General features: G+C 66.2%; 52 protein-coding genes and 1 pseudogene (2 of these 53 only partly in view). 34 read left to right on the forward strand and 19 right to left on the reverse strand.

Features of this window, described 5'->3' with window-relative positions:
- Window positions 1-343, forward strand: the 3' end of a protein-coding gene (locus tag EPD80_RS08450) for a multifunctional CCA addition/repair protein (RefSeq protein WP_142811050.1). 956 nt of this gene lie to the left of the window's left edge; only the last 343 of its 1,299 coding nucleotides appear in the window; its start codon lies beyond the left edge, outside the window; the stop codon is at window positions 341-343.
- Window positions 344-427: 84 nt separating this feature from the next.
- Complete coding sequence (locus EPD80_RS08455) at window positions 428-1,225, forward strand: alpha/beta hydrolase (protein WP_142803833.1); 798 nt, start codon at window positions 428-430, stop codon at window positions 1,223-1,225.
- A 7-nt stretch (window positions 1,226-1,232) separates the two neighbouring features.
- On the opposite strand, the gene EPD80_RS08460 is transcribed toward EPD80_RS08455, so the two are convergent.
- On the reverse strand, window positions 1,233-2,384 hold the full coding sequence (locus tag EPD80_RS08460) for a class I SAM-dependent methyltransferase (protein WP_221928920.1): 1,152 nt from the start codon (window positions 2,382-2,384) through the stop codon (window positions 1,233-1,235).
- Window positions 2,385-2,426: 42 nt separating this feature from the next.
- Here EPD80_RS08460 and EPD80_RS08465 point away from each other — a divergent pair, with 42 nt between their 5' ends.
- The 4 genes from EPD80_RS08465 to EPD80_RS08480 all read left to right on the forward strand — a co-directional run bounded on the left by EPD80_RS08465 (window position 2,427) and on the right by EPD80_RS08480 (window position 4,973).
- Window positions 2,427-3,194 carry a pteridine reductase gene (locus tag EPD80_RS08465; RefSeq protein WP_221928921.1) on the forward strand — a complete coding sequence of 256 codons (768 nt, stop codon included), beginning with the start codon at window positions 2,427-2,429 and terminating at the stop codon, window positions 3,192-3,194.
- A gap of 290 nt (window positions 3,195-3,484) precedes the next feature.
- Window positions 3,485-4,006: an acyloxyacyl hydrolase gene (locus EPD80_RS08470; RefSeq protein ID WP_142811054.1), complete on the forward strand. Its 522-nt coding sequence runs from the start codon at window positions 3,485-3,487 to the stop codon at window positions 4,004-4,006.
- A gap of 2 nt (window positions 4,007-4,008) precedes the next feature.
- Entirely contained in the window at window positions 4,009-4,323 is a 315-nt protein-coding gene (locus EPD80_RS08475; RefSeq protein WP_142811056.1) for a (2Fe-2S) ferredoxin domain-containing protein, read from the forward strand.
- 2 nt (window positions 4,324-4,325) lie between these two features.
- Window positions 4,326-4,973: an alpha/beta hydrolase gene (locus tag EPD80_RS08480; protein ID WP_142811058.1), complete on the forward strand. Its 648-nt coding sequence runs from the start codon at window positions 4,326-4,328 to the stop codon at window positions 4,971-4,973.
- Window positions 4,974-5,025: 52 nt separating this feature from the next.
- On the opposite strand, the gene icmF is transcribed toward EPD80_RS08480, so the two are convergent.
- From icmF to EPD80_RS08505, 5 genes are all read right to left on the reverse strand, one after another.
- Window positions 5,026-8,298, reverse strand: coding sequence for a fused isobutyryl-CoA mutase/GTPase IcmF (gene icmF, locus EPD80_RS08485; RefSeq protein ID WP_142811060.1), 3,273 nt, complete (start codon window positions 8,296-8,298; stop codon window positions 5,026-5,028).
- A gap of 154 nt (window positions 8,299-8,452) precedes the next feature.
- Window positions 8,453-8,947 (reverse strand): DUF4124 domain-containing protein, encoded by a 495-nt coding sequence (locus EPD80_RS08490; protein WP_185957748.1) that lies wholly within the window; start codon window positions 8,945-8,947, stop codon window positions 8,453-8,455.
- Window positions 8,948-9,104: 157 nt separating this feature from the next.
- Window positions 9,105-10,247 (reverse strand): porin, encoded by a 1,143-nt coding sequence (locus EPD80_RS08495; protein ID WP_142811064.1) that lies wholly within the window; start codon window positions 10,245-10,247, stop codon window positions 9,105-9,107.
- A 271-nt stretch (window positions 10,248-10,518) separates the two neighbouring features.
- Complete coding sequence (locus tag EPD80_RS08500; RefSeq protein ID WP_142811066.1) at window positions 10,519-11,637, reverse strand: porin; 1,119 nt, start codon at window positions 11,635-11,637, stop codon at window positions 10,519-10,521.
- Between the two features lie 308 nt (window positions 11,638-11,945).
- The gene (locus EPD80_RS08505) at window positions 11,946-13,067 is read right to left on the reverse strand and encodes a porin (protein ID WP_185957749.1); all 1,122 of its coding nucleotides are present in this window, start codon (window positions 13,065-13,067) and stop codon (window positions 11,946-11,948) included.
- A gap of 276 nt (window positions 13,068-13,343) precedes the next feature.
- Between EPD80_RS08505 and rpoH the strand changes: the two genes are divergently transcribed.
- From rpoH to EPD80_RS08540, 7 genes are all read left to right on the forward strand, one after another.
- Complete coding sequence (gene rpoH / locus EPD80_RS08510; protein WP_142811070.1) at window positions 13,344-14,243, forward strand: RNA polymerase sigma factor RpoH; 900 nt, start codon at window positions 13,344-13,346, stop codon at window positions 14,241-14,243.
- Window positions 14,236-15,087, forward strand: a complete 852-nt coding sequence (thiD, locus tag EPD80_RS08515) for a bifunctional hydroxymethylpyrimidine kinase/phosphomethylpyrimidine kinase (RefSeq protein WP_142811072.1) — start codon at window positions 14,236-14,238, stop codon at window positions 15,085-15,087. Before rpoH ends, thiD begins: the two co-directional genes overlap by 8 nt.
- A 46-nt stretch (window positions 15,088-15,133) precedes the next feature.
- Entirely contained in the window at window positions 15,134-17,050 is a 1,917-nt protein-coding gene (gene thiC, locus EPD80_RS08520) for a phosphomethylpyrimidine synthase ThiC (RefSeq protein WP_142811074.1), read from the forward strand.
- Window positions 17,051-17,060: 10 nt separating this feature from the next.
- On the forward strand, window positions 17,061-18,986 hold the full coding sequence (gene recQ, locus EPD80_RS08525; protein WP_142811076.1) for a DNA helicase RecQ: 1,926 nt from the start codon (window positions 17,061-17,063) through the stop codon (window positions 18,984-18,986).
- 191 nt (window positions 18,987-19,177) lie between these two features.
- Window positions 19,178-19,651, forward strand: coding sequence for a helix-turn-helix domain-containing protein (locus EPD80_RS08530; RefSeq protein WP_142811078.1), 474 nt, complete (start codon window positions 19,178-19,180; stop codon window positions 19,649-19,651).
- On the forward strand, window positions 19,651-20,232 hold the full coding sequence (locus EPD80_RS08535; RefSeq protein WP_142811080.1) for a PIN domain-containing protein: 582 nt from the start codon (window positions 19,651-19,653) through the stop codon (window positions 20,230-20,232). Before EPD80_RS08530 ends, EPD80_RS08535 begins: the two co-directional genes overlap by 1 nt.
- 13 nt (window positions 20,233-20,245) lie before the next feature.
- Window positions 20,246-20,494, forward strand: coding sequence for a hypothetical protein (locus tag EPD80_RS08540; RefSeq protein ID WP_142811082.1), 249 nt, complete (start codon window positions 20,246-20,248; stop codon window positions 20,492-20,494).
- An 80-nt stretch (window positions 20,495-20,574) separates the two neighbouring features.
- Here the strand turns inward: EPD80_RS08540 and EPD80_RS08545 are convergent, their stop codons facing one another.
- The 3 genes from EPD80_RS08545 to EPD80_RS08555 form a co-directional block, all read right to left on the reverse strand.
- Entirely contained in the window at window positions 20,575-20,802 is a 228-nt protein-coding gene (locus tag EPD80_RS08545; RefSeq protein WP_142811084.1) for a type II toxin-antitoxin system HicA family toxin, read from the reverse strand.
- 3 nt (window positions 20,803-20,805) lie between these two features.
- Window positions 20,806-21,015 (reverse strand): type II toxin-antitoxin system HicB family antitoxin, encoded by a 210-nt coding sequence (locus EPD80_RS08550; RefSeq protein ID WP_028873926.1) that lies wholly within the window; start codon window positions 21,013-21,015, stop codon window positions 20,806-20,808.
- Between the two features lie 67 nt (window positions 21,016-21,082).
- Entirely contained in the window at window positions 21,083-22,546 is a 1,464-nt protein-coding gene (locus tag EPD80_RS08555; RefSeq protein WP_142811086.1) for a surface-adhesin E family protein, read from the reverse strand.
- Window positions 22,547-22,688: 142 nt separating this feature from the next.
- Between EPD80_RS08555 and EPD80_RS08560 the strand changes: the two genes are divergently transcribed.
- Genes EPD80_RS08560 through aroE form a run of 3 tightly spaced genes read left to right on the forward strand, consistent with a single transcriptional unit; the run spans window position 22,689 to window position 26,335 of the window.
- Complete coding sequence (locus tag EPD80_RS08560) at window positions 22,689-24,608, forward strand: ribonuclease catalytic domain-containing protein (protein ID WP_142811088.1); 1,920 nt, start codon at window positions 22,689-22,691, stop codon at window positions 24,606-24,608.
- The gene (locus EPD80_RS08565; protein WP_142811090.1) at window positions 24,605-25,498 is read left to right on the forward strand and encodes an energy transducer TonB; all 894 of its coding nucleotides are present in this window, start codon (window positions 24,605-24,607) and stop codon (window positions 25,496-25,498) included. Before EPD80_RS08560 ends, EPD80_RS08565 begins: the two co-directional genes overlap by 4 nt.
- Before the next feature lie 3 nt (window positions 25,499-25,501).
- On the forward strand, window positions 25,502-26,335 hold the full coding sequence (gene aroE, locus EPD80_RS08570) for a shikimate dehydrogenase (RefSeq protein ID WP_142811092.1): 834 nt from the start codon (window positions 25,502-25,504) through the stop codon (window positions 26,333-26,335).
- Window positions 26,336-26,473: 138 nt separating this feature from the next.
- Here aroE and hemL read toward each other — a convergent pair whose 3' ends face one another.
- Both hemL and thiE read right to left on the reverse strand, forming a co-directional pair.
- Window positions 26,474-27,766 carry a glutamate-1-semialdehyde 2,1-aminomutase gene (hemL, locus tag EPD80_RS08575; RefSeq protein WP_142811094.1) on the reverse strand — a complete coding sequence of 431 codons (1,293 nt, stop codon included), beginning with the start codon at window positions 27,764-27,766 and terminating at the stop codon, window positions 26,474-26,476.
- Window positions 27,763-28,425 (reverse strand): thiamine phosphate synthase, encoded by a 663-nt coding sequence (gene thiE, locus EPD80_RS08580; protein ID WP_142811160.1) that lies wholly within the window; start codon window positions 28,423-28,425, stop codon window positions 27,763-27,765. The genes hemL and thiE overlap by 4 nt, the downstream gene beginning before the upstream one ends.
- Window positions 28,426-28,487: 62 nt before the next feature.
- Between thiE and EPD80_RS08585 the strand changes: the two genes are divergently transcribed.
- From EPD80_RS08585 to EPD80_RS08625, 9 genes and pseudogenes are all read left to right on the forward strand, one after another.
- The gene (locus EPD80_RS08585; protein WP_142811096.1) at window positions 28,488-28,901 is read left to right on the forward strand and encodes a response regulator; all 414 of its coding nucleotides are present in this window, start codon (window positions 28,488-28,490) and stop codon (window positions 28,899-28,901) included.
- 4 nt (window positions 28,902-28,905) lie between these two features.
- Window positions 28,906-29,271: a response regulator gene (locus EPD80_RS08590; RefSeq protein WP_142811098.1), complete on the forward strand. Its 366-nt coding sequence runs from the start codon at window positions 28,906-28,908 to the stop codon at window positions 29,269-29,271.
- 6 nt (window positions 29,272-29,277) lie between these two features.
- Window positions 29,278-29,796 (forward strand): chemotaxis protein CheW, encoded by a 519-nt coding sequence (locus EPD80_RS08595; protein WP_142811100.1) that lies wholly within the window; start codon window positions 29,278-29,280, stop codon window positions 29,794-29,796.
- Between the two features lie 1,108 nt (window positions 29,797-30,904).
- A pseudogene (locus EPD80_RS11620) lies at window positions 30,905-31,555 on the forward strand (methyl-accepting chemotaxis protein); the annotation flags it as partial.
- Between the two features lie 18 nt (window positions 31,556-31,573).
- Window positions 31,574-36,526, forward strand: a complete 4,953-nt coding sequence (locus EPD80_RS08605) for an Hpt domain-containing protein (protein ID WP_142811104.1) — start codon at window positions 31,574-31,576, stop codon at window positions 36,524-36,526.
- 3 nt (window positions 36,527-36,529) lie between these two features.
- A complete protein-coding gene (locus EPD80_RS08610) occupies window positions 36,530-38,353 on the forward strand; it encodes an ABCB family ABC transporter ATP-binding protein/permease (RefSeq protein ID WP_142811106.1) in 1,824 nt (607 codons plus the stop codon).
- 90 nt (window positions 38,354-38,443) lie between these two features.
- Entirely contained in the window at window positions 38,444-39,421 is a 978-nt protein-coding gene (locus EPD80_RS08615; protein ID WP_185957750.1) for an asparaginase domain-containing protein, read from the forward strand.
- Window positions 39,418-40,419, forward strand: coding sequence for a glucokinase (locus tag EPD80_RS08620; protein WP_185957751.1), 1,002 nt, complete (start codon window positions 39,418-39,420; stop codon window positions 40,417-40,419). Before EPD80_RS08615 ends, EPD80_RS08620 begins: the two co-directional genes overlap by 4 nt.
- A complete protein-coding gene (locus EPD80_RS08625; protein WP_142811113.1) occupies window positions 40,416-42,086 on the forward strand; it encodes an ABC transporter ATP-binding protein/permease in 1,671 nt (556 codons plus the stop codon). Before EPD80_RS08620 ends, EPD80_RS08625 begins: the two co-directional genes overlap by 4 nt.
- Here EPD80_RS08625 and EPD80_RS08630 read toward each other — a convergent pair.
- The gene (locus EPD80_RS08630; RefSeq protein ID WP_142811115.1) at window positions 42,079-43,170 is read right to left on the reverse strand and encodes a glycoside hydrolase family 5 protein; all 1,092 of its coding nucleotides are present in this window, start codon (window positions 43,168-43,170) and stop codon (window positions 42,079-42,081) included. The genes EPD80_RS08625 and EPD80_RS08630 overlap by 8 nt on opposite strands.
- A gap of 89 nt (window positions 43,171-43,259) precedes the next feature.
- On the opposite strand from EPD80_RS08630, the gene EPD80_RS08635 reads away from it, so the two are divergent.
- On the forward strand, window positions 43,260-44,738 hold the full coding sequence (locus EPD80_RS08635) for an alpha-amylase family glycosyl hydrolase (RefSeq protein WP_142811117.1): 1,479 nt from the start codon (window positions 43,260-43,262) through the stop codon (window positions 44,736-44,738).
- On the opposite strand, the gene EPD80_RS08640 is transcribed toward EPD80_RS08635, so the two are convergent.
- The 5 genes from EPD80_RS08640 to EPD80_RS11590 form a co-directional block, all read right to left on the reverse strand.
- A complete protein-coding gene (locus EPD80_RS08640; RefSeq protein WP_142811163.1) occupies window positions 44,695-45,291 on the reverse strand; it encodes a nitroreductase family protein in 597 nt (198 codons plus the stop codon). The genes EPD80_RS08635 and EPD80_RS08640 overlap by 44 nt on opposite strands.
- Window positions 45,291-45,908, reverse strand: coding sequence for a nucleotidyltransferase family protein (locus EPD80_RS08645; protein ID WP_142811119.1), 618 nt, complete (start codon window positions 45,906-45,908; stop codon window positions 45,291-45,293). The genes EPD80_RS08640 and EPD80_RS08645 overlap by 1 nt, the downstream gene beginning before the upstream one ends.
- Window positions 45,892-48,078 carry a xanthine dehydrogenase family protein molybdopterin-binding subunit gene (locus EPD80_RS08650; RefSeq protein WP_221928924.1) on the reverse strand — a complete coding sequence of 729 codons (2,187 nt, stop codon included), beginning with the start codon at window positions 48,076-48,078 and terminating at the stop codon, window positions 45,892-45,894. The genes EPD80_RS08645 and EPD80_RS08650 overlap by 17 nt, the downstream gene beginning before the upstream one ends.
- Complete coding sequence (locus tag EPD80_RS08655) at window positions 48,075-48,533, reverse strand: (2Fe-2S)-binding protein (protein ID WP_142811121.1); 459 nt, start codon at window positions 48,531-48,533, stop codon at window positions 48,075-48,077. Before EPD80_RS08655 ends, EPD80_RS08650 begins: the two co-directional genes overlap by 4 nt.
- A gap of 174 nt (window positions 48,534-48,707) precedes the next feature.
- Entirely contained in the window at window positions 48,708-48,794 is an 87-nt protein-coding gene (locus EPD80_RS11590; RefSeq protein ID WP_390613090.1) for a hypothetical protein, read from the reverse strand.
- Window positions 48,795-48,941: 147 nt separating this feature from the next.
- Here EPD80_RS11590 and EPD80_RS08665 point away from each other — a divergent pair, with 147 nt between their 5' ends.
- From EPD80_RS08665 to EPD80_RS08695, 7 genes are all read left to right on the forward strand, one after another.
- Window positions 48,942-49,394 (forward strand): DUF1931 family protein, encoded by a 453-nt coding sequence (locus tag EPD80_RS08665; protein ID WP_028873909.1) that lies wholly within the window; start codon window positions 48,942-48,944, stop codon window positions 49,392-49,394.
- Window positions 49,395-49,519: 125 nt separating this feature from the next.
- Window positions 49,520-50,575 (forward strand): NAD(P)-dependent alcohol dehydrogenase, encoded by a 1,056-nt coding sequence (locus EPD80_RS08670; RefSeq protein ID WP_142811123.1) that lies wholly within the window; start codon window positions 49,520-49,522, stop codon window positions 50,573-50,575.
- A gap of 19 nt (window positions 50,576-50,594) precedes the next feature.
- Window positions 50,595-51,359, forward strand: coding sequence for an SDR family NAD(P)-dependent oxidoreductase (locus tag EPD80_RS08675; protein ID WP_142811125.1), 765 nt, complete (start codon window positions 50,595-50,597; stop codon window positions 51,357-51,359).
- 372 nt (window positions 51,360-51,731) lie between these two features.
- Window positions 51,732-52,841, forward strand: a complete 1,110-nt coding sequence (locus EPD80_RS08680; RefSeq protein WP_141056338.1) for an S-(hydroxymethyl)glutathione dehydrogenase/class III alcohol dehydrogenase — start codon at window positions 51,732-51,734, stop codon at window positions 52,839-52,841.
- A 23-nt stretch (window positions 52,842-52,864) separates the two neighbouring features.
- Window positions 52,865-53,749 (forward strand): S-formylglutathione hydrolase, encoded by an 885-nt coding sequence (gene fghA, locus EPD80_RS08685; protein ID WP_142811128.1) that lies wholly within the window; start codon window positions 52,865-52,867, stop codon window positions 53,747-53,749.
- Entirely contained in the window at window positions 53,746-54,726 is a 981-nt protein-coding gene (locus EPD80_RS08690; protein WP_142811130.1) for a 2-hydroxyacid dehydrogenase, read from the forward strand. The genes fghA and EPD80_RS08690 overlap by 4 nt, the downstream gene beginning before the upstream one ends.
- Window positions 54,727-54,732: 6 nt before the next feature.
- On the forward strand, window positions 54,733-55,245 hold the full coding sequence (locus EPD80_RS08695; protein ID WP_142811132.1) for a flavodoxin family protein: 513 nt from the start codon (window positions 54,733-54,735) through the stop codon (window positions 55,243-55,245).
- 15 nt (window positions 55,246-55,260) lie between these two features.
- Here the strand turns inward: EPD80_RS08695 and EPD80_RS08700 are convergent, their stop codons facing one another.
- A complete protein-coding gene (locus tag EPD80_RS08700; RefSeq protein WP_221928925.1) occupies window positions 55,261-55,635 on the reverse strand; it encodes a DUF4870 family protein in 375 nt (124 codons plus the stop codon).
- Window positions 55,636-55,750: 115 nt separating this feature from the next.
- Here EPD80_RS08700 and EPD80_RS08705 point away from each other — a divergent pair, with 115 nt between their 5' ends.
- On the forward strand, window positions 55,751-56,824 hold the full coding sequence (locus tag EPD80_RS08705) for a PA0069 family radical SAM protein (protein WP_142811134.1): 1,074 nt from the start codon (window positions 55,751-55,753) through the stop codon (window positions 56,822-56,824).
- Window positions 56,825-56,865: 41 nt separating this feature from the next.
- Here EPD80_RS08705 and EPD80_RS08710 read toward each other — a convergent pair whose 3' ends face one another.
- On the reverse strand, window positions 56,866-56,978 hold the 3' portion of the coding sequence (locus EPD80_RS08710; RefSeq protein ID WP_221928926.1) for a sulfatase-like hydrolase/transferase. 1,816 nt of this gene lie beyond the right edge of the window; only the last 113 of its 1,929 coding nucleotides appear in the window; its start codon lies off the right edge, out of view; it ends in the stop codon at window positions 56,866-56,868.

Here is a 56,978-nt window from a genome sequence, read left to right on the forward strand (position 1 = left end):
CGTGCTCGAGCGCTGCGACGCCCTGCGCCGTCCCGAGCGCTTCCTGCACCTGCTCGAAGCCTGTGCCTGCGATGCCCTCGGCCGCCCCGGACTCGATATGGACTACGAACCGGTCGAGCGGCTCTGGCGCGATACCCTCGAGGCGGCCAGAAGCGTCGATGCCGGCGCGATCGCCCGCACCTGCACCGAACGCAGCCAGATCCCGGCAAGGCTGCACGAGGCGCGCGTCGCCGCCGTCAAGGCGCGCGCCGCGCGCGGTGGGGATGGCGATGAAGTTTCGTCGCCATCCACTGCCGCCACCACCGCCGGTACCCCATCCTCCTCCCCGCTGGAGGGTGCCTGAGGCCGTAGTATCATAAAATAAGCTGCCGTTATCCTTTGGCTACGCCACAACCCCAACGCCCCCAACCCTTACCGAGCCCATTCCATGACCGAGCACCTCGAACTGCTGCATGAAGCCCCCAGCCACCCAGTGAATGCCCCGCCCCTCCTCTTCCTGCACGGCGCCTACGTCGGCGCCTGGTGCTGGCAGGAGCACTTCCTGCCCTGGTTCGCTGCCCAAGGCTACGACGCCTGGGCGCTGTCGCTGCGCGGCCACGGCGGCTCACGCACCGATCGCCCGCGCGACACGCTCTCCATCGACGACTACGTCGACGACGTGCTGCGCGCCCAGGAACGCCTACCCGCCGAGCCCATCCTCATCGGCCACTCCATGGGTGGTTTCGTCGCCCAGAAAGCCCTCGAGCGTCACCCTTTCCCTGCGCTCGTACTGCTGTGTTCGGTGCCGCCCACCGGACTCGGTGGGTCGCTGCTGCACATGCTGCTGCACACGCCCATGGCCCTGCTCGAAATGAACCTCTTCACGGCCGGCAAGCGCAAGCCGCACCGCAGCCTGGTCAAAGCGCTCTTCCACCATCTGCCGCCGGAGCCCGACCTCGCCCGTTATCTGGCCGCGAGCGGACCGGAATCATTGCGCGCCATCTGGGACATGATGGGATTTGCCCGCGTCGATCGCGCCGAGCAGCATCCCGCCCCGGTATACGTCTTCGGCGCCGAACACGACAAGATCATCCCACCCGACCAGGTGGAGAGCACGGCGCGTTTCTACGGCACCACCGCCCGGATCCTGCCCGATTTCGGCCACACCCTCATGCTGGAGCCTGGCTGGGAGCGCGCCGCACGCGCCATCGCGCAGGTGCTGCAGCCGGCAGCGCAAGCCGCCTGAACGCCGCTCACTCCCAAGGAGGCGGCTCGATCCCTCGCCCCAGCGCGATCACCTTGAAGAGCTCCCCCATCTCGTGCGGCATGATGAGCCGCTGCAAGGCGCGCGCGGCCTTCAGATACGCCAGGCTCCCCGGCTCGGCGCGTTCCTCCAGCCGCTGCAAGATGCCGTTGGCCAGCAAGAATCCCGCCTGGTTCATGAAGGCCAGCGTCTCCAGCCCCTCGGCCTCGGCCGCCTCGGCCACGGAAGTGAAATCGACGAAACTGGTGATGTCCATCGCCCCCGGCAGCCACAGCGGATCGTCGACCACGCGGTGGCGGAAATAGCACTGCAGCGTGCCGCGCCAGCGCCACGGCACGTAATACGTCTCCCGCGGATAGCCGTAATCGATCAAGAGCAGCATCCCCGCCTGCAGCGCACGGGCGAGCGTCCCCACCCAGGCACGTGCCACCGGGTGGACTTCCGTCAGGTACTCCCGCCCTTCCAAATGGGGCAACTCGATCCCCTCCAGCCCGGCGAGCGCCGCCGGCGTCGGCGGGCGATCCTCCCAGGCGAGCGCACCGTCACGCACCGTCACGCCGCGCTCGAACGCCTCCCCTTCGACCGTTCCCACCAGATGCACCGGCAGCACGTCGAGCACTTCGTTGGCGAGCAACACCCCGCGGAAGGAATCCGGCACGGCCTCGAGCCAGACCACGCGCTCGGCAAGCGCTCCTGCCTGCGCCGCGATCGTCTCCTGCTGGCGAGCGCGCAGCGACCCCGACACTTCCAGGATGGCGTAGCGCTCGGGCAGCGCCCCGAGCTCGGCGAGCTGGCGCAGCACGTCGGCCGCGAGCAAACCGGTGCCCGCCCCGGCTTCGAGCACGATGCCTCCCGTCTGCCGCAACACCGGCGCGATCGCCTCGGCCAGCGTGGCCCCGAAGAGCGGTGTGATCTCCGGCGCGGTGATGAAATCCCCCGCCGGGCCGAATTTCGTCGCTCCGCCGCTGTAATAGCCAAGATCCGGCTCGTAGAGCGCCCAGCGCATGTAATCGGCGAACGGCACCCAGCCGCCGGCCTCCCTGATGCGCGCCACGATGCGCGCGCGCAAGGCCTCGCTCGCCGCCACCACCTCCGGTTCGGGCGCCGGCACTCCCCTCGTCGTCCGTTCCCGTTCGAACACGCAACCCCCCGTTTCACGCTACCATAGTCCGATCTTTGCCCGATGGACGAAGCCATGACCCCCTCGCCCTCCGAGCACCGCCCCGTCGTTCTCGTCACCGGCGCCGCCCGGCGCATCGGCGCGGCCATCGCCCGCCATCTGCACGCGCACGGCTGGAACATCGCGCTGCATTATCGCACCTCGACCTCGGCCGCCGAGCGGCTCGCCACGGAGTTCGACGCCCAACGCCCCGGCAGCGCCGCCTGCTTTGCCGCCGAGCTCGCCGCCCCGGCGAATGCCCCTGCGCTCGTCGCTGCCGTACTCGATCGTTTCGGCCGGCTCGACGCCTTGGTCAACAACGCCTCGACCTTCTATCCCACCCCGATTTCCGAGGTCACCCCCGAGCAGTGGGAAGATCTGCTCGGCGCCAACGCCCGCGCCCCCTTCTTCCTCACCCAGGCGGCCGCGCCCGAGCTCGCGCGCCGGCGCGGTGCCGTGGTCAATGTCGTCGACATCCACGCCGAACGGCCGCTGCCCCGCTATCCCGTCTATACCGCCGCCAAGGCGGCGCTCGCCGGGCTCACCCGTGCGCTCGCCGTCGAGCTCGCCCCGGCGGTGCGGGTCAACGGCGTCGCGCCCGGTGCCATCCTCTGGCCGGAAGACGATCAATACCCGCCCGCCGAGCGCGCACGCATCCTCGCCCAGATCCCCCTGCAGCGCCTGGGCGAACCCGGCGACATCGCCCGCGCCGTGCGCTTCCTTCTGGAAGACGCCCCTTACGTCACCGGCCAGATCCTCGCCGTAGACGGCGGACGCAGCCTCGCCCTCTAGGGAAACGCTGAGGAAATGAGCGAGCGGGATGAAACGCAAGGCGGAAGGTAGCGCAGCAACCGAGACATATCGAGTGGATAGGCGAGGGATCGAGCACCGCGCAACGCAGCGATTCGCCCGCGCAGCCAATCATTCAGCGTTTCCCTGACGCGGACGGACTATACTGAACTCTCTCCGACTTCGTCGCCTTGCTGCTCGCCGAACCCGACGCCCGCGAACTCGCCCGTGGATACGGCCTGGAGCGTTTCGGCGTATGATTCGTACCATAACGACCACATGGGGAGCACCCGATGAAACGTCTCGTCCCGGCACTGATCGCCGCCTGTCTGAGCCTGCCCGTGCTTGCGCAGGACAAGAATGCGATGAGCGCCTTCTACGGCCAAGACGGCGACATCGACCGCTATGGTCTCTCCTGGCGCTTCAAACCCTTCTGGGGTGATGTCTGGGGCGGCTGGCACGCCTCGCTCTCGCCCGAAATCGAAGCCTCCTACCTCGAATATAACGGAAGACACCCGGGCAACGACTCCTCGGGCGAGCTCGGCGGCCTCGTGCGCTTCCGCCTCGAACGCGGCGTCGGCGCCATGCGCCCCTATCTCGACCTTGGCTTGGGTGCGGCGGGATTTTCCGATACGAGGTTGGGAAACAAAAAGCTCGGCAGCGCCTTCCAATTCACCGAGCAGATCGGCCTAGGCGTCTCGATCGACCAAACCTGGTCGATCGGCTATCGCTTCTCCCACTACTCCAATGCCGGCATCGCCAGCGAGAACGACGGGCTCAGCCTGCATCACGTCGTGCTCGAAGTGAAATTCTGACGATGGCTTACTTTCGCCACCACGTCTTCTTCTGCTGCAACCAGCGCCCGGCGGGCGAGCCCTGCTGTGAGGATCACGGTGCGAGCGCCCTGCTCGCGCACGCCAAGGCCCGCATCGAGGGGCTGGGCTTGAAGGGCAAGGGCGGCATCCGCATCAACAAGGCCGGCTGCCTCGGGCGCTGCGACGAAGGACCGGTGCTGGTCGTCTACCCCGAAGGCGTGTGGTACACCTACCTCGACGAAGCGGACATCGACGAGATCATCGACGAGCATCTCGTGGGGGGCCGCCCCGTCGAGCGCTTGCGACTGCCCGGTTGACCATGGAACGGATACGCGTCGAAACCCTGCTTGTCCCCGGCCCGGCCGGCACGATCGAAGTACTCGCCGACCTGCCGGCGACGCCGCGCGGCGTGGCGCTCGTGTGCCATCCCCACCCGCTCTTCGGCGGCGCCAACACCAACAAGGTGACCCACACGCTCGCGCGCGCCTACGCCGAACTCGGCTACGCCGTGCTGCGGCCGAACTTCCGCGGCGTCGGGCGAAGTGAGGGCCGGCACGACCACGGCGAAGGCGAAACGGACGACATGCTGGCGCTGCTGGCTTGGGCGCGCGGGCGCTGGGGCGAGGGCGAACTCGCGCTCGCCGGCTTCTCTTTCGGCGCCTACGTGCAGACCCGCGTCGTCGGCCGGCTGTCTGCTGCGCCGCGCCACCTCACTCTCGTGGGTCTGCCCCATGGCCTCGCGCTGGGCAGCGGCAAGCAGTACGACACCCCCCTACTGCCCGAGACGCTGCCCGCGCTGCTGATCCACGGCGAGCACGACGACATCGCCCCGCTTGCCCGCGTCTTCGACTGGGCCCGCCCGCAGACGCGGCCCGTCGTCGTCATCCCCGGGGCGGATCACTTCTTCCACGGCAAGCTCGCCCTCATCAAAACCTTGGTCCAGCGCGACCACGCCGCCGGCCGCTGAAGGCACTGGACGCCACGCCGCCGCAGCGGCGCCCGTCCGGGGCGCCGCACACTCACATGCTGCGCCGGTACTGCCCGCCCACCTCGTAGAGCGCCTGCGACAGCTGCCCCAGCGAGCAGTAGCGCACCGCGTCCATCAGCACCTCGAAAACGTTCCCCCCGGCCATGGCCGTCTCCTTGACCTTGGCGAGCCACTTCGGCGCCTCCTCGCGGTTGCGCTCGTGGAATTCCCGCAGGCGGCGCAGCTGGCTTTGCTTTTCTTCCTCGGTCGAGCGCGCGAGCTCGAGCTTCTCGGGGATGACGTCGCCCTTCGGATTGCGGAAGGTGTTGACGCCGATGATGGGCAAGCTGCCGTCGTGCTTCTTTTGCTCGTAATAGAGCGATTCTTCCTGGATCTTGCTGCGCTGATAGCCCGTCTCCATCGCCCCGAGCACCCCGCCGCGTTCGGCCAGACGCTCGAACTCGCGCAGTACCTCTTCCTCCACCAGGTCGGTGAGCTCCTCGATGATGAAACTGCCCTGGTTCGGGTTCTCGTTCTTTGCTAGCCCCCACTCGCGGTTGATGATGAGCTGGATCGCCATCGCCCGGCGCACCGACTCCTCCGTGGGCGTGGTGATCGCCTCGTCGTAGGCGTTGGTGTGCAGGCTGTTGCAGTTGTCGTAGATGGCGATGAGCGCCTGCAAGGTGGTGCGGATGTCGTTGAAGTCCATCTCCTGCGCGTGCAGCGAGCGGCCCGAAGTCTGGATGTGGTACTTCAGCTTCTGGCTGCGCTCGTTGGCCCCGTAGCGATGCTTCATCGCGATCGCCCAGATGCGCCGCGCCACGCGCCCGATCACCGAATACTCCGGATCCATGCCGTTGCTGAAGAAGAAGGAGAGGTTGGGCGCGAAGTCGTCGATGTGCATGCCGCGGGCGAGATAACTCTCGACGTAGGTGAAGCCGTTGGCCAGCGTGAAGGCGAGCTGGGTGATCGGGTTCGCCCCCGCCTCGGCGATGTGATAGCCCGAGATCGACACCGAATAGAAGTTGCGCACGTCGTGATGGACGAAGTACTCCTGGATGTCGCCCATCAGTTTCAGGGCGAATTCCGTGGAGAAGATGCAGGTGTTCTGACCCTGGTCTTCCTTCAGGATGTCGGCCTGCACCGTGCCGCGCACCGTGGAGAGCACCCACTCCTTGATCTTCTCGGCCTCCTCCTCGGTAGGTTCGCGCCCGTTCTGCTCGCGGAACTTGTCGATCTGCTGGTCGATGGCGGTGTTGAAGAACATCGCCAGGATCATCGGCGCGGGCCCGTTGATGGTCATCGACACCGAAGTGTTGGGCGCGCACAGGTCGAATCCCGAGTAGAGCACCTTCATGTCGTCGAGCGTGGCCACCGACACGCCCGAATTGCCGATCTTGCCGTAGATGTCGGGCCGCTCGTCCGGATCGCAGCCGTAGAGGGTGACCGAATCGAAGGCGGTGGAGAGCCGCGCCGCCGGCATTCCTTCGGTGAGCGCACGGAAACGCCGGTTGGTGCGGAAGGGGTCGCCCTCGCCAGCGAACATGCGTGTCGGATCCTCGTTCTCGCGCTTGAAGGCGAAGACCCCGGCGGTGTAGGGGAAAGAGCCGGGCACGTTCTCCTTCATGAGGAATTTGAGCACCTCGCCCTCATCCTCGAACTGGGGCAGCGCCACCTTGCGGATCTTGTTGCCCGAGAGCGACTCGTGATAGAGCCGGGTGCGCACCTCCTTGTCGCGGATCTTCACCACGTACTCGTCCTGGGCGTAGAGCTCGCGCAGGGTCGGCCACTGCTCGAGCAGTTTCTTGGCGTGCGGCGTGAGCTCCCCATCTTTCCACGCGATGAGCTCGTCGAAGTGCTCGGCCGGCTTGCCGCACTGCGCGAAGAGCGCCTTGGCGATGCGCAGCGACTGGCGCTCGCGGGCGATGCGCGCCTGCGCCTGCACCTGGCGGTGATAGTCGCGCACCGTCTGCGCGATCTCGGCCAGATAGCGGGTGCGCTCGGGCGGGATGATGGCCCGCCCCTTGCTGGACGCGCGCACCGACACCCCCGGCAGCTTGCCCGGCATCCTCGCGTTCAGCCCCTGCGCCACCAGCCGCGGCAGCATGGCCTGGTAGAGGGCGGTGACCCCGTCGTCGTTGAAACGCGAGGCCATGGTGCCGAACACGGGCATCTCTTCCGGGGCCAGATGGAAGAGCTCGCGGTTGCGCTGATACTGCTTGCGCACGTCGCGCAACGCATCCTCCGCCCCTTTGCGGTCGAACTTGTTGATCGCCACGAAATCGGCGAAATCGAGCATGTCGATCTTCTCGAGCTGGCTCGCGGCGCCGAACTCCGGCGTCATCACGTAGAGCGAGGTGTCCACGTACGGCACGATGGCCGCGTCCCCCTGGCCGATGCCGGAAGTCTCGACGATGACGAGATCGTAGCCGGTGAGCTTGCAGGCGGCGATCACCTCCCTGAGCGAACGCGACACCTCGCTGCCGGTGTCGCGCGTGGCGAGCGAGCGCATGTAGATGTTCTCGTGCTCGATCGAATTCATGCGGATGCGATCGCCCAGCAACGCCCCGCCGGTGCGCTTGCGCGAGGGGTCGATGGAGATGACGGCGATCTTCAGCCGATCCCCCTGATCCAGCCGGAAGCGGCGCACCAGCTCGTCGGTGAGCGAGCTCTTGCCCGCCCCGCCGGTGCCGGTGATGCCGAGCGTGGGCACGCGCAGCGAAGCGGCCGCCTCCAGCAGCCCCCGGCGGATGGAATCGGGATAGGCGTCGTTCTCCAGCGCCGTGATCACGCGCGCGAGCGTGCGCCAGTCCCCCTGCCCCAAGCGCTCGAGGATCGCCTCGAGCGTCGCCGGCGCCTCATGGCTGAGGTCGAAGTCGGCGCGCCGGACCACGTCGTTGATCATGCCCTGCAGCCCCAGGCGGGCGCCGTCCTCGGGCGAATAGATGCGCTCCACCCCGTAGGCCTCGAGCTCGCGGATCTCGGGCGGCACGATCACCCCGCCGCCGCCGCCGAACACCTTGATCTTCTCCCCGCCGTTCGCCCGCAGCAGATCGACCATGTACTTGAAGAACTCGACGTGTCCGCCCTGGTAACTCGTCACGGCGATGCCCTGCACGTCCTCCTGCAGCGCCGCGCGCACGATCTCGCCCGCCGAACGGTTGTGCCCCAGGTGGATCACCTCGCAGCCCGTCGCCTGCAGGATGCGGCGCATGATGTTGATCGAAGCGTCGTGCCCGTCGAAGAGCGCCGCCGCGGTGACGAAGCGCACTTTGTTCTTCGGCTTGTACGGGGCGATTTTTTGCTGGATGTGCGGATCGCTCATGAAATGTCCCTCCTCGTTCGATGCGGTTTCTCGAACGGGAATGTAGCGCGAAGATGACGTTGACGTCAACGTCAACCGAAAAGAACGGCCTCGCCGATGGCTTGGAGCAGGCCGGCGCGCGCATCATGCACCCGGCCCTACCCGACGATGGATGTCAGCGGCCCGCAGGCTGCAGCAGCCGCGTGCGTTCCCGCTCCAGGCGAGCCGCGCGGCGCTCGAGCAGCTCCATCTCCTTCACTTGCCGCCGCTCCACCCCTTCGCGCTCACGCACCCGGGCTTTCTCGAACGCCGCGCGCTGGGCGGGTTTCAGGTCGGCGGGAGCCTCCCGCACCGCCAGCGCCATGCGCTCGTCGGCGTGGCGGGCGCGCAGCGCCTCGCGCTCGCGCGCCAGATCGCGCACCTCACCCTCGATCTGCACGAGCCGCTGCTGGCGCAGGGCGAAGGACTGCGGTGATTCGGCCTCCGCCTCCCGCGTCTTTTTCGTCGTTGCCGGCGGTACAGCCGGCGACGGACGCAGGGTGACCGCGGCGGCATCGGGGCCGCAGGGGTTCGCCTCGAAGCGGATGCTGCCGTCGGCAGCAGTGCAGCGATAGACCAAGGTCTCTCCCGCCGTTGCCGGCATGGCGGCGAAGAGCAGGGCGCACGGCATGAAAATCCGTGCCAAGGAAAAGGATGAATCTCTCACGGCGATCGCACTCCGGTTCCCGATATCCGCAGAGTATAACGGCACGCCATGATGCCGGTCATGAAACGGAAAAGGGGCCGAAGCCCCTTTTCGCGTAAAGCAGACGGAACATTTGACTTCGTCAGAAGGAATGCGACATGCCGACAAAGAAGAGATCGGTGTCGTCGACCTTGCCCGTTCTCGACTCGTCGTAGCCGGTCTGCCCCAACTTGTGGGCATCGCCCCACGTCATGTCGTCGTAGTCGATTTTGGTGTACCCGAGATAGCCGGTGGTGCGCTTGGAGAACGCATGGGTATAGGCGAGGGAGAAGGACTTGGGCTTGTACTCGTGGTCGGTAAAGCCCCGCACCCGGTCGATCTTCTCGCCACCGTAGGCCACGTGGATATTGCCGGCGCCCACCGGGACGATCACGCCGATCTGCCACAAATCGACGTCGAGATCCTTCCGGCCCATAACATCACGTCCCTGTTGGTAGGAGCCCGCCAGAGTAGCCATGCCAAAGTTATAGGAGGCGCCGAGGAACCATTCTTTCTGGGTCTCGTCACCTGCGGCATAACCATCGGCCACGTTTTGCTTGCTGAACTTAACCCCTTGATAGATAGCGCCGACTTTCAGCGGACCATTGTCGTAGCGCAGTGCCAAACCGTACTTGTCATCGTCTTGGTAGTCGGAACCATTCTTGCGATCGATCTCTTGGTTGCCCGCCGAGTAGATCGCATTGAAGGTGACGGACTGGAAGGTGCCGTTATAGGTAACCGAGTTGTTCCAGCGCGCCGGCGAGTTCGGGGTGATGGTGAGGTTGCCAAGCAGCGACAACCAGCTCTGCGGGCTAGCGGTGGCCGAGAGCAGCGCGTCATAGTCGTCGATGAAGTAACCGGGCGCGTACTGACGGCCCAAGGCGACCTGACCGAAGGAGCCCTTAAGGCCGACATACGCCTGCCGGGCAAAGGTCTGGCTACCCCCATTGTATCTGTCGTCGGCACCGGACATGCAGCAGGATTTGCCGGTATCGAGATTCACCCCCTGTTCCAGCACGAACACGGCTTTCAAACCGCTGCCAAGCGCCTCCTCGCCACGAAAGCCGATGCGGCTGCCGGCCAAACCGCCATCGTCGATGCCAGCGGTGTCGTCCCCCATCCATTGACCGTATTTGAAGAAGGCGTCGGCCACGCCATAGAGCTGGATGGAGGATTGGGCCCATACGGGGGTGGAGACGATACCTGCGATCGCCAACGCGATCAGTTTCTTCTGTGTTTTTTTCATGACGAACTCCTCGCTGTTGCGCAAAACAAAACGTTGCGGAACTCCTCTCCGTCGAACGTTTGCCTTCTCATGAACAAACTTAATGTTTCTATTATGTTGCGCCCGACACGATGAAGCAAGCGGATCCTGAGCATGCGTGTCAAAACGCGGAAACTTCCGTTGTATCCACACAACGAGCGCACACCCAGGAGCACGAGTTCACGCAAAAAAAGGGAAGAGGTGCGACCCTCTTCCCTTTCTTGGACCAGACTCGCCTTGCGGCTAGGCTGGATCAGAAGCGGTGGTTGATACCGACGTAGAAGAGGTCGGTGTCGTCCACTTTTTTATCCAGATCGGCGCCCGTACGACCATTCACGCCCTGACCGAGCGCCCTAGCCTCGCTCCACAGCAGGTCGTCGTAATCGACCTTGGTGTAGCCGACGTAGCCAGTGGTGCGCTTGGAGAGCGCGTGGGTATAGGCGACGGTAAAGGCCTTGGGTTTGACATCGCTGGAGAGCACGCCCTGCACTTTATCGACGTCCGCCTGGGCATAGGCGACGTGGATGTTGCCCGCACCCACCGGCACGATCACGCCGACCTGCCACAGGTCGACGTCGAGATCCTTCATACCGAGCACGTCGCGGCCCTGCTGGTAGGAACCGGCGAGCGTGGCCATGCCGAAGTTGTAGGAGGCGCCGATCAGCCATTCATTCTGGGTTTCATCGGCGACATCCTTGAACTTCACTGCCTGATAGATACCACCGATCTTCAACGGGCCGTTGTCGTACTTCAGCGAGACGCCGTACTTGTCGTCGTCGGTGTAGTCCGGACCACCTTTCACGTCGACTTCCCGATTACCCGCCGAGTAGATACCGGCCACGCTCACCGACTGGAACGTCCCATTGTAGGTGACCGAGTTGTTCCAGCGCGCCGCGGAGTTCGGGGTGATGGTGAGCCTAGTAAAGTTGGACAGCAGGCTCATCGGGCTCACGGAGGCATTCAACACGGCATCGTATTCGCCGGTGAAGTAACCCGGCGCGTATTGACGGCCGAGGGCCACCTGGCCGAAGTTGCCTTTCAGGCCGACGTAGGCCTGGCGGGTAAAGGTTTCATTACCGCCGTTGGCTGCAGAGTCAGTGCCCGACATGGCGGTCGACTTGCCCGTGTCGATGTTGAAGCCCTGCTCCAGCACGAACACGGCCTTGAGGCCGCTGCCAAGGTCTTCCTCACCGCGAAAGCCGAGGCGGCTACCCGCCAGACCGCCGGAACCGAGACCCATCGTGTCGTCGCCCCTGTCTTGGCCGAACTGCATGTACGCGTCGGCCACGCCGTAGACCTGGATGTTCGACTGGGCGAACACCGGCGCCGAGACGAGGCCCGCCACCGCCAGTGCGATCAGTTTCTTTTGCATCGTATTTCTCCTCTCTTGCAAGAAGGAAGCCCGTTTGGGGCGGAACCGCTCCGCCCACCCAAAAGCATCACCACCGTCGGCGAAGCTTGAGAAGCATTTTCGGTCAAGCGAGGGAAGCTTGGCAAGCGAAGGAAAGGATTGAACGGACTTCTCTCTTCTGGGATGTTGCGTCTTTGCAACGCCGTACCCATGCACATGACGCGCCAGCCGACACCGCCGCGACCACGAAACGCCCTCGCGACGAGAAACGATCGGCGAGACCGGGATCTCCCACGGCCTCGCCGCGCCATCACACCGGCCTCAAACCATCAGAACATGTGCCGGATGCCAAGGAAGAAAATGTTGGTATCTTCGATTTTCTTGTTGACATCATAACCGCTGTTCGACGGCACCAAGGCCAACTGAGCCCCACGACCCCAGGTCAGATCGTCGTAGTCGGTCTGGGTATAACCGCCGTAGAGGAAGGTACGCTTGGAGAGGAAGTGCAGATAGGCGATGGAGAAAGTCTGCGGATCGACCGACTTGCCATGCGCCGGATCGAGTTCGCTATGCGTATAGCTCAGACGCAGCTGGTTGGTACCGAACACGGGAATGATCGCACCGATCTGCCAGACGTCGACGTCGCGATCTTTCTGCCCCAGAACGTCCCGCCCCTGCTGATAAGTACCCATGAGCTTGACCATGCCGAAATCGTAAGCGGCGCCGATCGCCCACTCTTTTTGCGTCTCGTCTCCGAGCGCATTGAGCGCGTTGTATTTGACGTTGTGATAGATGGCGGTGGCGCTCAGAGGACCGGAGGCGTACTTCACCGAGAAACCAAAACGGTCGTCATCGCTATGGTCGATCCTCTTCCCATCCGTCGGGCGAATGACATCGACTTCGTTGTTGCCGGCCGAATAAATCGCCGACCAGCTCACCGATTGGTATGAACCACTATAGAGCGCGGAGTTGCTCCACCGGGCTTTCTCGCGGGTGCTGATCGTCAAACCCAGGAAATTGTTGATCTGAACGAGCGCGCTCGCGCCGGACCCGCCGATGCCTTCGAATTCGTAGATATAGTAACCCGGCGCTTGGTGCCGCCCCAGTGTGAGCTGGCCAAAGCTGCCCTTGAGGTCGGCATAGGCTTGCCGGGTGAAGACGTCGTTCCCCTGAGCGGAGGAGTCCCCCTCGACGCTCTTGCCGGTGTCGATGTTGAACCCTTGCTCGAGCAGGAACACCGCTTTGAGACCACTACCCAGGTCCTCCTCACCCCGCACCCCGATGCGCGGCCCCCCTGTGCCGCTCGTGGAATTGATCATAAAAAAATCATTGCCCATCGAATCGCCATATTGGAAGTTGGCGTCCAGCACGCCATAGAGCTGGATGTTCGATTGAGCATATACCGGCGCTGCCAGGGCACCGGCCACCGCCAGCGCGACAAGTTTTTTCATCGTAGTATCTCCTCCAGCATGGTCGGATTTTCGAGCCTTCTCGGCTCCCCAGAAACACACCACTTTCATCGAATGAGTAAAAGTGATGCCGCTATAAATTCTTCGCGATTCCATCACCAAAGACAAGCCTCTCGCCGCCTTTTGTTACCGTCAGCTGCAAGGAATGTTGCAGCTTTGCAACATTTCGATACATGCGATGGAACCTGCACCCGCTCTTGGCACTCTCAGGCATCGAGTGCTAAATTCGCCACAGCAAACCATCGAGGAAGGAGCAGCATGACGAGCAATGCAGTCGTACCGCTGGGATACGCCCCGGGCTTGCCGAGCCCCGTCTCCAGCCTGGAGCAGTACGTGCGGGCGGTGCGCAGCATTCCGCCGCTCTCCGCCGAGGAAGAGAAGGAATTGGCGCGCCGCTGGCGGCTGGAGCGCGATCTCGAGGCGGCACGGCGCCTGGTGCTGGCGCACTTGCGCTACGTGGTGGCGATCGCCCGGCAGTATTTCGGCTACGGTCTGCCGGAGGCCGACCTCATCCAGGAAGGCAACGTGGGGCTGATGAAGGCGGTGCGCCGCTTCGACGAGACCCGCGGCGTGCGGCTCGTGACCTTTGCGGTGCACTGGATCAAGGCGGAGATCCACGAGTTCATCGTGCGCAACTGGCGCCTGGTGAAAATCGCCACCACCAAGGCGCAGCGTAAGCTCTTCTTCAACCTGCGCCGCTTGAAAGGCTCGAGCAACGCCCTGCAGCCGGCCGAGGCGCGGGCGATCGCCGAGGAGCTGGGGGTGAAGCCCGAAGAGGTGCTGGAGATGGAGGCGCGCTTTGCCGGGGCGGAGGTGCCGCTGGAGACGCCCGCGGGGGAAAGCGAGGAAGACGCGCTGCCCGCGCCGATCGCCTATCTGCCCGATCCGGGGGCGACGCCCGAGGAGGCGGTGCTGGAAGCCGAGGCGCACTGGCTCGCCGACGAGGGGTTGCGCGCGGCGCTCTCCAAGCTCGATGCGCGCAGTGCCGACATCGTGCGCCGGCGCTGGCTGGCCGAGGAGCCGGAGACGCTGCAGGCGCTGGCGGCGGAGTACGGCGTCTCGGCCGAGCGCATCCGCCAGATCGAGGCGGCGGCGATCAAGAAACTGCGCGCCTGGCTCACGCAGACCGCGGGCGCGGGAGTGCCTGCCCATGCCTGAGGCCGTGCCCAACGTGCTCTCGATTGCCGGCATCGACCCTTCCGGCGGGGCGGGGCTCTACGCCGATCTCAAGACCTTCGCAGCGCTGCGCACCTATGGCTGCGGCGTGGTGACGGCGCTCACGGCGCAGAACACCCGGCGCGTGCGCGCGGTGCACGTGCCGCCGGTGGAGTTCCTGCGTGCGCAGCTCGACATGCTCTTTGCCGACGTGGCGATCGCCGCCACCAAGACGGGGATGCTCGCCAGCGCCGCGGTGATCGAGACCACGGCCGAGCGGCTCGCCCACTGGCGGGCGCAGGGGCAGAGCCCCATTTTGGTGGTCGATCCGGTGATGGTGGCGAAGAGCGGGGATACGCTCCTCGATCGCCAGGCGGTGGGCGCGCTCGTGGAGGCACTGCTGCCGCTCGCCACCTTGATCACGCCCAACCTGCCGGAGGCGGCGGTGCTGCTGGGGCGCACGGCGCCGGAGAGCCGGCGCGAGATGATCCGCGCGGCCGAGGCGCTGCGAGCGCTCCTGCCCACCGACGACGGTCACTGGGTGCTACTCAAAGGCGGGCATCTGCCGGGGAGCGAACTCGTGGATCTGCTCTTCGATGGCGAGCATCTGCACGAATTCGTCGCTCCGAAGGCGGCGACGAAGAACACCCACGGCACCGGCTGCACCTACGCCGCGGCGATCGCGGCGCTCGCCGCCCGGGCCGGCTCGCCGCTCACCGACGCGACGATGCGCGAAGTGGTCTCCGAGGCACACCGCTATCTCCAAGGAGCGATCGCGGCGAGCGGCGCGCTTTCCGTCGGCCACGGGCACGGGCCGCTGCATCACTTCCACGCGCTCTGGCTATAATGGGCCGACGGGCATGTCGCCCGGCCCCCATACAGAGAGCGCGCCCATGAACGCCAGAGACCATTTTTTCGCCGCGAGCGCGCGCGTCGACGCCGCCGCGGTCCAGCCTTTCCCCAATTCGCGCAAGATCTACGTGCAGGGCTCGCGCCCCGACCTGCGCGTGCCCATGCGGGAGATCCGGCAGGCGGATACGCCGGCCTCCTTCGGTGCCGAGCCCAACCCGCCGATCTACGTCTACGATACTTCCGGCCCCTACACCGATCCCGAGGCGCACGTCGACATCCGCCGGGGTCTGCCGCCGCTGCGCCGAGCGTGGATCGAGGAGCGCGGGGATACCGAAGTGCTGCCCGGGCCGACGAGTGCGCACGCGCGGGCGCGCCTGGAAGATCCCGCCACCGCCGCGCTGCGCTTTCCGGGCCTTGCGCGCACGCCGCGACGCGCCAAGCCCGGGGCCAACGTGACGCAACTGCACTACGCCCGCCGCGGCCTCGTCACGCCCGAGATGGAGTTCATCGCCATCCGCGAGAACCAAAACCGCCGGGCGTATCTCGAGGCGCTGGCGCGAAGCGGCCCGCGCGGCGAGCGCCTCGCGCAGATCCTCGCGCGCCAGCATCCGGGGCAGCGTTTCGGGGCGCGCATCCCCGAGGAGATCACGCCGGAATTCGTGCGCGCGGAAGTGGCCGCCGGCCGGGCGATCATCCCGGCCAACATCAATCACCCCGAATCCGAGCCGATGATCATCGGGCGCAACTTCCTGGTGAAAGTGAATGCCAACATCGGCAACTCGGCGCTCGCCTCCGACATCCAGGAGGAAGTCGACAAGATGACTTGGGCGATCCGCTGGGGGGCCGACACCGTGATGGATCTCTCCACCGGCCGCCACATCCACGAGACGCGCGAGTGGATCATCCGCAATTCGCCCGTGCCGATCGGCACGGTGCCCATCTACCAGGCGCTGGAGAAGGTCGACGGCAAGGCCGAGGAGCTCACCTGGGAGCTCTTCCGCGACACGCTCATCGAGCAGGCCGAGCAGGGGGTGGATTACTTCACCATCCACGCTGGGGTGCGGCTCGCCTACATCCCGCTCACCGCCCAGCGCCTCACGGGGATCGTCTCGCGCGGCGGCTCGATCATAGCGAAGTGGTGCCTGGCACACCACCGGGAGAATTTTCTCTATACGCACTTCGAGGAGATCTGTGAGATCCTGAAAGCCTACGACGTGGCCTTCTCGCTGGGCGACGGGCTGCGCCCCGGTTCGATCTACGACGCGAACGACGAGGCGCAGCTGGCGGAGCTGAAGACGCTGGGAGAGCTCACCCGCATCGCCTGGAAACACGACGTGCAGGTGATGATCGAAGGGCCGGGACACGTGCCGATGCAGCTCATCCGGGAAAACATGGAGAAGGAGCTCGAATGGTGCGACGAGGCGCCGTTCTACACGCTCGGACCGCTCACCACCGACATCGCTCCGGGGTACGATCACATCACCAGCGCCATCGGTGCGGCGCAGATCGGCTGGTACGGCACGGCGATGCTGTGCTACGTCACGCCCAAGGAGCACCTGGGGCTGCCGAACAAGACCGACGTGAAGGAAGGCATCGTCACCTACAAGCTCGCGGCGCACGCGGCCGATCTCGCCAAGGGGCATCCGGGGGCGCAGATCCGCGACAATGCGCTCTCCAAGGCGCGCTTCGAGTTCCGCTGGCAGGACCAGTTCAACCTCTCGCTCGACCCGGACAAGGCGCGCGAATTCCACGACGAGACGCTGCCCAAGGAATCGGCCAAGGTGGCGCATTTCTGCTCGATGTGCGGGCCGAAATTCTGCTCGATGAAGATCACGCAGGAAGTTCGCATCTACGCCGAGGAGAAAGCGCTCTCCGAAGAAGCGGCGCTCGCCGCGGGCCTGGAGGAAAAGGCGGACGAATTCGTGCGCGGTGGGGCCGAGCTCTATCGTCCCGAATAGCGTCGAGACGATGAGCGCGTCCGTAGCGGAAGAGGAAGAATCGTCGCTCGCCGCGCGCATGCAGGCGCTGCTCGCCCGCGTCTTCGGGCATGCGCGCTTTCGCGGACCGCAGGCCGAGATCGTGGCGCACGTGGCGCGCGGCGGCGATGCGCTGGTGTTGATGCCCACGGGCGGCGGGAAGTCGCTGTGCTACCAGCTGCCGGCGCTGCTGCGCGAGGGGGTAGGGATCGTGATCTCGCCCCTCATCGCGCTGATGGAGGATCAAGTGGCGGCGCTGCGAGAGAACGGCGTGGCCGCGGCAGCACTGCACTCGGGCATCGCCCCGGAAGAAGCCGAGTCGATCGAGCGGGCGACCCGCGAGGGGCGGGTGAAGCTCCTCTATTGCGCACCGGAGCGGCTGCAGACGCGCCGTTTCCTCGAGCTGTTGGATGCGCTCGCCGCCCAAGGGGCGATCGCGCTCTTTGCCATCGACGAAGCCCACTGCGTGTGGCAGTGGGGGCACGACTTCCGTCCCGACTACCTGCACCTGGCGATGCTGCCGGCGCGCTACCCCCGGGTGCCGCGCATCGCGCTCACCGCCACGGCCGACGCGGCGGCCCGCGAGGAGATCGCGGCGCGCCTGGCGTTGCACGAGGCGCGCCGCTTCGTCACCAGTTTCGACCGCCCCAACCTCTTCTACGCCGCCGAGCGCAAGCGCGGCGACGGGCGGGCGCAGCTCCTCGCCTTCCTGCGACGGCAGCCGGAGGGCGGCGGCATCGTCTATTGCCTGTCGCGCGGCAAGACGGAGAAACTCGCCCGCTGGCTGAACGATCGGGGCATCCCGGCGCTGCCCTACCACGCCGGGCTCACGCACGAGGTGCGCGAGCGCCACCAGCGGCGGTTCCTGGCCGAGGACGGCCTGGTGATGACGGCGACCATCGCCTTCGGCATGGGCATCGACAAACCGGACGTGCGCTTCGTCGCCCACCTGGATCTGCCGCGCTCGCTCGAAGGCTACTACCAGGAGACGGGACGCGCCGGCCGCGACGGCGAACCGGCGCAAGCCCATCTCCTGTGGAGCGGCGAGGACGCGGTGTGGCATCGGCACATGATCGAGACCTCCGACATGCTGCCGGAGCAAAAGGAGATGGCACACCGGCGGCTGGACACGCTGGTGGACATGGTCGCGGGCACCGGCTGCCGGCGGCAGGCGATCCTCGCCTATTTCGGCGAGACCGTCGGCCCCTGCGGGCGCTGCGACCGGTGCCTCGCGCCGGTGCGGCCGTGGGAGGCGACGGACGCGGCGCGCAAGGCGCTCTCCACCGTCTATCGCACCGGCCAGCGCTACGGCGCGGCGCACCTCATCGACGTGCTGCGCGGTCACGCCACCGAGGCGGTGGTGCGCCGCGGGCACGACCGGCTGAGCACCTACGGCCTGGGGGTCGATCTGCCCGTAGAGACCTGGCAGGCGGTGTTCGACGAGCTGCTGCTGCGCGGCCGGCTCTCGCTCGACTTCGAACGGCATCGCGCCCTGGTGCTCACGCCCCGCGCGAGGCCCCTGCTGCGCGGGGAGGAGCCGTTCTTTCTTGCCTTGCCCCGCGCGACGCCCAAGGGCTCGGCCCGCGACGCGACCGCGGCTACGGTGCCGGCAAGCGACACCCTCTCGCCGGCCGAGCAGGCGCGCTTCGAGCGTCTGCGCCGCTGGCGCCTGCAGCAGGCCCAGGCCGACGGCGTGCCGGCCTACGTGATCTTCCACGACAAGACCCTGCGCGAACTCGCGCGCCGCGCCCCGGCAACGCTCGCGGAACTCGCCCAAATCGAAGGGATCGGTGCGCGCAAACGGGAGCGCTGGGGCGAGGAATTGCTCGCGCTGCTGGCCGCAACCAGCGACGAATCCGCAGCGCTTGCGGTGCTCGACAAGGCCGCCGACCAGCCGCCACTTCCCTCCGATCTATAGCGTTCCTCGAGGCTGCGACGTGGGAGCGCGGGGTCGTGATAGGAACGGCCTGCCGTGTGAGGCGCTGCGCGGAAAACGACTCATCGTCGGCATTCCAGGAACGCCTCGAGCGTCAATTTAGGTGCAGGGCGTTTCACTTGTTGCACTTATTGTGCTAAGGTTGGCAAGGATCACTGCTTCAGGAGCGAACCATGCGTACCCTCGATCATCTTCACCGTGTTTCCCCTCCTTTGCTTTCCGATGAGGACAAGGAACTGGCCAAGGCCGCTCAGCGCTGCATCATGGCCTCGCTGGACCATGCGCGGGCCGCGACGATCACCTTGCGAACGGACGAGGAAGGCTCTTCCCCCGTCGTCGAGCTGCCGCCGGCCACCTTGAGGTTGATCGGCCAGTTGCTGGGGGCCTTGAGCGAGGGGCATACCGTCGTGCTGATGCCGGGCACTCAAGAGCTGACGACGGTGCAAGCGGCGCATCTGCTCAATGTCTCACGCCCATTTCTCATCAAAGAGATGGAGGCCGGCCGCCTACCGTATCGCAAGGTGGGCTCGCATCGGCGCGTTGCCCTCGATGATCTTCTGGCGTACGCCAAGGAGATGCGGGCAAGGCAACGGCAAGCGCTCGAACGCCTGGCAGAAAACGAGCGCGAGTTGGGGTTGGACTACTGATGATCGTCTCCCCCCTTCACACAGCGATTCTGGATGCGTGCGTTCTGTACCCCATTGCAATAGCCGATGCCCTCGTAAGCATGGCCGCGGAAGGGGTATTCACAGCCAAATGGACCGTACGCATCGAGGAGGAGTGGATGGGCGCGCTCGAGCGGCAGCGACCAGACCTCGTCGGCAAACTGGGGGTCCGCCGTGACAGCATGCGAGAAGCCATCCAAGACTGGGAGGTCCCCGAATCGGCCTGGGGACCCTTGGTGCCGAGTATCCATCTTCCTGACCCGAACGACGCGCACGTCCTGGCCGCAGCCATCGCTTGCAATGCAGACTACATAGTTACTTTCAATTTCAAGGACTTTCCACGAGACATCTTGAATGAACACGGGATCATCTTGTCGGATCCCGATTCTTTCATCATCGAGCAGTGGGATATGGATCCCATCGGGGCGATCTTGGCATTCAAGCAAATGCGTGCCCGTCGCAAAAAACCTCGTTCGGGTCCGAGCGAATTTGCCGACATTTTGGAACGAGCCGGTTTGCCCATGACCGCCAACAAGATAAGAATGGCCGCCGATCTCATCTAGGGAGAAAACGACGATGGCAAAGACTTCCTATCCCCTGCGGCTCGATGAAGACGAACGTGCGCGCGCCAAACGAGTGGCCGAGGCCTTGGGCATTTCGGAAAACCGGCTCTACGCCGAGCTGATTCACGACGGGCTGTTGATGCACGAGCAGCGCCTCTACCTCCAGCGTCTGCGCGAGCTTGCCGCAACCAGCGACAAATCCGCAGCGCTTGCGGTGCTCGACAAGGCCGCCGACCAGCCGCCGATTCCCTCCGATCTATAGCGTTCCTCGGGCCTGCGACGTGGGAGCGCGGGGTCGTGATAGGAACGGCCTGCCGTGTGAGGCGCTGCGCGGAAAACGACTCATCGTCGGCATTCCAGGAACGCCTCGAGCGTCAATCCGACGTCACGCGCAATTTGACGCAACAACAAGGGCGAGATATCCATCCCTGGGTGGTACGGCACGGTCGTGCAACGACCGTCAGGATGCCGAAACTGCTTGTGCGAACCACGCTGACGCACTTCGACGAATCCAAGCGCGGTCAAAATGGAGATGACCTCGCGCGGCTTGAGAACGGGCAAGTTTCCCATGGCTCATGCAACGGCGACCTGATGGACGCCGACGAACTCGTATTCCATCTTCGGCTCGCCGTCTTCGAGCAGCATGGCAATGACTTCGGCAAGATTGCGGTGCAGCTCATCCAGCGTTCTGCCTTGCGCATGCGCGCCAGGAAAACCTGGGACATAACCCACGAAGAGGCCAGTCTGAGGGCAGCGTTCGATGACGGCGCTATAGACTTTCATTGCGCACCTCGTTCGATTACCGGTAAGGTTCATAGATTACCATCACCTTCCGATCTGTGAGACCGACTCAGCGCACGATGCCGAACAGGGGCCGGTCATGGCGCGGCTGCAGCGGCCGGCTGGTGCGCGGCCCTTGCGTGAGCGGGGCGATCTCGGCGGGGATGGCCTCGAGCGGTTCGCGAAAGACGATCCAGCGCACGTCTTCACGGCACGGCGGCCAAGGCTCGGAGCCCTCGTAGGTGAAGTAAGAGACGTCGACCGGCTCGAGCGTGCGCAGGTCGAGCGGCAATTCGCGCGGCGCGGCGCTTCCCTGCTCCGCCCAGTCCGCCAGCGCGGCGAGCAGCGGATGGGTGCGCTCGGCGGCGACCACGCGCAGTGCCACGAAGAGCCGGGAGCCGTCTTCCGCCCGATGCTGCAGAACCATCTCTCCCAAAGCGACGCGCATCCCGAGCCGGTGCGCTCCGGGGTGATGCCAGCCGATCCGCTCCAGCCGATACCACGTTCCTTGCCACCCCAGGCGCTGTTCCCGCGTCGGTTCGAGCAGCAAGCCCGTTTTGTCCTGCTTCAGGACGACGCGGCTGGGTTGGTAGCGGAAGAAAGGGGGCGGAATATCGGCCGGCGTGGCGCCTTCGAGCGCGATGGGGGATTGACGCTTGCCCTCGCGGCACAGGCGCCAGTCGGGCGAGAGGAGGTGCCAGCGGGCGGGACCGGCCGGGCCGTCGGCGTACGTCCATTCCTCCGGCATGGGACGCGGCGCGGCGCGGGCCGACGCGACCCTGCGCGGCGGAGGCGGCGTCGTGGCGACTCGGCTCGGCGCCGGAGCGGGAGTGACCACCGGCGGAGCAAGCAGCCCCGGCGGCGGGCGTGAAGGGGCCGGGGGAGGTGCCGGTGGGGATGCCGCCGGGGGCGTAGGCCGCGGCTGCTGCGGCATCGGAGTGCCCCCAGGTGGCGAGGGAAGCGGCAAACCGGCGATTTCGGGCGGGAGAGACTTCGGATCCACGAGGTCCACCCCGAGGGGCAAGACCGGAGGCGCGGCGACAGACGGCTTGGTCCCGTTTCCTTCCATGGCGCTACCGGCCGAGGCGAGGACCTCTTGGGCGATGCGTTGCAAGGCTTCCGCCGAAGGGGGGCTACAGACTACCATCCACAGGCGCTCATCGACCGTACCGGGCAAGACCGGCGCCGGTTGCGGCCTCTCGATCGTCTCTTCGGTCACGGGAAGATCGTTCGCGTCGAGATACACCCGCTTCACCGTGGTGTAGGTACGGCGCTGGCAGTCGAAGCGGTTGAGCGCCTTCACCGCGGCATAACCCCGCCGCCGGGATTCTTCCGGGCTGAACGTCACCCGCCCCCAGACGACTTTGACCCCGCCCTCGGCGGGGATGAGCGTATCCGGATCGATCTGCACCAGGCGGTCGCGGTCACGGGCCACGGTCTGCCATTCGGCTCGCGCCACCGTGCCAAGCGCACCCAGCACGAGCAGCACGAGCAGACGTCTCCACCATCGTATCGTCATGATTCCGCGTCCCATGATGACCCGCTCCGCCGCGCCCAGCCGCTCTCGATACGTTCGTTATCGGCAGTAGCGAAAAAAACTTGAGCTCCCGAAGGCGGCGGCACCGACGTGGATTTCGGGTAAACTGCACTGGATTCCGCCCTACGATGTCATTTCCATGTTCGTCCTTTTCGAAGACGCCGGCGCATTCAAGGCCGGCACGGTCGTTTCCGAGCAAGAAACCACGCTGCACGTCGAGCTCCCCTCCGGGCGGCGCCTCAAGGTCAAGCGTAACGCGGTTTTGCTACGCTTCGACGAGCCGCCGCCCCAGGTCTTGCTCGACGAAGCGCAGGCACGGGCCGAAGCGCTGGACGTCGATTTCCTGTGGGAAGTCTGCGGGGAGGACGAGTTCTCCTTCCTCGACTTTGCGCGCGAATACCATGGCGCCGAGCCCTCCGCGGTCGACGCGGCCGCGCTGCTGCTGCGGCTGCACGCTGCTCCGATCTACTTTCACCGCAAGGGCAAGGGGCGGTTCCAGAAGGCTCCGCCCGAGATCCTGCAGGCGGCGCTCGCCGGCCTGGAAAAGAAACGCAAGCGCCAGGAGGCGATCGAGCGCATGCGCGACGAGCTCCTGGCCGGGCAGCTGCCCGGAGAGATCGCCGCCGCATTGCCGCAGATCCTCTACCGGCCCGATCGCAACCGCCCAGAGACCCAGGCGCTGGAAGCCGCCAGCGTCGCCCTGCGCTGCTCGACGGCCCAGCTGCTGCTTTCGGTGGGTGCGATCGCCTCGACGCATGACTATCACTTTGGCCGTTTCGTCTTCGAGGCCTTTCCCGACGGACTCGATTTCCCCGAGCATGCCGTGCCGGCCTTGCCGCAAGATTTGCCCACGGCCGACGTCGAGGCGTTCTCCATCGACGACCTGTCCACCACCGAGATCGACGATGCATTCTCGGTCTCGCCCCGCCCCGGCGGCGGCTGGCGCATCGGCGTGCACATCGCTGCCCCCGCACTGGGAATCTCCCCCGGGGATACGATCGATGCCATCGCCCGCAACCGCATGTCCACGGTCTATATGCCAGGGCGCAAGATCACCATGCTCCCTCCGGCGGTGGTGGAACGATTCACTCTCGCCGAGGGGCACACTCCGCCGGCGTTGTCGCTCTATCTGGACGTAGACGCCTCGCTCGCCATCCAGGGCATGGAGACGCGGCTCGAACGGGTGCCCATCGCCGCCAATCTGCGCCTGCATGCGCTCGAACCCTTCTTCAACGAGGAAACCCTGCAGGACGCCTTGCCCGAGGATCTGCCCTGGCGAACCGAGTTGAAACTGCTCTGGGAGCTGGCCACGGTGCTGGAAGCCGGGCGCGGCAAGGCATCCGTGGCGCAGAACCAGATGGATTACATCTTCCATGTCGACTGGGCGGTGACGACCGAAGACGGGCCGGGCTGGGTAACGATCACGCCGCGGCCGCGAGGGGCGCCCATCGACAAATTGGTGAGCGAATTCGCCATTCTCACCAACCAGACCTGGGGCCGGCGGCTGGCCGAGCACGATCTGCCCGGCATCTATCGGGTCCAGCCTGCCGGCGGCAAGGTGCGCATGGCACTGGCCGCCGAAAGCCATGAGGGACTGGGCGTCGATTGCTACGCCTGGTCGAGCTCCCCCTTGCGCCGTTACGTCGATCTGGTGAACCAGATGCAGCTGATCGCTACGGTTCGCGGCACCCCTGCGCCCTTCCCCGAGCGCGGCCCCGAGCTTCTCTCGATCGTGCGCCAGTTCGAGGCGGCCTATCTCTCTTACCAGGAGTTCCAGCGCCACATGGAGCGCTACTGGTGCCTGCGCTGGCTACGGCAGCACCGCATCGCGCGGCTCTGCGCCACGGTGCTGCGCGACGATCTCGTACGCTGTGAGCGCCTGCCGCTGATCGTGAAAGTTCCTTCCCTCCCTCCGCTCGACCCCGGTTGCAGGGTGGAACTGGAAGTGGAAAGCACCGAACTCATCGACCTGGAACTCAAACTGCGATTCCGGCGTCTCATCGGACCAGGTGAGGCGACCGAAGCCGCGCCCGACGAATCCACCACCACGGTGCAATGAACGCGTCTTTCCTGCCCTCCTTTGCAACTCCTGCGCTGCCACGGCTATGGCGCCGGGTCCGGCACTGGCCTCTCGCCTGGGCCATGCTCCTCTCCGTGAGCCTGCACCTCGTGCTGCTCTCCCTCGAATTCATGCCCCCCGAACCCTCCGCGTCGGCCAAACGAGACGAGGGTCTGGAGATCGTGCTCGTCAATGCACGAAACCGCGAAACGCCAACGGATGCCAAGGTCCTCGGACAGTCTTCCCTGATCGGCGGTGGAAGCGAACGAAACGCGCCCACGCCGACCACGACCGAGAAACCGCGTGAGCGCGAACGTTCCACGGAAAGCCGCGTCGAGACGCGCGCCCGTCACAACGAGAAACCCTCCCCGGCGAAACCCACGCTCAGCCGCCGCAACGGCGAAACAGCGGCGTCCGATTCCCCGCAGACTCGGCCCGGCACTCCGGCCCCGAGCGGACTGGACCTGCTCGATCAGACGGCGAGCATCGCCCGCCTGCACGCGGCGCTCGACGAAAAGAACCAGCCCCTGAGCGGACCGCGCAGGCGCTTTTTCGGGGCCAACGTGAAGGAATACCGTTTCGCCCGCTACATCGAAGACTGGCGGCTGAAAGTCGAGCGCATCGGCACGCTCAACTACCCCGAGGAAGCCCGAGGCAAGCTCTACGGTAGCCTGCTCATGTCGGTGGCGATCGGTGCCGACGGCGAGCTGCTCGAGGCACGCATCGAACGCTCCTCCGGCCATCCGGTGCTCGACCAGGCGGCGCTGCGCATCGTCCGGCTCGGTGCCCCTTATGCGCCCTTTCCGCCGGAGATCCGTGCCGACACCGACGTGATCGTCATCAAGCGCACCTGGACCTTCACCCGTGAATCGCGCCTGCAAGGGAACTGAACCATGACCGATCGTTACGCCGTTTTCGGTCATCCCGTGGCGCACAGTAAATCTCCCTTCATCCATCACGCTTTTGCCGAGCAAACGGAGCAAGACCTGCGCTACGAGGCGATCGACCCCGGCGCCGAGGGTTTCGCCGCGGCCGCGCGGCGATTCTTTGCCGAGGACGGGAAAGGCGCCAACGTGACGCTGCCCTTCAAAGAGCAGGCGCTGAAGCTCGCCGACGAGGCGCTGCCGCGCGCGCGCGAGGCCGGAGCCGCCAACACGCTCATCGCGCGCGGCGGTCGGATTCTGGCCGACAACACCGACGGGGTGGGCCTGGTGCGCGATGTGACGCAGCGCCACGGCGTGCCGCTCGCCGGAGCCGAAGTGCTCCTCCTGGGCGCAGGCGGGGCCGCACGCGGCGTGCTAGGGCCGCTGCTGCGCGAACGGCCGCAGCGCCTGGTGCTCGCCAACCGCACCCTGGCCCGTGCCGAGGCGCTCGCCGAGGCGTTCGCGGCACTCGCCGCCGCAACGGGCGTGAGGCTGGAAGTACGAACCTGGGAAACACTACGTCTGCCGTTCACCGTGGTCATCAACGCCACGAGCGCGAGCCTCGCCGGCGAGCTGCCGCCGCTGCCGCCGGAGCTCTTCGCCGCGCGGCCCTTCGTCTACGACATGATGTACGGCGCCGCGCCCACCCCGTTCCTGCGCGAGGCGGCGCGCCACGGTGCGCGCACCGCCGACGGGCTGGGGATGCTGGTGGAGCAAGCCGCCGAGAGCTTCTTCCTCTGGCGCGGCGTGCGCCCGGACGCGCAGGCGGTGTATGCACGCCTGCGCGCCGCGCTCACGGGCTGAGGATCAAAGGGGACAGCTCGAAGAACCGTCGCGAGCGGCGGCAGGGCAAGGCGCCCGGAGCACAGGATGCGAGACATATCGAATGGATAGGCGAGCATCCGAGCACCGCGCAACGCCGCCATGCAGCCGCGCAGCAGGTTATTCGAGGTGTCCAAGCGTGGCGAACGCCCGACGAGCCGCCTCCACCGTGGCGTCGATCTCGGCTTCGGTATGCGCCGCCGAGACGAAGCCCGCCTCGAAGGCGGAGGGCGCGAAATGGTGCCCCGCCGCCAGCATGGCGTGGAAGAAGCGCTTGAAGCGCTCGACGTCGCAAGTCATCACTTCGGCGTAGGAACTCGGCACCCTGGGCGCGAAATAGAGGCCGAACATGCCGCCGAGCGAATCGGCAGCGAAGGGCACGCCCGCCTCTTCGGCCGCACGCTGCAATCCCGACACCAAACGCGCGGTGAGCGCCTCGAGCCGCTCGTAGAAACCAGGTTCCGAAACGAGCTCGAGCGACGCCAGCCCGGCGGCCACCGCCACGGGCGAACCGGAGAGCGTGCCCGCCTGATACACCGCCCCGAGCGGAGCGACGCATTCCATGATCTCGCGCCGTCCGCCGAAAGCGGCCACCGGCATGCCGCCGCCGATCACCTTGCCCAGCGTGGTGAGGTCGGGCCGGATGCCAGTGCGCCCCTGCATCCCCTGCAGCCCCACGCGGAACCCCGTCATCACTTCGTCGAAGATGAGCACTGAACCGTGGCGGTCGCACAGCGCGCGCAGCCCTTCGAGGAAGCCGGGGCGCGGCTTGACGAGGTTCATGTTGCCCGCGGCCGGCTCGACGATGACCGCGGCGATCTCGTCGCCGCACTCGGCAAAGGCCGCCTCCACGGCTGCAAGCTCGTTGTAGGGCAGCACCAGGGTATCGCGCGCCGCCCCTTCGGGCACGCCGGCCGAACTGGGATGCCCGAAGGTGAGGGCGCCGGAGCCCGCCTTGACGAGCAGCGCGTCGGCATGCCCGTGATAACACCCTTCGAACTTGACGATACGGGCTCGCCCCGTGTAGCCGCGCGCCAGACGAATGGCGCTCATCGTGGCCTCGGTGCCCGAGCTCACCAGCCGCACCATTTCGAGCGAAGGCAGAAGCGCCGTGAGCCGCTCGGCCATCTCCACCTCCAGCGCCGTGGGGGCGCCGAAGGAGAGGCCGTCGGCGGCCGCCCGCTGCACCGCCTCGACGATCTTCGGATGCGCGTGCCCGGCGATCGCCGGCCCCCAAGCGCCGACGTAGTCGATGTAGCGCGTCCCGTTTTCGTCCCAGAGATAGGCGCCTTGCGCGCGGCGAATGAAGCGCGGCGTGCCGCCCACCGAGCGAAACGCCCGCACCGGCGAATTGACCCCGCCCGGAATCACGCGCCGGGCCCGTTCGAACCACGCCTCGTTGCGATCCGTCATCGTTTCTTCCCTTCCGTGCCGAAAACGCGATTGTGCCACGCCGCCCAGGCGAGCGCCCGCTCGACCGGATCGGGCGCGGCGAAGAGATCCGAGATCACGGCGAGCCAATCCGCCCCGGCCGCGACGAGCTCGTCGGCGCGCTCGAGGGTGATGCCGCCGATCACGGCGATGGGCACCGCCAGCTCGGCACGGGCGCGGCGCAGCAGCTCGAGCGAGGCGCATTGCGCCTGGGGTTTGGTCGGGGAAGGATACATCGCGCCGAAGGCGACGTAGCTCGCCCCTTCCGCGATCGCTGCCCTCGCCCGTTCGAGATCGGCGTAGCAGCTCGCCCCGATGAGCGCGCCGGGTCCGAGCCGCTCCCGCGCCCGTACGATCGAACCGTCTTCACGCCCCAGATGCACGCCCGCCTCGAACCGGGCGGCGAGTTCGACGTCGTCGTTCACGACGAGCGCCGCCCCGGCAGCCCGCACCAGCGGCGCGATGCCCTCGATCTGGCGCGCTCGGCCAACGTCATCGAGCGCCTTGTTGCGGTATTGCACCAACACCGGCCCGGCGAGCAGCGCCGTGCGCAACCGCGCAAGGAGAACGTCGTCGTCGGGTTCGTCGGGGGTGATCAGATACAGGCCGCGTCCGGGCAGCCGAGAAAAACGCGTTTGCATTGGATGCATGGTATCATGGATCATCGCCGCCACGGCCTGCATGCCAAGCACGGGGATCCGACGTGAACACCGAACGCAAACCACGCATCCTGGTGGTCGACGACAGCAATACCATCCGCCGCAGCGCGGAAATCTTTCTCGGCCAGGCAGGCCATACGATCGTGCTGGCCGAGGACGGTTTCTCGGCACTCGCCAAGGTCGTCGATTTCATGCCGGACATCATCTTCGTCGACGTAATGATGCCCCGTCTCGACGGCTATCAGACCTGCGCCCTCATCAAGCAAAATCCCAAATTCCGCCACATCCCCGTGATCATGCTGACTTCGAAAGACGGCGTCTTCGACCGGGCGCGCGGGCAGCTCGTAGGCTCGGACGAATACCTCACCAAGCCCTTCACCAAGAACGAGCTGCTCGAGGCGATCGCCCGGCACTGGCCGCCCAAGTCCGAAGCGCACGCTTCAGTGCAAGGAGAGTGATTCCATGCCCATCCGCCGCATTCTCGTCGTCGACGACTCCCCCACCGAGCGACTCGCGCTCACCGAGCTCCTCACCCATGAAGGCTACCAGGTCATCACTGCCGAGAACGGCGATCAGGCCCTGGCGCTGGCCCGTACCGAATCGCCCGATCTCGTGCTGATGGACGTCGTCATGCCCGGCATCAATGGCTATCAGGCCACGCGCCAGCTGCAGCGCGACGCAGCCACCAAGCACATCCCCGTGATCATCTGCACCACCAAGGGCCAAGAAGCGGACCGGGTCTGGGGCTTGAGACAGGGCGCCGTGGCCTATCTCGTCAAACCCCTCGACGAAGCGGCACTGCTTGCCGCCATCCGCAGCATGGGCTAACCATCCATGGCCCGGCGGATTTCCCTTCGTGACTTCCAGCAGCAGCTCGCCGAGCGGCTACGCGAAGCTTCCGTAAGCCGCTTCGAACACTGGTTGGTACTCCGTGCTGGAGGGCGGCGCCTGCTCCTGCCACTCACCAACGCGACGGCCATCGCCGGCGAATTCTCGCTCGCCCCCATTCCCCATGCACCGGGGGGCTATCGTGGTCTGGCCAACGTACGCGGCAATCTCGTCGGCGTCGTCGATCTCGGCTGGCTGGAGAATGGCACCGAAACCACGCTGGGCAAGCAGTCCCTGCTGCTCGTTCTGGCACCCCGCCTCATCGAAAACACCGCCCTGCTACTCGAGGAAACGGCCGGTCTGCGCCCAATGAACGCATTCACCCCCGTCGACAACGAATCCGGTATCCACCCCTGGCACGCGCGCGCCTACCACAGCGCCGACGATCCCGAACCCTGGTTCCTGATCGACACGGCGCGTCTGGTGGCGGATCCTCTGTTCTTTGGCATCACCTCGCCGGGGTGAACCCCCGGCGCACCCTGACACCCGACACGTATCCGAGCAACGAGGAATCATCATGGCGTTCAGTCTCTTCAAGAGCCAAGCTCCTGCTGGTAGCGCATCCGATGAACACACCGACGCCCCCCCTCGGCTCTCGCCAGACGCTCTGCGGCGCCGTCTGATCCTCCTGGCGAGCGTATTGATCGTGATGGTCGCAGCCATTGGCTGGCTCGTCGTCTCGGTCAACCAGGCCGGGCTCGCCGTCGAAGAGCGTATCGCCGCGATCGAACGGGTCAAGGACGCCGCCCATGCGCTCGGACGCACCCTACCCTGGACCCTGCGCGGCGAGGCCGAAGCGTTCACCGCCCTGCGGCAAAACCGCCGCACCCTCGACGAATCCCTTTCCGTCCTGGTCACGAAAGCCGCCGAACATCCCCAGACCGCCGAACTGCAAACCCGTTGGCGACTGATACAGCCTCTTTTGCAACGATTCCTCGACGCCGAACCCTCGCTGCGCGCCTTTCGCGAGTCTGCGCCCGAAGCACAGGAGCTCACCGAGAGTGCATTCAAGCTGCTCGGAGAAATCGACCGCCTCATCGCCGACGCCAACGAGCTACGCGACGCCGTCCAGATCGCCGGCGAGACCGCCATTTCCACGCGTTACCTCTTCATCGTGCTCGCTGCGATCGCCATCGCTGGCGTCTTCGTTTCGTTGAGCAAAACCTACTTGGATGACGCCCGCGCCCGCGAGCTCGAAACCGAGCGCCAGCGCCAACGGCTCGAGGAAGAAAACACCCGCACGCAGCAGGCCATCGTGCAACTGCTCAACGAGATCTCGGACCTGGCCGACGGCGACCTCACCATCCGCGCCACCGTTTCCGAAGACATCACCGGGGCGATCGCCGACTCGGTGAACTACGCCATCGAAGAACTCGGCTCGCTCGTGCGCCGCATCAACGACACGGCAGAACGCATCACCGACTCCACCGAAGAAGCGCGCCGCATCTCCGGGGAACTGCTCGAGGCGGCTCAAACCCAAGCCGACAAAATCGAGGAAGCCGACGCCATCGTCCAAGACGTGGCCAACGCCCTGCGCGAGACGGCCGCTTCGGCCGAAGAAGCTGCAGGTACTGCCGGCCGCTCGCTCGACGCCTCCGCCAAAGGGACCGAGGCGGTCAACGAAACCATCCAGGGCATGAACCGCATCCGCGACCAGATCCAGGAAACCGCCAAGCGCATCAAACGACTGGGCGAATCCTCACAGGAGATCGGCGAGATCGTGGAGCTCATCTCCGACATCACCGACCAGACCAACGTGCTCGCGCTCAACGCCGCCATCCAGGCTGCCGCCGCGGGCGAAGCCGGGCGCGGGTTCACCGTCGTGGCCGAGGAAGTGCAGCGGCTGGCCGAACGCTCGGCCGAAGCCACCAAGCAGATCGCCGCGATCGTCAAGACCATCCAAACCGATACCCAGGATGCGGTCGGCTCGATGGAAGCCGCCACGCGCGAGGTCGTCGCCGGAACGGCCCTGTCCGATTCGGCCGGCGCCGCACTGGAAGAAATCTCGCGCGCTGCCAAGGAAACCGCCACCCGCATCACCCGGATCGCCCACGACATCCAGGCTCAGGCCGAACGAGGCGCCCAGGTCTCCGCGCTCATGCGCGAGATCCTCGCCATCACCCAGCAGACCCGCGAAGGAACGGAGCGCACCGTCCAGTCCATCGAATCCCTGGGTGAACTCGCCGCCGATCTGCGCGGTTCGGTCGCCGGTTTCCGCGTCTGATCGCCCGAGACGAAGGCCATGGTGCATCGCCCAGCCCCCGAGCCTCTATCCTGGATCGCCCCCGAAGTCGAACGCGCCCTTGCAGGGGCGCGCTTGGCCTTTGAGCGGACCCGCGCACACTACGACCCACACTACGACCCCGAAACACTACGGCAAACGGCATCGTCGCTGCACGAGACCCGGGGCGTGCTCATCGTCGCCGGCCTCGAGGGCTTCGCCCAGTACCTCGACATGCTGGGGCGGGCCATGGAGAAAGTCTCCACTCGTCCCGATCCCGACCCGGAAGCGATGGATCGATTGCAGCGCGCCGCGATCGCCGCCGAAAATTATTTCCTCGAGCTCATTCATTCCGGCAAAGACCAACCCTTGCGGCTGGGTCGGTACTACCTCGAGCTCGCGGCACTCGCCGGAGAACCTAGCGCCGCGGCGAGCGACCTCTTCCAATTCGAAGTCTCGACCCAACCTCGACCGCAACCCGTCGTCTCCGACGAAGGGCGCATCCGCGCCGCCTTGCTGCGCCGCTTCGAAAAGGGTTTGGTCGGCTGGTTCAAACCGGCAGACGAGCGCGAGGCCATCGCGGCCCTCACGCCCATACGCGAGGCGCTCGCCGGCTTCCTCAAGCTGGATGCCGGCCGTCCGCTGGAGCCGCTGTGGCTGGCCGCCCTTGCCTACGCCGACGCGCTGCGTGAAGCTCGCCTGCCGCGCGACGAGGTCTCCAAACGCATCCTGCACGATCTGCATCGTACGATGCGCCACGCCGGCGAATTCTCCCAGCCCCCGCGCCGGCTCTTGCAAGCGCTCACTTATCCCGTCGCCCGGCTCGAGCCCCGCAGCCGGGCGCAGCGGTTGTTGCACGAACACTGGCGGCTCGCCGAAGCGTTGGAAGACCAAGATCTTCCTCTGGCCGAAATCCCTTTTCGCGCCCAGCTCGACACCCTGGCCGAGGGGATCGACCGGCTGATCGAACACTGGGAGCGGCTCACCCAGGCGTCGAGTCCGCCGCTTGGGGCATTCAGCCAAGAACTCGACGCCTTGCGCCGACTCGCCCAACCCTTGGGCCGGGCAAGCATCGATCGGGCCATCGAGGCGCTCGCCGCGCTCGTACAGTGGATGGAAGAGCAACCCGACGAATCCCTCGCCGCTCAGGCCCAGTTGGAGCTCGCCCGCACGCTCCTCATCCTTTCGGCCTACTGCCGCGCCGCCCATTGGGACGAACGCACCGAGCGTCGCCTCCAAACCCAGATCGAGCGCTTGCGCGCCTTCGTCGAGGGCCGTCCTCTCCCCGAATTCGAGACCCAGGCCACCGAAGCCGACAGCCGCAGCATCGGCAAAGAACTCTCGCGCCTCCTGGCCGAAGCGGAATCCCTGCTCGACCGCTACTATCGCGATCCGACCGAGCTCCTCGACAAGGCCCACGTCAACCGCCTGCTCGCGGAGGCACGCGCCACTTTGCTACTCATCGGCGCCGACGAAGAGGCCAAGGCGCTCGCCCAACTGCCCCCGTTGGTCGAGCGTTTGGCCGAACAGGGCGTCCTCGAAGACTCCGAGCAGCGCCAGCTCGTCGAGACGCTCGCCTATCTCCATACCCGAACCGAAGCCTTGGCGCGTGGTGAATCCCTCGAGGAATCCGCGGCATCCGTTCCCCAGGCCACCGCCGTTCCCCTGCAAGAACTCTTCGCCGAGGAAGGAGGAGCGCTGGGTACCGACTTGTTGCTCGAAGAAGAGTCCTCCACCGAGGAAGCGTCGATACTCGCTCCGGAACACGCTCCGTCCCCTCTTCCCGAGCAAGCGATCGAGCCCATCCCCGCGCCACCCAGCGAAGAACAAAAAGAAGCGGCGGCCGAGGACGATCTGCTCGACATCTTCCTCGAAGAGGCCCGCGAAGTCCTCGCCACCCTGGAGTGCCGCATCCCGGAGCTACGAGAACGACCGGACGATGTCGACGCGCTCACGGAAGTGCGTCGCAGCATCCACACGCTCAAGGGCAGTGGCCGCATGGTCGGCCTTACCGAGCTCGGCGAATGTGCCTGGGCTCTGGAGCAGACCCTCAACGCTTGGCTACAGCGCCAATGGCCGGCCACCCCGGTGCTGTTGCAGCTACTCCAGCAGGCGCATCTCCTCCTCGCCGACTGGGTGGAAGCGATCGCCGCCGGCCGGCTCGAGCCCCCCGAGACGGTCCCGGCACTCATGGCCGAAGCCGAACGGTTGCGTACCCTCGAAAGCCCAGAAGCCACCCCTCCGGCCGAAACCTCACCCCCAGCCGAGCCCCCCAAGCACGTCATCGGGAATCGCATCGTCTCGCGCGCCGTGTTCGACGCCTTCCGTCAGGAAGCGCACGAGCGACTCGCCGCCTTGCGCCATTACCTCGACGAGGAGCCCGCTCCGCCGCCCGATGAGCCCATCATCCGGCACGTCCACACACTGGCGGGCATCTCGGCCACTGCCAAGGTTTTCGAAATGCACGAGCTGGGTCGGGCACTCGAGTTCGCGCTCGAACGACTCGCCAAGATGCAGCGAGCCCCTGAAACGCCAGAGCGCGACATTCTGCGTAGCGCTACCGAGTGGCTCGCCTCCGCGCTCGAACGCGTCGAAGCGAGTCAACTTCCCGGCTCGCCCCACGATCTTTTGCCCGCCATCGAAGCCGTTGGCGCCCCTCCTCAGGCGGCCCAACCGTCTGCTCCGGCGGTCGAGACAGAAGCCTCCCCTCCTGCCGGAGTTCCCGCATCGCCCCCAGAGCCCCCCTCCGCCGAAGACGTCGCCCAAGAAATCGACCAGCAGCTCCTACCGATCTTCCTGGACGAAGGCGAAGCGCTCTTCGAGAGCCTTTTCGAGCAGATCAATCGTTGGGACGAGACGAGCGACGAGAAAAACGTCGCCGCCATCGCCCGCACCCTACACACCCTCAAGGGCAGCGCCCGCATGGCTGGTGCCCTGGAGCTTGGCGAGCGCATCCACCGCCTAGAACAAGAACTCAAGGAAGTCGAACTCGCCGCGGCACGCGAGCTCGCCCGCAGCGGCATCGAAGACGCCTATGCGCTCTTCCGCCGCCTCGCCGTGCCGCATACGCCGGCGCAGGGAGAAACGCCCACTCCTGCCATGACGGATGCCGAACCGCTACCCGTCACGGCACCGCGCGAAACGGCCGAATCCCCCCACGTCACCTTGCGTGTCCAGGCCGGCACCATCGACCGGCTGGTCAACGATGCCGGCGAGATCGGCATCTTGCGTGCCCGCGCCGAGCAAGATCTCCACGCCCTACGCGCTGCCGTGCTCGAGCTCACCGACGACGTCATCCGTCTGCGCTCCCATCTGCGCGAACTCGAGATCCAGGCCGAAACCCAGATGCAGACGCGCATCCACACGGCCGACGCGACGCACGCCGAGTTCGATCCCCTCGAACTCGACCGCTACACGCGCCTGCAAGAGCTCACGCGCCTGCTCGCCGAAGGCATCGCCGACGTCGCCACCATCCAACAAAGCGCCCTCTCGCACCTAGACCATGCCGAGTCCGCCCTCAACCAGCAAGCGCGGCTCACCCGTGAGGTCCAGCACGAACTGATGCAGATCCGCTCGGCTCCGGTGGCCAGCGTCGCCGCGCGTCTCCACCGGGTCGTGCGCCAGACGGCCAAGGAACTGGGCAAACGCGTCAATCTCGACATCGAGGGGGGGCAAATCACTCTCGACCGGGCGCTACTCGAGCGCATGGTGCCGCTGCTCGAACATCTCCTGCGAAATGCCGTCGCCCACGGGATCGAACTTCCCCAAGAACGGCAGGCTACCGGCAAAGCCGAATTCGGCCAGATCACGCTGGCCGTGCGCAATCTCGGCAGCGAAATCGAATTCTTGGTACAAGACGACGGTCGAGGTCTCGATTACGCCGCCATCCTCGAACGTGCCCGCAGCGCCGGGCTACTCGCCCCCGACGCTCGACCCGACGAAGCCGGCCTCGCTCGGCTCGTCTTCCTCCCTGGGTTCTCCACCGCCGGGGAGGTCAGCCAGATCGCCGGCCGCGGGGTGGGGCTGGACGTCGTCCACAGCGAAATCCAGGCTTTGGGCGGACGTATCGACCTCGTGAGCACCCCCGCCCACGGCACGACCTTCCGCATCCTGCTACCCGCCACCCTGGCGATCACGCAGGCGCTGCTCGTGCGTACCCTCGAGCGCCGCTGGGCGATTCCGGCCAATTTGATCGTTCAAACCGAGCACCTTCCCGCCGAGGCGCTGCGCGCCGCACAGCAGATGGGGCATGTCATTTGGCAAGAAAAAGCCTATCCGCTGCGCTATCTTCCCCATCTGCTCGATCGTCCGAATCAAGTCGAGCCCCTGGAGCGGCGTAACTGGGTGATATTGCTCGCTTCCGGCGAAGAGCGGCTCGCGCTGCACGTCGATGAACTCGCCGGCAGTCAGGAAGTCATCGCCAAACCAGCGGGGCCGCATCTCAAGCGTATCGCCGGCATGCTGGGCGCGACGCTGCTCGCCGATGGGGAAATCACGCTCATCCTCAACCCGGTGGCGCTCGCGCGCACGCCCGCCAAATCGACCGCGGACGAGCTCCCCGATCGGCCGAGCGGCGTTTCCCAGCCCAAACCTTTGGTCCTCGTGGTCGATGATTCGCTCACCGTGCGGCGCATCACGGGGCGGCTCCTCGAGCGGGCGGGTTACGAGGTCGTCCTCGCCAAAGATGGCATGGATGCGCTCGACAAACTCGCTTCGCTGGAGCACTTGCCCGTGGCGATCCTCTCCGACATCGAGATGCCACGCATGGACGGTTTCGAGCTGCTGCGCCAGATCCGGGCCGACGCGCGCACGCGCGACCTCCCGGTGGTGTTCATCACCTCGCGGCTCGCCGAGAAGCACCAGGCACACGCCATGGCGCTGGGGGCCAACGCCTATCTCGGCAAACCCTACGACGAAGACGAGCTCCTGCGCCTGCTGCGCCGCTACCGCGAGGCCGCGGCCAAGCCCGCCTGAGCGATGCGCGGCCATTCCTCGCTCCCGCCGCCGGCCGAGGGCGCCACCCGCCCCCTGCACCTGCGCGAGACGATCGCGCGGCTATGGCCCTACCTGTGGCGTTATCGCTGGCGGGTGCTCGGCGCCTTCGCCGCCCTCATCGCGGCGAAGTTCGCCAACGTCGCGGTGCCGCTCCTCTTCAAGGAGCTGGTCGATTTCCTGTCGCTGCCGCCGCAGGCGCCGCGCTGGGCCTTGCCACCGCTCGCCCTCATCTTCGCCTACGGGCTCGCGCGCTTTGGCACCTCGCTCTTCACCGAGCTGCGCGAACTGCTCTTCGCACGGGTCACCCAGGCCGCGGTGCGCGCGTTGTCGCTCGAAGTCTTCTCCCACCTGCACGCCCTGTCGCTGCGCTTTCACCTCGAACGGCAGACCGGGGCGCTCACCCGCGATCTCGAGCGCGGCACGCGCGCCATCGGCAGCCTCATCAACTTCACGCTCTACTCCATCGCCCCGACGCTGGTAGAGATCACGCTCGTGCTCGTCATCCTCTTCGCGCGCTACGAACCGGCCTTCGGCGCGATCACGCTCGCCACGCTCTTCACCTACGTCGCCTTCACCATCGTCGTCACCAACTGGCGCACCGTGCAGCGCCGCCGGCTCAACAAGATCGACGCGCAGACCCACAGCCGCGCCGTCGATGCGCTGCTCAACTACGAGACGGTGAAGTACTTCGCCAACGAAGCCTATGAACGGCGACGCTACGACCAGGATCTCGAACGCTGGCAGGAAACCGCGATCCGCAACCAGCTCTCGCTCTCCGGGCTCAATCTCGGCCAGGCGGCCATCATCACCGTCGGCGTGGTCGCCATGATGGGGCTCGCCACGGCGCGGGTACAGGCAGGCGTGATGACCTTGGGCGACATCGTGCTCGTCAACGCCTTCCTGCTGCAGCTCTACCTGCCGCTCAACTTCCTCGGCGTGGTCTACCGCGAGCTGCGCCAGGCGCTGGTCGATCTCGAACGACTCTTCGCCCTGCTCGACGAAAAAGAGGAAGTGCGCGACGCCCCCGACGCGATCGAACTCCCCGACGGGCCGCTGGACGTGCGTTTCGAGCGGGTCTCCTTCTACTACGACTCCAGCCGCCCCATCCTGCACGAAGTCGATTTCACCCTGCCCGCCGGGCGTACCGTCGCCGTCGTCGGTTCTTCCGGCGCCGGCAAATCCACGCTGGTGCGACTCCTCTTTCGTTTCTACGACGTCACCGGCGGGGTGGTACGCGTGGGCGGAATCGACGTGCGCCACCTGAAGCAGGAGAGCCTGCGCCGTGCCGTGGGCATCGTGCCGCAAGAGACGGTGCTCTTCCACGACACACTGGGCTACAACATCCGCTACGGCCGGCCCGAGGCGAGCGACGAGGAAGTCTGGGCCGCGATCCGCGCCGCCCGACTCGACGAGCTCGTCGCCCGTCTGCCCGAGGGGCTGGAGACGCGGGTTGGCGAGCGCGGGCTCAAACTCTCCGGCGGCGAAAAGCAGCGCGTGGCGATCGCCCGCGTGCTGCTGAAAAACCCCCGTATCCTGGTACTGGACGAAGCCACGTCCTCGCTCGATTCGGCCACCGAACGGGCCATCCAGGAACAGCTCGAACGCGTCGCCCGAGGGCGCACGACGCTGGTGATCGCGCACCGTCTGTCCACCGTGATGCACGCTGACGAGATCCTGGTGCTCGAGCACGGACGCGTCATCGAGCGCGGACGGCATGCCGAGCTGCTCGAGCGGGGCGGACGCTACGCCGAGCTGTGGCGCCACCAGCAGCGCGAAGAGAACGCACCCTGCACGAGTACCGCCTGAAAGGCGTCGCGACGCGGCATGGTGCGCACCAACCTCCAGCCGGGGCGTCGAGCTGCTAAACTTGAACACCCCATCGCCGCGATCGACCTCATGGCCGCAACCGCTTGCCCGCGTCTGCTTTGGCTCGCCACCGGCGGCACCGTCGCCGCCGCCGGACGGGGCATCGCTTACCGTGCCGGAGCGCTCTCGCCCGAAACCTTGCTCGAAGCGCTCCCCGAAGCAGGCCGGTACGCCGAGATCGAATTCGCCGCCCCATACGCCATCGATTCCAAGGACGCCACGCCGCAGCATTGGCTGAGACTGCACACGGCGATCACGGAAGCGCTCGCGCGTCCCGAATTCGCCGGCCTCGTCGTCTCCCACGGCACCGACACCCTGGAAGAAACGGCCACGCTGCTGGCGCTCACCCTCGCGCCGACCAAGCCCGTGGTACTCACCGGGGCCATGCGCCCGCCTTCCGAAGCCGGGGCCGACGGGCCGCGCAACCTCCTGCACGCGATCCGCCTCGCCGCCGATGCGGACACCCCGCCGGGCGTCTTCCTCGTTTTCGGCGAAGAAATCTTCCCCGCACTGGGGCTACGCAAAGCGCACACGCTCGCGCTCCAGCCGTTTGCCGCCGAACCGCGGGGTGCGCTCGGTACGACCTTCCCCTGGTTGTTGCCGCCGATCGAAGAACGCCCTTCGCCGCTGCCCATCCCCCCCTCATGGCCGAGGGTCGCCCTCCTTGCGGCGACGGCGCTCGATGCGCCCGAGGCCTTGAGGCAGGCCCAAGAAACAGGGGCCGCCGCCGCGGTGTTGCTGCTGCCCGGCCACGGCAGCGTGCCCGAGCGCTGGGAAGCGGCGATCGCCGATGCGACCGCGTCCGGGCTCCTCGTGGTGCGCGCGAGCCGCTGCGGCCAGGGGCCGGTACTCCCGCACCCCGTCGACGAGCGCCTGGGCACCCTCCCCGCCGGCATCCTCTCCGCGCCCGCCGCCCGCGTGGCCGCCGCCCTCTTGGCCTCCTTTGCCGCGCAGGAACGGCAAACCCTGTGGCGCGCACGCTTCTTGCCCTTCGGAGGCGACGTGTGAATGCCGGGAGCGCCCTCCTCTTTCTCGCCGCCGACGTCGGCGGCACGCGCGCGCGTTTCCTCCTCGCACGCTGGCGGGGGTCCGGCGGGGATTCGCCCTGGGAACCGCTGTCCCATCGCGTGTTCGCGGACGATGACTTTCCCCATTTCGAGGCGGCGCTCGATGCCTTTCTCGCCGAATGTCCCCGTGAGGCCGAGCCGAAACTGGCCGTGATCGCGCTCGCCGGCCCCGTGACCGGACGGCGGGCGAGGCTGACCAACCGTCCGTGGACGATCGACGCCGATGCCCTGAGCGCCCGCTACGGCTGGCCCCGCGTGGAACTGATGAACGATTTCGCCGCCCAGGCGTTCGGGCTGGCCACCGCACCGCCCGGGACGCTGCACGTCCTGCAAAAAGGGGAACGCCGACCGGGGCTTGCCGCCGTGCTCGGACCGGGCACGGGGCTGGGCATGGGATTCTTCCTGCGCGAAGGCGAGACCTTGGGCGTTTTCCCCAGCGAAGGCGGACACGCCGATTGCGGAGGATTCGACCCTCCTTTCCTCGCCGCCTGGAGCGCCTGGCTCGCCCGCGAAGGGCGCATCGCTTCCTGGGAAAGCCTGCTCTGCGGTCCCGGCCTGGTGCGGCTTGCCGCCTTTTTCGCCGCCGAGCGCGGCCACAGCGCACCCTGGCCGGATGCGCCGGCCATCGTCGCCGCGGCCAGGGAAGGAGAGCCGCTCGCCCAGACGGCGGTGAATACCTTCGTGCGTGCGCTGGGTGCCTGTGCCGGCGATCTCGCCCTCATCGGCTGGACTGTGGAAGGCGTCTACCTCGTGGGCGCGCTCGCCGCTGCCCTGCGCCCCTGGCTGGATGCGCCGACTTTCCGCGCCGCCTTCGCCGCCAAGGAGCGTCATGCCAGAGTACTCGCCACCCTGCCGATCCTGCTCGCCGAGGATCCCCTGCTGGGTTTGAAGGGCGCTGCCGCCTTCGCCTGTCGCCTGCTCGCCGGAGCTCGGGCATGAGTGCACCGCCCCCCTCCGTCCCCCTGCTGCCCTTCCTCCTGCTGGGCCTGCGCTATTACCGCCGGCCGCGGGCCTGGGGTGGCGCCGCGGTGCTCGTGGCCCTCACCCTCGCCCAGGTCGGCCTGGCGCTATGGACCAACCACTGGCAACGTGCCCTTTTCGACGCCTTGGAGCGCCGCGACCTCGTCGAACTGCCCGCCCTCATCGCCACCTTCCTCACCATCCTGTTGCTGAGCGTGGCCGTCACCGGTATCCACCTCCTCGTCAAACGCGGCTGGCAACTCGGTTGGCGACGCTTTCTCACCGAGCAGCTGCTCGAGAACTGGCTCAGCCGGGGACACCACCACCGCCTGCGCCACCTGCCCGGCGCTCACGACAATCCCGACGCCCGCATCGCCGAAGACGTACGCATCGCCACGGAAGTGTCCGTCGAACTCTTCCACTCGCTGCTCTACTCGCTCGCCTCCATCGTGCTCTTCGTCGACGTACTGTGGGTAGTCGGCGCCGAGCCGCACGCCTCGCCTCCCGGCACCATGGTCTGGCTTGCGCTTGCCTATGCCGGCATCGGCACGATCACCGGGGTGCTGCTGGGCCGGCCGCTCACCCGGGCCACCGACCAGCATCAGTCGCGCGAGGCCGACTTTCGCTACGGGTTGTCGCACATCCGCGACAAGTCGGAAGCGATCGCGCTCGCCCAAGGTGAAGCCTCCGAGCGCCGTCTGACGCGCGAGCGGTTCGAATCGCTGGCGCGAACCTGGTGGAAGCAGTCCCTCGGCTACCTCGGCCTGGTGTCGTTCTCCACCGCCTACGGAACGTTGCTGCCGGTCTTCCCCATCCTGGTGCTCGCGCCGCACTACATCGCCGGCGCGCTCACGCTCGGCATGCTGATGCAGGCGGCACAGGCCTTCGAGCGGCTCACCAACGCGCTCTCCTGGCCCATCCACAGCATGGGCGACATCGCCCGCTGCCGCGCCTCGATCGAACGCGCCGCGGCGCTATACCACGACCTCGGCGAAATCGAGACGATCGAGCGCCTGTGCCTGCCGGGACAGGTCTGCCGTACCGTGGGTCCACCCGGACAAATGGCGATCGAGCGGCTCACTTTGACCCTGCCCAATGGTCACCCGGTGCTGGAAAATTTCTCGCTCACGCTACGCCGCGGCGAAACCGTGCAGCTCGTGGGCGACCCGAACACCGGGATTGCGCTACTCAAGGCCATCGCCGGCGTCTGGTCCTGGGGACAGGGAAACATCATCCTGCCCGACGGTGAGACGCTTTCCTTCGTACCACAGCGGCCTTTCCTGCCCGAAGGACCGCTCATCGCCGCCCTCACCTATCCACGCGATCCGGCGGAAGTCGAGCGGAAGGCCGTCGTCGACATCTTGCAGGCCGTGGGCGCGGATGCGCTCGTTGAGCGGCTCGACGAGCGCGACGACTGGAACCGCACCCTAACCGCGCCGGTGCAGCAGCGGCTGGCGCTTGCCCGCACCCTGCTCGAGCGGCCCGCCTGGGTGTTCTACGAAGCCCCGCCCGATGCCGTGCCCGCACCGGGCAAGTTCGACCCGGTGGCGTTGCTGCGCGAGCGCCTGCCCGAGGCGACACTGGTGATCTTCTGGCCGCATCACCAGCCCTATCCCGGCGTGCAGCGCGTCGTCGCCCTCAATTGAACCGCGCTGGCAGCCAGCCGCGCGCCACCGCCTCGCGCAGGCACCACGCCGGCGTCGTCTCGGTCTTGTAATTCCAGAAGAACCAGCCGCGATAGCGCTCGAAGGTAAGGAGCTGCGCCGCCGCGTAGCCGCGCAGCGCCACCTCTTGCTGAAAGGCGTCCAAGCCTTCGAGGGGGTGCGTCGTCGGCCCGTCGGCCCACAGCGATACCTCCTGCAGCTTGAGCCCGAGGCTCCATTCGCCGCACACCGTCGGCAGGCCCAGCTCGCGCCCGATGGCGTCAGCCTCGGCCCGCAGGTCGACCACGGTCTTGCGCAAGTGCTCGTAGATGTCCGCCTCCAGATCCTCGGGCGTGAAGCACTGGTAGCGGTGCACGTCGAACCAGACGTTCTCGTACGGCGGCGCGTTCATGAAACCGAGATACTCGCGCCAGTCGCGAAAACCGTCGTGGAACATCACGCCGACCGTGGGCGGACAGTGCGCCCGGATCGCCGCGTAGGCGCGTTCGTAGTAGCGCTTCAATATATCCGTGGGCACGTCCCAGCGCGGCTCATTCAATACTTCGAAAGCGAAGAGCGCCGGCTCGGCGCGATAGCGCTCGGCCAGGCGCCCCAGGAGTTCGACCGAATGGTCGATGTACTCCTCCTTGGTGTGCCAGTCGCAGACATCGAGCATCCCGCCGTTGTCGAATCCGTTCTGGCAGCCGGCGGCCGCGTGCAGGTCGAGCACCACCCTGAGCCCGAATTCCTGCGCCCAGCGCAGCGCCCGGTCGAGCACCTCGATGCCGCCGGTGACGAAGGGTTCGCGCCGCGTCCCATAGACCGGATGGTAGGGATAAGGCGGCCCCAGCACCCAGTGACCGAACGGGATGCGCACCGCGTTCAGGCCCCGTTCGGCGATCCAGGCGAAATCCTCCCGCGTGATCCAGCGCGCCCAGTGCGCCCGCAGCCGCGGGGTGGCCTCCTCGCCCAACGCCACGCACCAGGTCGTCTCGTCGGTGGCCTCCACCCCTTCGAAAAGGCTGGGCACCATCCACTTCTCGAGCACCAGCCACGAGCCCAGATTCACCCCCCGCAAGCGTTCCATCGCCCTCTCCCCGGCCGCATCGTGGAGTCATTATAGGCAGCCACGGGCATCTGCTACACTGGGATCATTGCTTTTCCGAGCCGAGCATCATGCCACCCCGTTTCCGCCCCTGGCAGGAATGCGTCGTCTATACCGTCTGGCCCCGCAGCTTCGCCGACGGCAACGGCGATGGCATCGGCGATCTGCCCGGTCTCACCGAACGGCTCGACGAGTTGCGCTGGCTCGGCGTCGATGCCCTCTGGCTCGCGCCCATCCATCCCTCACCCAATGCCGACTACGGCTACGACGTGAGCGACTATCTGGACGTGCATCCGGATTTCGGCACGATGGCCGACTTTCGCACCCTGCGCGACGAGCTGCATCGCCGCGGCATGCGGCTGCTGCTCGACCTGGTGATCAACCACACGAGCGTACGCCATCCCTGGTTTCTCGCCTCGCGCGCGAGCCGCACCTCGGCCAAACGCGACTGGTACCATTGGCGTGCGCGACCCAACGATTGGGAGAGTATCTTCGGCGGCCCCGCCTGGACATGGGACGAAGCCACGGGCGAGTATTACCTGCACCTCTTCTTTCCCGAGCAGCCCGACCTCGACTGGAGCAACCCGGCGGTGCGCCAGGCGCTTGCCGAGATCGCCCGCTTCTGGCTGGACGAAGGCGTCGACGGCTTTCGTTTCGACGCCCTCACCGTGCTCAAGAAAGAAGAAGGCTTGCCTGACGTCACCCCTGGCGAACCCGGCGGCCCGCGCCCGGCCTGGTCGCGCTTCCTCGCCCGCCCCGGGCTCCTCGACTGGGTACGCGACTTCGCCGAGCGCGCCGGCATCACGCGCGACCACCTCACGCTGGGCGAGGCGAACGGCATCGCCGCCACGGACGCGCCCGCCTGGGTGGGCGAGCCGCAGGGGCCGCTGTCGGCACTGCTGCATTTCGAGCTATGGCACATCGACACGACCGATGCGCAAGGCCGCCCCGGGCTCGACACCCGCGCCTTCTCCGACACGGCGCGCTCCTGGTACCGGGCGCTCGCCCCGCACGGGGCGCTGCCGGCGCTCTACCTGGAAAACCACGATCTGCCGCGCATCGTCTCGCGCTGGGCTCCGCCCGAGCGCCGCGCCCAGGCCGCCAAAGCCTTTGCCGCCGCCACCTACCTGCAGCGGGGGCTTGCCGTGCTCTATCAGGGGCAGGAACTGGGTCTGCCAAATGCGCGTTTCACGCGCTCGTCCGACCTGCGCGACCCCTTGAGCCTGCGCCGCATCGCCGCCTTGCGGGCGCAGGGCATGAGCGATGCGGCGATCCTCGCCGAAATGAACCGCAGCGCCCGCGATCTCTCGCGCACCCCCATTCCGTGGGACGCGAACCGCCCGCAGGCGGGGTTCTCGAGCGCCGAACCGTGGCAGCCGATGGACCCGGCGCACATCCCGCTCGCCTGGCGCCAGCAGCGCGAGGACGAGGACTCGGTGCTCAATTTCTACCGCGCCATTTTGGCGGAACGGCACACCAAGCGACAAGAGCTGCTGCCTGCAGGACTTACAACCTCTGTCCCCATTGCCCGGCAAAGCACAACTCAGTGAGCGGCCGACGCTCGCGCGGCGCACGTTCCTTCTCGGCGAGTTCCCCGTCGAGCACGTCCGGCTCCGCCGGATGCCCCACGGCGATGAGCGAAATGACTTTGTAGCGATCCGGCACGCCGGCCACGGCGCGGATCGCCTGGGCGTCGAATCCGGCCATGGGGTGCGCCATCAACCCCAGCGCCACCGCCTGCAGGCAGAGATTCTCGGCTGCGGCGCCGCAGTCGTATTCGGCCCAGGCGTTGGGTTCGCCGTTGTAGGAAAAAAATGGGTCGGCGCACACCAGCACCAGGAGCGAGGCGCGTTTCACCCACGCCTGGTTGAAAGGCCACAGCGTAGCGAATGCCTTCTCCCATCCTTGTGGATCTTGCGTGCGGTGCCACACGACGAAACGCCAGGGCTGATCGCCATAGCACGACGGCGCCCAGCGCGCCGCCTCCAGTAACGAAAGCACCTGCTCGCGCGTCACGGCTTTGGTCTCGTCGAACGCACGACCGCTCCAGCGCTCGGCGATCAGAGGATGGATCGGGACTTCGGTCACGGCGGGTTTCTTCATCATGTACTCCTGGAAAAAATGAGGTCCTGCGGGGTATCGACGTCGGCGAAGATGCCTTCGTCGTCGATCGCGACACGGACGACGTGCTCGGCGTCACGCCGAAGGAGCAGACGGGCCCCCACGTCGCCCGTCGAATCCATCAGTTCTTGCCGGTAACGAGCAGAAAAACCGACCGGATGCCCTCGCCGAGCGGTACGACACGCCGCTGCGAGCGCGGCACCGGACATGAGCGCGTCGCGCACCCCCGAGATCGCGGCTCGCGGCACCCAGGGCATGTCGGCCAGCCCGACGACCCACCCTCGAGCGGAAATGGTGGCCGCAACGCCCGCGGCGAGGCTGTGTCCCATCCCCTCGTCGGCACGAAGGCATTCGACGCACTGCACGCGATCCGCGAACGCATCGACCAAGACGCGCCGCACTTCGTCGTTGTCCGGCCGCAGCACCACCGCAACCTTGGCGAAGACGGCGAACCAAGGTCGCAGCGCGTGGACGATGAGCGGCTGGACCTGCCCCTCATTTTCGAGCAGCACCAGCCGCTTGTCCGCCCCAAAACGCCGCGCCCGGCCAGCCGCCAGCACGAGGGCGGCGATTCCTCTCGATTCAGGCAAAGGTTTCACGCGCCAAGGGCAATCGCCGCACGCGTTTCCCCGTCAGGACGAAGAGCGCATTGGCCACCGCCGGTGCGATGGGCGGCGTGCCCGGCTCACCCACGCCGCTCGGCGGCGCCTCGCTCGGCACGAGGTGTACTTCCACCCGCGGCATCTCGGAGTGGCGCAGAATGGGATAATCGTGGAAGTTCGACTGCACCGGCCGACCTCCCTCGAGCGTGATCTCGCCGTGCAAAGCGGCGGCCAGTCCATAGACGATACCTCCCTCGATCTGCTGCACCACCCCGTCGGGGTTGATCACCCGACCGCAGTCGACCGCCGCCACCACGCGATGTACCCGCACCTGACCGTTTTCCAGCGAAACTTCGGCGATTTCCGCCACGACGCTACCGAAGGATTCATGCACCGCCACGCCGAAGGCATGTCCTGCCGTGGGTTTCACTTTGCCCCATCCCGCTTTCTGCGCCGCCAACTGCAGCACGGCGCGATGGCGCGAAGTACGCGGCAACAAGCTCAGACGGAATTTCACAGGATCCTGGCGCGCAAGGTGAGCCAACTCGTCGATCATCGTCTCGACGACGAAAGCCGTGTGCGAATGGCCCACCGAACGCCACCACTGCACCGGCACAGGGCTCTTGGGGCTATGCAATTCCACCTGAACGTTCGGGATCTGGTAAGGAATCGTCGCCGCCCCTTCGACCGAAGCGGCATCGACCCCGTCCTTGATCATGACCGCCGCCATCGGCGTGCTTTCCATGATGGACTGACCGACGATCGTATGTTTCCACGCAACGGGTTTGCCGCCCTTGTCGATCGCCGCTTCGATCACATCGACCCACATCGGGCGGTAGTAACCACCGCGCAGGTCGTCTTCACGCGTCCAGATCACCTGCACTGGCCTGCCGACCGCCTTGGCGACCTGCACCGCCTCGGTGACGAAATCGGCGTGGGGATTCGCCCGTCGACCGAAGCCGCCGCCGAGGTAGGTGGTGTGGATCTCCACTTCTTCGGGTTGCAGTCCCGCCACGGTGGCAGCCGCCATGCGATCGAGCGTCTGCGACTGCGTACCGGTCCAGATGGTGCAATGATCAGGGCGCAGGTCGACGGTGACGTTGAGCGGCTCCATCGGCGCATGCGCCAGATACGGCACTTCGTACTCGGCATGCACCGTCTTCACCGCCGCTTTGAAACCGGACACCACGTCTCCGTCCCGCCGCGCCACCGCGCCTGGGGTGCGAGCGAGCGCGAAATACGATTCCCGCAGCTTCGCCGTCGAGAGCGCTGCCCCCTCGCCTTCGTCCCACTCGATCTGCAACAAGTCGCGCGCCGTTTTTGCCGGCCAGAAACCGCTGGCGGCCACCGCCACGCCGGTCGGTACTTCATAGACGCCAACCACGCCGGGGACTTTCAGCGCCTCGGTGGCATCGAACTGCTTGAGCTTGCCGCCGAACACGGGGCATCGCGCCACCAGCACCGTCACCATGTCGGGCAGGCGCACGTCGATGCCGAAAACCGCCTTGCCGGTGATCTTCTCCGGCGTGTCGAGGCGCTTGAGCGACTTGCCGATCCATTTGAAGTCTTTCGGATCCTTCAACGGCACTTCGCTCGGCAAAGGCAGCTTGCCCGCTTCTTCCGCGACTTCTCCGTAGCTCAGGGACGTGCGGCCGTCGGGGTGGAAGATGCGCCCGTTCTCGGCCTTGCAGGCAGTGGCCGGCACACCCCAACGCCGGGCTGCCGCCTCGATCAAGAGAAGACGCGCGCTCGCCCCGACGCGGCGCAGCTGCTCCCAAGAGGACGCGACGCTGGTGCTGCCGCCGGTGAGTTGCAGGCCGAACTGGGTATGGTTATAGACCGCCGCCACCGGCGCCGGCTCGATGCGGATGCGCTCCCACGGCGCATCGAGCTCCTCGTTGATCAGCATCGGCAGCGAGGTATAAACCCCCTGCCCCATTTCGGACTTGTTCACGACGAGCGTGACGGAATCGTCCGGGGCAATGCGGATGAAGGCATTCGGCGGATAGACTTTTTCCCCTCCTGTGGCCGTTGCCTCAGCCGCCCAGGCGCGTCCTCCCTTCTCGGGCAGACGGAAACCGATCACCAATCCGCCGCCGAGCACGGCCAGGTCGCGCAGGAATTTACGCCGCGCCGGACGCTGGAGTTCATTGAGCGAAAACATCATGCACCCCCTGCCGCGGCCTCGAGAATCGCCTTGCGGATCCGGTTATACGTACCGCAACGGCAGAGAATGCCGTCCATCGCGGCAACGATCTGCGCCTCGCTCGGACGTGGATGCTCGGCGAGCAAGGCCGCGGCCGCCATGATCTGTCCCGACTGGCAATAGCCGCACTGGGGCACGTCGACCTCTTGCCAAGCCTTCTGGATGGCGCGGCCGACCGGCGTCTCGCCGATCCCCTCGATCGTAGTGACGCGCTTGCCGCTCACCATCGACACGGGCGTGACACAGGAGCGGACCGCTCGCCCGTCGAGATGCACCGTGCACGCACCGCACTGGGCGATGCCGCAGCCATATTTGGTCCCCGTGAGCTGCAGCTGGTCGCGCAGCACCCACAGCAGGGGCGTACCGGGATCGGCCTCGACCGTGGTCGGCCGACCGTTGAGCGTAAATGCAATCATAGAGTCTCTCCTTGGGCAGAGAAGCCGGGCGTCGCCCCCGTAACAGGACTGCGCTACTGCGCACTGAAATGGCCTTACTTCCCGGCGGAACGACAAAACCCATCATAGAACGGGTCCGGCGCTGCGACAACCACGCCGAAAGGAAGGTTTATGGACCCAAGGAGCGATCGACTCTCAGCGCACGTTACCCGCTTCGATCTTGCGGCTGCGCAAGTCGATGATACTGAAATCTCCCTCCGACAGCCGTCCTGGAGCGACCACCAGGCTCGGGGCAAAAATATTGAGCCGTTCGTCGTTATAGGGAAGGGTGTGCAGGATTTTGCAAGGCTTGAGGCTTGCTTTTCGTCGCCATAGTCCCTATAACGGAATCGGCAATCAGTCGAAATCCTTATACTCAAGGAGGTACGGATGAGCGACATCATGGCAGTTTCCCGCTTCGAACGACTCTTCCGGCGCGCGGCCGGGCTCGACGTCGACAAGAACGACCTGCGCCGGCTGACCGAATTCCTCGACCAGAAACTCTACGATCTGTTGCTCGTCAGCCAGGCGGCGGCCAAATCCAACGCTCGAGACGTCATTCGCCCCTGGGATCTTCCCTTGACGAAAGGCCTCCAGGAAAGCATGCATGCCTTCCGCGAACTCGACGAAGAGCTCGAACTCGCGCCCATCTTGGAGCAGCTCGCCAAGCTGCCCCACCTCGACCTCGAATACGACGAAGAAGTCCGTGCCATGCTGCCGCAGATCGTCGGTGGCTTGACGGTGGCTCTGGCCAAGACCTTCCGTACGATCGATCCCAACGTGAAAAACCCCGACACGACGCACTGGGATCGTGCGATCGAGATCTTCAACCGCCTGCTGTAGTCGCACATCCTTTCCGGGCGGAGCACCGATCAAGAACCTCTGCCTCCGCCCAGCCGCGTACCCTTGGACGATGGTCTATAGTGAATGATCGCCTGCGATTTTTCTCTCGTTCCGAGGAGCGACTCATGAGCATTCCCGCCAAAGCCTATGCCGCTTTCGACCCGCATTCCCCGCTCGTTCCCTGGGAAATCGCCCGCCGCGAGCCGGGGCCCTACGACGTACAGATCCAGATCCTCTACTGCGGCGTGTGCCACTCCGACCTGCACCAGGCACGCAACGAGTGGAAGAACACGATCTATCCCTGCGTGCCCGGGCACGAGATCGTCGGGCGCGTGGTCGCCGTGGGGGAAAAGGTCACCCGCTTCAAGGTCGGCGATCTCGCCGGCGTCGGCTGCATGGTCGACAGCTGCGGCCATTGCGACGCCTGCGCGAGTGGCGAGGAGCAATACTGCCGTGAAGGGTTCGTCGGCACGTACAACGGCCGAGGTCCCGGTAGCGAAAACACCTACGGTGGCTACTCCCAAGTCATCGTGGTGAAAGAATCCTTCGTGCTGCACATCAAGCATGCGGAAAAGGATCTCGCCGCGGTGGCGCCGCTGCTGTGCGCCGGCATCACCACCTATTCACCGCTGCGCCATTGGAACGTCGGCCCGGGCAAACGGGTAGGCATCGTCGGCCTGGGCGGGCTCGGGCACATGGCCGTCAAACTCGCCCACGCCATGGGCGCGCACGTGGTGCTCTTCACCACCTCGCCCGGCAAGACGGCCGACGCCAAGCGGCTCGGCGCCGACGAAGTCTGCATTTCCAAGGATCCCGAGCAAATGGCCCGCTACCGCGAGCAGCTCGACTTCATCCTCGACACGGTGGCCGCCCCGCACCGGCTCGACGACTACCTGCAGCTCCTGAAACGCGACGGCACGCTCACCCTCGTGGGCGCCCCTTCCGAACCGCACCCTTCGCCCGAGGTCTTCAACCTGCTCTTCCGGCGCCGCAGCCTCGCCGGCTCGCTCATCGGCGGCATCCGCGAAACCCAGGAAATGCTCGATTTCTGCGCTGAGCACGGTATCGTCTCGGACATCGAGCTCATCCCCATCGATTACATCAACACCGCCTACGAACGCATGCTGAAGAGCGACGTGAAATACCGTTTCGTCATCGACATCGCCGCTTCATTGAAATGAGGATGCAGGAGCCTTCACCATGAAACGACTGGAAAACCACGTCGCGCTGGTCACGGGCGGCGGGCGCGGCATCGGCAAGGCCATCGCTACCCGCCTGTATCAGGAAGGGGCGAAAGTGGCCATCTGCGGCACCACGCCCGAGGTGCTGGACGCGGCTGCGCGCGAGATCGGCCCCGACGTGCTCGCGCTCGTCTGCGACGTCTCGCAGGCCGAGCAAGTCGCGGAAACGGTTCGGCGCGTGCGCGAGCGCTTCGGCAAAGTCGACATCCTGGTCAACAACGCGGCCGTGATGCTGCGCCACGTCGGTCTGGAGCGGGCCGCCCGCCCCTTCACCGAACTGGAAGAAGAAGTCTGGGACCGGGTGATGGCGGTCAACGTCAAAGGCCCGTGGCTGTGCGCCCGCGCCGTCTTCCCCGACATGCAGGCACAGCATTGGGGACGCATCATCAACATCGCCTCGGATACCGTCTTCATCGGTCGCGGCAACGGTGCGCAATACATCGCCTCCAAGGCCGCCGTGATCGGGCTCACGCGCGCGCTTGCCTGTGAAGTCGGTCGCCACGGCATCACGGTCAACGCCATCTCGCCGGGTCTGACGCAGAGCGAGACGATCCGCGAACACGGTTTCGAGGCCATGGCCCGGCAGCTCGCCGAACAGTCAGCCATCCCGCGACCCGAGGTTCCCGAAGATCTGGTCGGCACCGCCGCTTGGCTCGCCTCCGACGACGCCGCCTTCGTCACCGGTCAGACAATCTGCGTCGACGGCGGATTGGTGTTGCACTGAGTAATGCTCCACCCGTTCCATTCTTGCGCCCGCGGACTACCGCGGGCGCGGCCGAAACCGCGTCGCGGTGTTTTCTTCGCTTCCCTGAGCGCCTACCCTCGCACGAACCCTCTGCCTTCGTGCGTACTTTTCCTGCCACGACAAGGTACACTAAGGAGACGCTGAAGAAATGAGCAAGCGGGATGAAGCGCAAGGCGGAAGGTAGCGCAGCGACCGAGACATATCGAGTGGATAGGCGAGGGAGCGAGCACCGCGCAACGCAGCGATTCGCCCGCGCAGCCAATTATTCAGCGTTTCCCTAACGTCGCGGTCCTGACCCATCCCCCCGCTAATTTCCCCGAGTAGGATGGCGGTTTCCCCAAGGAGCCTTCCATGAAATCCCGTGCTGCCGTCGCCTGGAAAGCAGGCGCTCCCCTGTCGATCGAAGAAGTGGACGTGCAAGGTCCAAAGGCGGGCGAGGCGCTCGTGCGTATCGTCGCCACCGGCGTGTGCCACACCGATGCCTACACCCTCTCCGGTGCCGATCCCGAAGGGGTATTCCCGACCATCCTGGGCCATGAAGGCGCCGGTATCGTGGAAGAAGTCGGGCCAGGGGTGACTTCGGTCAAACCGGGCGATCACGTCATCCCCCTCTATACCCCCGAGTGCGGCCAGTGCAAGTTCTGCCGCTCCGGCAAAACCAACCTGTGCCAGGCGATCCGTGCCACCCAAGGCAAGGGGCTGATGCCCGACGGCACCACCCGTTTCTCGCTCGGCGGCCAGCCGATCTATCACTACATGGGCACCTCGACTTTTTCGGAATACACCGTGGTTCCGGAGATCGCGCTCGCCAAAATCGACATCGATGCGCCGCTCGAGAAAGTCTGCCTGCTCGGCTGCGGTATCACCACGGGTATCGGCGCGGTACTCAACACCGCCAAAGTCGAACCCGGCGCCACGGTAGCGGTATTCGGCCTGGGCGGCATCGGGCTTTCCGTGATTCAAGGAGCACGTATCGCCGGAGCGAGCCGCATTCTCGCCATCGACGTCAACCCTGAGAAATTCGACATGGCTCGCCGTTTCGGCGCCACCGATTTCATCAACCCGCGCGATTACACCGACCCCATCCAACAAGTCATCGTCGATCTGACCGACGGCGGCGTAGATTACTCCTTCGAGTGTATCGGCAACGTCCACGTCATGCGCCAGGCGCTCGAATGCTGTCACAAGGGCTGGGGCGTCTCCACCATCATCGGCGTGGCCGGCGCTGGCGAAGAGATCTCTACCCGCCCCTTCATGCTCGTCACCGGACGCGTCTGGAAAGGTTCGGCCTTCGGCGGCGTCAAGGGACGCAGCCAGCTGCCGGGCTACGTCGAGGACTACATGAACGGCAAGATCGAGATCGATCCCTTCATCACCCACACGATGGGGCTGGAAGAGATCAACCGGGCCTTCGACTTGATGCACGAAGGCAAGAGCATCCGTTCGGTCATCCTATACTGAAGAGCGTTCCGGAAGACACAACCATGAGCCCTTCGCGCACTGCACCGACCTTGATCGCCCAATACCGCTGTTTCGACGGCTGGGTACGCCGCTACCGCCACGCCTCCGAAAGCACCGGCACCGACATGGTCTTCGGCGTGTATCTGCCGCCTCGGGCCGAACACGCCCCCGTGCCGGTGCTCTACTGGCTCTCGGGTCTGACCTGCACGGACGAAAACTTCATGCAGAAAGCCGGGGCACAGCGACTGGCCGCGCGCTTGGGGCTCGCTCTCGTCTGTCCGGACACGAGCCCGCGCGGCACCCATCTGCCCGGCGAGCACGACAGCTACGATTTGGGCTCCGGCGCAGGTTTCTACGTCAATGCCACCGAAGCGCCCTGGTCGGCCCATTACCGCATGTACGATTACGTGGTGCACGAACTCCCGGCCCTGGTAGAGCAGCACCTGCCGGTGACCGATCGCCGTGCCGTGAGCGGACATTCCATGGGCGGACACGGCGCGCTCATCTGCGCCCTGAAAAATCCCGGACGCTACGCCTCGGTCTCGGCGTTTGCCCCCATTGCCAACCCCAGCCGTTGTCCTTGGGGGCAGAAAGCCTTCCGTGCCTACCTCGGAGACGATCCCCAACGCTGGCGGCAATGGGACGCCTGCGCGCTCATCGCCCAGGCCGAAGAACGCCTGCCCCTACTCGTCGATCAGGGGCTAGCAGACGAATTCCTCGCCGAACAGCTCCATCCGGAAGCCCTCGAAGCCGCCTGTGCCGCCGCCGGGCATCCGCTGCAACTACGGCGTCACCCCGGCTACGATCACGGCTACTATTTCGTGGCCACGTTCATCGACGATCACCTGCGTCATCATGCGCAGGCCCTCGGCCTCGAAATGCCTTCCTCCCCGGGAGCCCTCTCATGACGACGAACACGCCCACCGTCCTCGTCACCCTAGCCCCCGCCGTGCGGGAAACCGTCGAAGGGCGGCTCGGCGAACTCGCCCGGATCGTCTTCCTCGCCGATCTCCCCGAAGCGCAACGGCGTGACGCCCTCGAGCAAGCCGAGTATCTCCTCACGCTCAATCCGCAGCAGGAATTCGGCCCTTGGTGGCCGCAGCAACCGCGTTGGCGCTTCGTCCAGTTCACCACCGCCGGGGTCGATCACGTCGACTTCACCTGCATCCCCGCCGAGACGATCGTCGCCAGCAACGTTGGCGGGTTCGCCGAACCGATGGCCGAATACGTGCTCGCCACGGCGCTCGCCCTGAGCAAGAAACTGCTCCATTACCATCGCCTGCTGCAACAAGGCGTGTTCGCCCAGTTCGGCGAGACCGGCACGCTGCGCGGCAAGACGGTGACGATCCTCGGCTTTGGCGGCATCGGGCACGCCTGCGCCAAGCTGCTGGGTCTCTTCGACGTGCGCCTCTTCGCCATCAACCGCAGCGGCAAGACCGACGTCCCCGTATGGCGCTGCGGCACCCTCGCCGATCTCGAAGACGCCCTGCGGCTGGCCGACGTCGTGGTCGTCTGCCTGCCGCTCAATCGCGACACCCGGGGCCTGCTCGGGGCGCGCGAGCTCGGATGGCTCAAGGACGACGCCATTTTCATCAACGTCGCGCGCGGCGAAATCGTCGACGAAAAGGCGCTCTACGACTTTCTCCTCGCGCACCCCAAGGCGCAAGCGGCGATCGACGCCTGGTGGGTCGAACCCTTCCGCCACGGGGAATTCCGCATGAATTATCCTTTCCTCGACCTCCCCAACGTGCTCGGCAGCCCGCATAATTCCGCCCGCATTCCCGGCTGGGAACGGGTGGCGCTCGAACGCGCCTGCGACAACCTCGCCCGCGCCCTCGAGGGTGCGCCTGTGCACGGCCTCGTCGACCGTCGCGACTATCTTTGAATCGCCATGGCGCGCCCCGCGGCCCGTATGCTGATCGTCTGGCACTCGCGCACCGGCACCGCCCGACAAATGGCCGAATCCGCCCACGAAGGCGCGCTCGAGGCGCTGCGCGAACTCGAAGCCCTTGAGCGCGTCTCGGTCCTCCTACGACGAGCGGCAGAGGCCACGCTCGAGGACGTGCTCGAATCTGATGCCTACCTCTTCTGCGCCCCGGAGAATCTCGCCACCCTCTCCGGTGAGATGAAGGAATTCTTCGATCGTTGCTACTACGGCGCGCTCGATCGCGTCAATGGACGCCCCTATCTCGCCCTCATCGCCGCCGGTAGCGACGGCGCCGGCGCCGTGCGCCAGATCGAACGCATCTGCACCGGTTGGCGCCTGCGTCCGCTCGCCCCCGCCCACGTCGTGCTCACCCACGCCCAAACGCCGGAGCAAATCCTCGCTCCCAAGACGCTGCCCGAACACGAACGCGAACGCTGCCGCACCCTCGGCGCGACGATGGCGGCGTGGTTGGTATGAACCTGCGAGAAGCGATCACCCCCCGTTCGCCGCGGCATACATGGGCTTGCCATCGCTGAGGGCGATCCAGCCTTTCACGATCCGGTAGATCACCCAGATGCCGGAAACGATCAACACGATCATACCCACCGCCATGAACGAAGTGAGCGCCCCTATGACGAACCACAACAGGCTGTACCAGAAGGTGCGGCGCTGCCACAGGAAGTGCGACTCGACCCAGGTGCCGCGCACATCGGGGTATTTCACGTAGTTGACGATGATTCCCACCAGATAGGTGACTCCCAGGATCAAGGAGACCGCGTAGAGCGCATAGATGATGGTGGCCCACTTCTTCGCCTCGCGGAGCTTGGTTTCATCGCCCGCGGATGAAGTTGCCTCGATGATTTCCATGCAATATCCTTTTCGCGCAGAATCGAACAGAAGAAGAATATCATATCCGAGCACAGGAGAACGGCATCTTGCGGCCGCGCAGTCGGTCAATCGAGGACCCACGGACGGATCACCCATGAAACCTCCCTTCCCTTTACGTGGGCGTGGCGTCACGATCGCACCACGGAATCGCTATGCCCGTCTCGAGCGCGAGCCTTTCGACGATGGCTGGCCACAAGAAGAAGAAACGCCCGGCGCACCTCCGACCGAAGTGCGCTGGGAAGAAGCCCATAGCGCCCTCACGACCAACCGCTCGCCCGATCTTGGCTTCGATCGCTCGATTAACCCCTACCGTGGCTGCGAACACGGCTGTGCCTACTGCTACGCCCGGCCGATGCATGCCTGGCTGGACCTCTCGCCGGGACTGGATTTCGAGCGCATCATCATCGCCCGACGTTACCTCGCCGACCGGCTGCGCTCCGAGCTCAACCGCCCTGGCTATCAGCCTGCCCCGATCGCCCTGGGCACGGCCACCGATGCCTGGCAGCCGGTGGAACGCAAACTGGGGCTCACGCGCGCGGTGCTGGAAGTGCTCGCCGAGGCGCGCCATCCCTGGACGGTCGTCACCAAGGGCAGCGGCATCCTGCGCGACCTCGACCTGATCGCCCCCATGGCTGATTCAGGGCTGTGTGAAGTCTACGTGACGTTGACCACGCTCGATGCCGGCCTCGCCCGTCGGCTGGAACCCCGCGCGGCGAGCCCGCGGCGCCGGCTGGAAGTGATCGCGGCGCTCGCACAAGCCGGCGTGCCGGTGGGCGTGAGCCTCGCGCCCCAGATTCCTTTCCTTACCGAAGACATGGAAGCGGTGCTCGCCGCCGCGGCCGAAGCCGGGGCACGCAGCGCGTTCATGAGCATCTTGCGCCTACCGCAGGAGCTGGAGACGATTTTCGACGATTGGCTGCAGCGGCACGTACCCGAGCGGCGTGAGCGCATCCTCGCGCGACTGCGTGAATTGCACGGCGGCAAGCTCGATGGCCCGTTCGGCGAGCGTTTCCGCGGCCGTGGCCCCTGGGCCGACCTGCTCGCCCAGCGCTTTGCCATCGCCCGACGTCGCGCCGGCCTCGAACGATCTCTCCCGCCGCTCGTCACCCACCTCTTTCGCCCGCCGGCGAAGCGCGCCGGCGAGCCGGTGCAGCAGGCGCTCTTTTGATCGGGTTCGCTCCCGCATGACCCGGCCAGCCCCCGCGACACTCACGGCTCATGCCGGCTTTTCTGCTTGAACCGGCCCAACTCCTGCATCAAGCGCACCAATTGCGGCTGCTTGCTCTGGAACAATTCCTGGGCGCGCTGCGGCGTGAGCTTTT

Source organism: Tepidiphilus olei, assembly GCF_006980705.1.
In the GTDB taxonomy this organism is placed as follows: domain Bacteria; phylum Pseudomonadota; class Gammaproteobacteria; order Burkholderiales; family Rhodocyclaceae; genus Tepidiphilus; species Tepidiphilus olei.

Bases quoted from the DNA above. Each gene is read 5' to 3' on its own strand.
- thiE (WP_142811160.1), bottom strand. From the start codon at position 28,425: ATGCAAACGCGTTTTTCTCGGCTGCCCGGACGCGGCCTGTATCTGATC.
- EPD80_RS08495 (WP_142811064.1), bottom strand. From the start codon at position 10,247: ATGAAAAAAACACAGAAGAAACTGATCGCGTTGGCGATCGCAGGTATC.
- EPD80_RS08665 (WP_028873909.1), top strand. From the start codon at position 48,942: ATGAGCGACATCATGGCAGTTTCCCGCTTCGAACGACTCTTCCGGCGC.
- EPD80_RS08705 (WP_142811134.1), top strand. From the start codon at position 55,751: ATGAAACCTCCCTTCCCTTTACGTGGGCGTGGCGTCACGATCGCACCA.
- EPD80_RS08625 (WP_142811113.1), top strand. From the start codon at position 40,416: ATGAGTGCACCGCCCCCCTCCGTCCCCCTGCTGCCCTTCCTCCTGCTG.
- EPD80_RS08475 (WP_142811056.1), top strand. From the start codon at position 4,009: ATGGCTTACTTTCGCCACCACGTCTTCTTCTGCTGCAACCAGCGCCCG.
- EPD80_RS08500 (WP_142811066.1), bottom strand. From the start codon at position 11,637: ATGCAAAAGAAACTGATCGCACTGGCGGTGGCGGGCCTCGTCTCGGCG.
- thiC (WP_142811074.1), top strand. From the start codon at position 15,134: ATGAACGCCAGAGACCATTTTTTCGCCGCGAGCGCGCGCGTCGACGCC.
- EPD80_RS08455 (WP_142803833.1), top strand. From the start codon at position 428: ATGACCGAGCACCTCGAACTGCTGCATGAAGCCCCCAGCCACCCAGTG.
- EPD80_RS08550 (WP_028873926.1), bottom strand. From the start codon at position 21,015: ATGAAAGTCTATAGCGCCGTCATCGAACGCTGCCCTCAGACTGGCCTC.
- EPD80_RS08610 (WP_142811106.1), top strand. From the start codon at position 36,530: ATGCGCGGCCATTCCTCGCTCCCGCCGCCGGCCGAGGGCGCCACCCGC.
- EPD80_RS08480 (WP_142811058.1), top strand. From the start codon at position 4,326: ATGGAACGGATACGCGTCGAAACCCTGCTTGTCCCCGGCCCGGCCGGC.
- EPD80_RS08465 (WP_221928921.1), top strand. From the start codon at position 2,427: ATGGACGAAGCCATGACCCCCTCGCCCTCCGAGCACCGCCCCGTCGTT.
- EPD80_RS08470 (WP_142811054.1), top strand. From the start codon at position 3,485: ATGAAACGTCTCGTCCCGGCACTGATCGCCGCCTGTCTGAGCCTGCCC.
- icmF (WP_142811060.1), bottom strand. From the start codon at position 8,298: ATGAGCGATCCGCACATCCAGCAAAAAATCGCCCCGTACAAGCCGAAG.
- EPD80_RS08560 (WP_142811088.1), top strand. From the start codon at position 22,689: ATGTTCGTCCTTTTCGAAGACGCCGGCGCATTCAAGGCCGGCACGGTC.
- EPD80_RS08590 (WP_142811098.1), top strand. From the start codon at position 28,906: ATGCCCATCCGCCGCATTCTCGTCGTCGACGACTCCCCCACCGAGCGA.
- EPD80_RS08565 (WP_142811090.1), top strand. From the start codon at position 24,605: ATGAACGCGTCTTTCCTGCCCTCCTTTGCAACTCCTGCGCTGCCACGG.
- EPD80_RS08680 (WP_141056338.1), top strand. From the start codon at position 51,732: ATGAAATCCCGTGCTGCCGTCGCCTGGAAAGCAGGCGCTCCCCTGTCG.
- hemL (WP_142811094.1), bottom strand. From the start codon at position 27,766: ATGACGGATCGCAACGAGGCGTGGTTCGAACGGGCCCGGCGCGTGATT.
- EPD80_RS08630 (WP_142811115.1), bottom strand. From the start codon at position 43,170: ATGGAACGCTTGCGGGGGGTGAATCTGGGCTCGTGGCTGGTGCTCGAG.
- recQ (WP_142811076.1), top strand. From the start codon at position 17,061: ATGAGCGCGTCCGTAGCGGAAGAGGAAGAATCGTCGCTCGCCGCGCGC.
- EPD80_RS08605 (WP_142811104.1), top strand. From the start codon at position 31,574: ATGGTGCATCGCCCAGCCCCCGAGCCTCTATCCTGGATCGCCCCCGAA.
- EPD80_RS08690 (WP_142811130.1), top strand. From the start codon at position 53,746: ATGACGACGAACACGCCCACCGTCCTCGTCACCCTAGCCCCCGCCGTG.
- EPD80_RS08695 (WP_142811132.1), top strand. From the start codon at position 54,733: ATGGCGCGCCCCGCGGCCCGTATGCTGATCGTCTGGCACTCGCGCACC.
- EPD80_RS08505 (WP_185957749.1), bottom strand. From the start codon at position 13,067: ATGAAAAAACTTGTCGCGCTGGCGGTGGCCGGTGCCCTGGCAGCGCCG.
- fghA (WP_142811128.1), top strand. From the start codon at position 52,865: ATGAGCCCTTCGCGCACTGCACCGACCTTGATCGCCCAATACCGCTGT.
- EPD80_RS08635 (WP_142811117.1), top strand. From the start codon at position 43,260: ATGCCACCCCGTTTCCGCCCCTGGCAGGAATGCGTCGTCTATACCGTC.
- EPD80_RS08555 (WP_142811086.1), bottom strand. From the start codon at position 22,546: ATGGGACGCGGAATCATGACGATACGATGGTGGAGACGTCTGCTCGTG.
- EPD80_RS08545 (WP_142811084.1), bottom strand. From the start codon at position 20,802: ATGGGAAACTTGCCCGTTCTCAAGCCGCGCGAGGTCATCTCCATTTTG.
- aroE (WP_142811092.1), top strand. From the start codon at position 25,502: ATGACCGATCGTTACGCCGTTTTCGGTCATCCCGTGGCGCACAGTAAA.
- EPD80_RS08655 (WP_142811121.1), bottom strand. From the start codon at position 48,533: ATGATTGCATTTACGCTCAACGGTCGGCCGACCACGGTCGAGGCCGAT.
- EPD80_RS08670 (WP_142811123.1), top strand. From the start codon at position 49,520: ATGAGCATTCCCGCCAAAGCCTATGCCGCTTTCGACCCGCATTCCCCG.
- EPD80_RS08700 (WP_221928925.1), bottom strand. From the start codon at position 55,635: ATGGAAATCATCGAGGCAACTTCATCCGCGGGCGATGAAACCAAGCTC.
- EPD80_RS08615 (WP_185957750.1), top strand. From the start codon at position 38,444: ATGGCCGCAACCGCTTGCCCGCGTCTGCTTTGGCTCGCCACCGGCGGC.
- EPD80_RS08650 (WP_221928924.1), bottom strand. From the start codon at position 48,078: ATGATGTTTTCGCTCAATGAACTCCAGCGTCCGGCGCGGCGTAAATTC.
- EPD80_RS08595 (WP_142811100.1), top strand. From the start codon at position 29,278: ATGGCCCGGCGGATTTCCCTTCGTGACTTCCAGCAGCAGCTCGCCGAG.
- EPD80_RS08540 (WP_142811082.1), top strand. From the start codon at position 20,246: ATGGCAAAGACTTCCTATCCCCTGCGGCTCGATGAAGACGAACGTGCG.
- EPD80_RS08490 (WP_185957748.1), bottom strand. From the start codon at position 8,947: ATGCCGTGCGCCCTGCTCTTCGCCGCCATGCCGGCAACGGCGGGAGAG.
- rpoH (WP_142811070.1), top strand. From the start codon at position 13,344: ATGACGAGCAATGCAGTCGTACCGCTGGGATACGCCCCGGGCTTGCCG.
- thiD (WP_142811072.1), top strand. From the start codon at position 14,236: ATGCCTGAGGCCGTGCCCAACGTGCTCTCGATTGCCGGCATCGACCCT.
- EPD80_RS08675 (WP_142811125.1), top strand. From the start codon at position 50,595: ATGAAACGACTGGAAAACCACGTCGCGCTGGTCACGGGCGGCGGGCGC.
- EPD80_RS08640 (WP_142811163.1), bottom strand. From the start codon at position 45,291: ATGAAGAAACCCGCCGTGACCGAAGTCCCGATCCATCCTCTGATCGCC.
- EPD80_RS08530 (WP_142811078.1), top strand. From the start codon at position 19,178: ATGCGTACCCTCGATCATCTTCACCGTGTTTCCCCTCCTTTGCTTTCC.
- EPD80_RS08535 (WP_142811080.1), top strand. From the start codon at position 19,651: ATGATCGTCTCCCCCCTTCACACAGCGATTCTGGATGCGTGCGTTCTG.